The organism is Pseudoflavonifractor sp. AF19-9AC (assembly GCF_003478995.1).
GTDB lineage: Bacteria > Bacillota > Clostridia > Oscillospirales > Oscillospiraceae > Lawsonibacter.
In genome coordinates this window covers 545465-601201 of the sequence record NZ_QUGI01000001.1, presented here as the reverse complement: position 1 = coordinate 601201, position 55737 = coordinate 545465, and the positions used below count along the sequence as shown (strand labels likewise).

Sequence of the window (55737 nt, the reverse complement as noted above, 5' to 3'; positions counted from 1 at the left end):
GCCGTCGGGATAGGTGGCGCTGATGTAGTTCTGCACGCTTTTGGTCCTGCCCGCCATGGGATTGTTCATGTGGCTGTAGAGGATCTTGTGGAGCTGCAGGATGTAGTTCTGGGTGATGGGGATGGCGTCAAAGTTCTCGTGGATGAGGTTCAGCACGTCCCGATAACCTGCAATCTCCTGTTCGTCCCGGTTTCTCGGCGTTGTTTTCTCCTCCACAAGCTGCCGGATACGGGTGTTTGTGGTCACGATGCCCTCAATGGCATTAGATGCCTCGGTGCTCTGCACCTTTGCGATCTCTACCAGTTTCTCCAATTCCTCTGGCCGCTGTTTCAGGTACAGTTCCTGCTTTCCGGCTTCTTTATAGATCGCCGCAATCAGGCCCAAAATCTCCGAGTCCCACTTCTGCTCCCGGATCGCAGAGTAGTTGAATACACGCATACCCTTATCCTCCCTTCATTTCCTTAAATTTTACCATAGAATAAGGGAAAATTCAACTCTAGGAGGAACCTTTCCCTTATCAGTATATCAGTTTTAAGGGATACTATACGTCTGTAAGGGAAATCAATCCTGTTTCCCCCATAGGTCTGCTGCTATAACGCTTTTCATGCCCCACAGCCTTTTGAACTCAATAATCGCTCCGATTCTCCACTGCCGCAATCTTCCGATGGAGGTCCAGCAACTCCTGTTTCATCTGTTCTCCGGTCAATTCCCCTCGGACCCACTTCTCTGACAGGAACTTTGCATCCGCAGAAACCGGTACACCCTTGATCGCGTTGATCGCATCTGCGGTTTTGACGGCCGCAAGCCTTTTATGGAAATTCTCTCTCATTGTTTGTTCAACTCCATATCGTAATAGCAGAACGGGACCGCCAGCGTACCGGCGGTCCCGTGTCTTTTCATCAAAGGTTTTCAAATTGTAGTAAAATTGTTGTAACTGTAGTAAACACGACTACTCAAAAACCTAGATTTTATGCGGGTTTGCGGGCCGTCCGTCAGTCCAAAGGCTTCATCGTGGGGAACAGAATGACCTCCCGGATGGAATCGGAGTTGGTCAGCAGCATGACGCAGCGGTCGATGCCGATACCCAGGCCGCCCGTGGGAGGCATGCCGTACTCCAGAGCGGTGAGGAAGTCCTCGTCCATCATGCCGGCCTCGTCATCGCCCTTATCCCGCAGCTCCACCTGCTTCTGGAAGCGCTGGCGCTGGTCAATGGGGTCGTTGAGCTCGGAGAAGGCGTTGCCCATCTCGCTGTGGCAGATGAACAGCTCGAAGCGCTCGGTGAGGCGGGGATCGCTGGGAGAGCGCTTGGCCAGGGGGGACACGTCCACAGGGTGCATGGTGATGAAGGTGGGCTGAATGAGCTTCTCCTCCACCTTCTGGTCAAAGCACTCGTAGAGGGCATTGCCCCAGGTCTTATCGGCGGTCTCAGGCAGCTCCACGCCGATGGACTTGGCAGCGGCCACGGCCTCCTCGTCGGAGGTGATAGCCATAAAGTCGATGCCGCAGTACTTCTTGACCGCCTCGTGCATGGGCATGCGGGGCCAGCCGGGGGTCAGGTCGATCTTCTCGCCCTGCCACTCCACCTGGTAGGTGCCCAGAATCTTCATGGCGGCGGAGGACAGCAAATCCTCGAAGAGGTCCATCATGTCGTTGAAATCGGCATAGGCCTGATAGAGCTCGATGGTGGTAAACTCAGGGTTGTGCTTGGGGTCCATACCTTCGTTGCGGAAGATACGGCCGATCTCATACACCCGGTCCATACCGCCCACGATGAGCCGCTTCAGGGGCAGCTCGGTGGCGATGCGCATATACATGTCGATGTCCAGGGTGTTGTGATGGGTGATAAAGGGCCGGGCAGTGGCGCCGCCGGAGATGGTGTTCAGAACGGGGGTCTCCACCTCCATGAAGCCGCGGCCGTCCATGAAGTCCCGGACGTGCTTGATGAACTGGGAGCGGATGATGAAGTTGCGCTTCACCTCCGGGTTGACGATCAGGTCCACATAGCGCTGACGGTACCGAAGCTCGGTGTTGGTCAGACCGTGGAACTTCTCAGGCAGGGGCAGCAGGGACTTGGAGAGCAGAGTCACCTGCTCCACCCGCACGGACATCTCGCCCCGCTGGGTGCGGAACACCACGCCCTTGACCCCCACAATGTCGCCGATGTCGTACTTCTTAAAGCGGTTATACTCCTCCTCATCCATCTCGTCCTTCCGGGCATAGAGCTGGATGCGGCCGGATTTGTCCTGCAGGTCGCAGAAGGACACCTTGCCCATGCCCCGCTTGGACATGAGACGGCCGGCAATGGAGACGGGGCTCCCTTCCAGGGCGTCAAAATTTTCCTTGATGTTGGCGGAGTCATTATCCACCACATACCGGGTAATCTGGAACGGATCGCTGCCGTTCTCCTGCAGCTCCTTCAGCTTGTCCCGGCGGATCTGCAGCAGCTGGGACAGATTCTGCTCCTGAGCCGCAGGCTGTTGATTCTTCTCGGCCATGTTGACCACTCCTATCTCTCTCGGCCACGTGGCCGTCATAATCTTCTTGGTGAACTCAGCGCTCTACCTTGAGCACCTGATATTCAATGGGGCCGGCAGGGGCATCCACAGTGACCTGGTCCCCGGGATTCTTACCCAGCAGAGCCTTGCCAAAGGGGGAGTCCTCGGAAATGGCTCCGTTCATGGGATCGGCCTCCTGAGAGCCCACAATCTTGTAGGTCTGCTCCTCATTAAACTCCTTGTCCAGAACGGTGACGGTGGAGCCCAGACGGACATAGTCTCCAGTCTGCTCCTCCTCGTCAATGACCACATAGTTGGAGAGGATTTCCTCCAGCTCGGCCATACGGGAGTAGAGCTTGCCCTGCTCATTCTTAGCCTCATCGTACTCACTGTTCTCGCTCAGGTCGCCGAAGGAACGGGCCTCCTTAATGAGCTCAGCCACTTCCTTCTCACGAACCGTCTTCAGGTAATTCATTTCATCCTGCAGCTCCTTCAGACGCTGAGGACTCAATTTATACTCCTTCGCCATGATTGCCTGCACACCTTTCCAAAAATATGCCTAGGCCCTGCCCAGGCGTTCCATCCAAATTCACTGCGGCCGCCAGTGCTGTTTCCATGGGCCGCCTGCAGACCGGTATCCGAAAAATTTGCCGTAAATCTGCATTTGAACAAAGCAGATCTGCCCTGAAAGATTTCCTTTCAAGGCTCACCGCTTTGTTCAGTAGGAATTATTATAGGTTTTCCTACTTATTCTGTCAAGTAGTCAGGTAATTTTTATCCCATCCGGGGGAAGCCGCCCTTCTTCCCACAGAGCAGCCATCAGCGGAAGCCGCTCCCGGTCCTCCCGGTCCAGCCTTGGGGCGGAAACCACCAGTCCAGCCAGGCTGGGGCTAGCCCCATAGAGAGTCAGGGACATCCCCCTCGCCCTCTCCTCTGCCTCCTCCAAATGTTCTTTGCCGCTGAAGCCCAGGGACACCGGTGATGGCTCCTCCGGTGGGAGCACCGGAATTCCAAATTCCTGCCGCAGCCAGTCTGCCAGCTCCCTCCCTCCTCTGGGCACGTCGATCACCAGACGCCGAACCCGGGGGCACAGCTCCACCGCTGCCCGGACCAGTTCCCGGTCCACCCGTCCGCCCTGCAGCGCAACCACTGAGCGGTCCGGTGCGAGCCCCTGCCGCTCCAGTGCACCCAGGGCCAACGAAGCTCCCTGAGCCCGGAGGAACGCCAGAGGGCTGACTGCGCCCAGGCCGCAGGCCTGCATCAGGTCCCACTGCTGAAATCCAGCCGGCGTCAAAATCCGCATTGCCCCGCCCCGGCGGAGGGCCCGTCCGGCTTTCCGCAGCCTGTGCTGGCCCAGCCAGCCCTCCGGGTCCGCGCCGACTCTCAGCACTGTCAATCCGTATAGCTGTGCACGTTCTGCTTTTCCCCCGCCTCTCTCGTTTAAAACCAGCTGACCCAGCATTCCTTTGCCTCCCGCATCATGGCCTTCCCGTGCGAATCCTGGCACACGGTATCTCCAATCTATGCCGGTAGTGCTATTCCCTATGCACGGCAAAACAAAGAGGACCTGGCATACACCAGGTCCTCCTGTCGGATGGAAATTTACTTGTTGGCAGCCTTCTTCTTGAAGAAGATGGTCTGGATGCCCTCCCAAGCCAGCACCAGAGCCAGCACGAAGAGCAGAGTGCCCAGAATAGCCTGAGCATAGGGGCCCCAGTCACCAGCAGCCTTGCCAGCAGAGATGGCGGCCACCTTGCTGGTGACAGTCTGAGCCAGAGAGGTCAGGGTGACAATGAGCATAAACAGCATGGGGATGTAGAACATCTTGTTGTTGCGGCCGATGTTGCCCAGCCAGGCACACACGGTCAGCAGAGCCAGAGCGGCCAGCAGCTGGTTGGCAGCGCCGAACAGAGGCCAAATCTTGGAGTAGCCGGTCATGCCCAGGCCGACGCCAGCCACCACGGTGATGGCAGTGGCCACCACGGGGTTGCACAGCACAGCCTTGAAGCCGGTGGCATCCTTGTAGGTCTCACCGGGCTTCAGCCAGAACTCCTGGAACATGTAGCGGGCCAGACGAGTGGCGGTGTCCAGAGAAGTCAGGCAGAACACGGAGACAGTCAGAACCAGCAGAGAAGCGATGGTCTGCTGAGCGCCGGCCAGGCCGGGGATGGAGGCCACCATGCGGGAAATACCGGTGGCGAACACCTGGGTGGGGGTCACGATCTCACCGGAGGCGTACTCGGTCCAGATGAAGGACACGGCGCTCAGGGAGATCAGAGCCAGGGCACACTCGATGAGCATGCCGCCGTAAGCGATGGGCTTGGCGTCGCGCTCGTGGTCCAGCTGCTTGGCAGTGGTACCGGAGCCCACCAGGGAGTGGAAGCCGGAAATGGCGCCGCAGGCGATGGTCACGAACAGAGCGGGGAACACATAGCCCAGGGAGCTGCCGGTGGGGGCCAGCTCGTCATACCAGCCAGTGAAGGCGGGCATATCCATGTGGGCAGCGTCCGCACCGGTGAGGCCGGCGCCGATGACGCCCACAGCGGCGATGACCATCATGGCATACAGCAGGAAAGAGCTGAGGTAGTCACGGGGCTGGAGCAGGATCCACACGGGAGCCACGGAGGCGATCAGGATGTAAACGCCGATGACCCACATCCAGGCGGAGTTGCCCAGATAGATGGGGTGCCACTTCAGGCCGATAGCCAGGCAGATCACAATGCCGATCACGCCGGCAATGGTGGCCACAGACAGAGAAGCGCCCTTGCGGTAGACAAAGAAGCCGAACAGGATGGCCATAACGATGAACAGCAGGGAGATCATAGCCACAGAGGCGTTGGTGGCGGAAGCAGCGGTGTCCACTACGCCGTCCACATAAGTAGCCTGGAAGGTGCTGGCCACGATGGAGGCGAAAGCGGCCACCACCAGCACCAGGGTCAGGTAAGAAAAGATCAGGAACAGCTTCTTGGCACGATCGCCGATGTTCAGAGCCACAACCTCGCCCAGGGACTGCCCCTTGTGGCGGATGGAGGCGAACAGAGCACCGTAGTCATGAACAGCGCCGAAGAAGATACCGCCGATCAGAACCCACAGCACCACAGGCACCCAGCCAAAGACGGCTGCCTGGATTGGGCCGTTGATGGGGCCGGCACCGGCGATGGAGGAAAAGTGGTGACCCATCAGAACGGGGGCCTTGGCAGGCACATAGTCCATGCCGTCCTCCAACTCATGGGCAGGGGTGACCTTGGAATCGTCAACGCCCCACTGCTTGGCAAGCCATCCGCCGTAGAAAATATAACCTACGATCAGAATGATAATGCCAACGATGACAACTAGCATTGCATTCATTGAGTTTTCTCCTCTCCTTTGTGTTTGGAGATGATGCGATCCATCAGCCGCTTCAGGTCCTTTTCCATCCGTTTCCCGCTGCGGTTGACGGTCATCTCCCCCGTGGAGATATCCACGGCTGCTATTCGAAACTCCATCCATCCATGGAGCGATAGCTTATATTCCCTGCGCTTCTTCAGCTTCTTCAGCTGGGCCAGGGTCTGCGGCTGGGCGCTGTCATAAAGCACCACCGCCGTCAGGTAGGTGTACATGTGCTGCAGATGGGGACGGATCTTCCCCTCTCCATCCTCCAGCACACGGGCAAATATTTCGTTCAGCGCCGCATCGTCCAAGGTATCCAGCGACCATAAATAGAGGTACTCATGGCTCTCCGCCGCCCACAGCTCCGCCTTTTTGAACAGAACATACTGACTGTCCCGCAGATGATAGGCGCACAGGGCACACAGCCCGCTGCCGTCCTCCACCGGAGTAATATCATAATAGGTTGCGTAGGCGCTTTTCAGGCCTTCAACAACAGCCTGACGCAGCTGAGACATGGGGTACCTCCCTCTTTGCTCTCCGATCCCGGCTTTGGGCAAAACGGAAAGCAGCCCTGTTGTCTTCCAGGCTGCTCATTCCTTCCCTTTCTGGAGTGGAAACGTTCCCGACACCAGGCGGCAATTATGAATAAATTATTAATTCCAGGGTTATCATAGCAGATTGACCCCCTTTTTTCAAGCAAAACTTCTCCCGTAATCGCCAAAATCCGCTCCATTTTATTTTGTATTTTTATGCAATTCAAACTATTTTCTCTTGGTATTCCTTTTAATTTGACACTGCCTGGGGAATGGGCTACAATGAAATCACATTACTCTCCACCCCATTTTTCTTTCCTTTGGGAGGACGAATGATGAATCACCTCATCTCCGGAACAAAAAGGAAGCTCTCCCTTGATGGTTTGCGGCGTCTTGCGGCGCCCTCGCTCTTCTTTCTTGCAGTTATTTATTATGAGGAGCTGGTTTTAAAGCTGATTTGCTTTCAGAGCCTGACCATTGCCAGCGTCCTTTTTACATTTTTATTCACGATTCCGCCCGCCCTGCTGCTTGGCCTTTTGTGCGGCGGAGTACCTGTCAAGTACGGACGGATCCTGCTGCCCCTGTGTACCGTTCTTCTATCCCTCTGGCTGGGCGCGCAGACCATTTATTACCGACTGTTTAAAACTTTCCTGACCATTTTCTCCCTGACCAAAATGGTCATGGTAGCCGGTGCCTTTGGCGATATGGCCGTCTGGGAAATTGTACTCAATTGGTTCCCCATTGTCCTGATGGTCATTCCGGTTCTTCTCTCCTTCTCCCTCCGCTCGCGCATTCTTTTCGAACAGCCCCATCCCAAAGGACTCCGACTGCGGTGGGCCGCTGCCGCCGCCATTGTGCAGCTGCTGGGCATTGGAATCGTACTTCTGTGCGGCAGCGGCTATCTGTCCCTTCGATACATTTATACACAGGCCGCCGTCCCGGAGCTGGAAACCCAGTATTTCGGCATGCTGACCCAAACCCAAATGGAAATCCGCCGCGTTTTGTTCGGCATTGACCCCGATCAACCGGCTGACGGTTCCAGTACATCATCTGGCTCTTCCCAAGTGCCTGGCGACCAGTCCGGAGACTCCACGTCGTCCTATGCTCTCCATCAGATGGACATTGACTTCGACCAGTTGATTGCCCAAACCGACGATGAGGACCTCATACAGATGCACCAGTGGTTCTCCCAGCGGGAAGCCACTCCGGAAAACGAGTGGACGGGAGCCTTTGAAGGAAAGAATCTGATATGGATTGTGGCAGAAGGCTTCTCCACCCTGGCCATGGACCCCTACCGCACGCCCACGCTGTGGAAGCTCTCTCATCAGGGCTTCGTCTTTGAACACTTCTATACCCCTCTGTGGGGAGTATCCACCTCCGACGGCGAGTATGTCACCACCACTGGATTGATCCCGAAATCCGGTATCTGGAGCTACTCCCGGTCCTCTCAAAACTACATGCCCTTTGCTCTGGGCAACCAGTTTTCCAAGCTGGGCTACCGCACCATGGCGTTCCATGACTATCTCTATGATTACTATGACCGCAACCTCTCCCACCCCAATATGGGGTATGAGTACGTTGCTCTGGGGCAGGGGCTGGAGGAGGAAGACATCATTCCGGCTGAGGATTTGGAAAGCGGCAACATGTTCCCCCCCTCCGACGAGATGATGATGGAAAAAATTGTCCCCATGTTTGTCAATGAGGACCAGTTTATGGTCTATTGTCTGACCGTCAGCGGGCACCTGAACTACAGCCTGGAGGAAAACGCCATGTCCCGCCGCCACTGGGACGAGGTAAAGGACCTGCCCTACAGCGACACCGTCAAATGCTACCTGGCCAGTCAGATGGAGCTGGAGCTGGCCATGGAGAGCCTGATGGAACAGCTGGAGGAGGCGGGCAAGCTGGAGGACACCGTCATCGTTCTCTCCGCCGACCACTATCCCTACGGCCTCACCGATGAGGAGTACAGCGAACTGTTGGGCCACGAGGTGGATCCCGTGTTTGAGCTCTATGAGAATACGCTGATTCTCTGGAGCGCCGACATGACGGAGCCGGTCTATGTGGACAAATACTGCTCCAGCCTGGACGTGATGCCCACCCTCTCCAACCTCTTTGGTCTGGAATACGATTCCCGCCTTATTATGGGCGAGGACATTCTCTCCGACTCAGGAGGCCTGGTCATCTTCTCCAATTACAGCTTCATCACTTCCCATGGTTATTATAATTCCACTACCGACCAGTTTACTTGCTGGGACGGAAGTGAGCCAGATTATGAAGCTGTAGCCGACACGGTGGCCGAGGTACAAAACCGGGTAGCCTATTCCGCCGCCATTCTGGACCGGGATTATTACCGCATTGCGCTGGATGGACCTCCCAGAGAAGAGAACTCCATCTTTGATTTCAACTTTGTTCCCCCCTGGGACAGCGGAAGCCGCCCGGAAAACAACATCTTACCCTGAGGGATTTAAAATAAAAAACGGCCGCACATGCGGCCGTTTTTTATTTGTTATTCAGCGATTCGTACCATGCCTCAGCACGCGCCCCCATTCTCACAGGGGCAGTTCTTCTGCCCTGGTTCAAAGGGATTGACGTGGACCATACAATGCTTCACCTTGGGGAACGTCTCCTCAATGGCGTCATGCACCCGGACTGCCACATCGTGCGCCTTGGTCAGGGTAGCGTTTGCATCCGCTGCAATGTCCAGTTCCACATAAACCCGGTCCCCAAAGAGGCGGGTCTGAAGGCGGTCAATGCCCAGAACACCGTCCTGTGCCTTCACGACCTCCCGCATCTCCTCCTCCACTTTCTCAGGGCAAGCGGTATCAATCATTTTGGAAATGGCGTCTTTGAAAATGTCCACAGCCGCTTTCAAAATGAAGAGGCAGATGACCACGCTGGCCACCGGATCCAACACCGGAACGCCCAGCCGCGCACCCAGGATACCCACAAAGCTACCCACAGAGGAAAGGGCGTCGGAGCGATGATGCCACGCATCGGCCATCAGCGCCGAGGAATCCAACTTCTTCGCCGCATTCCGTGTGTACCAGTACATCGCCTCCTTGGACACGATGGAGATCACAGCGGCCACCAGCGCCAGCCGTCCCGGAATCACCAGCTCCGCGGCATCCCCGAAAATGTTCTGAATCCCCGCCCAGCCAATGCCGGCTCCGGTAATCGCCAGCATGACGGACAGAATCACTGCCGCCACGCACTCCAGCCGCTCATGTCCGTAGGGGTGCTCCTTATCCGACTCCTTCCCGGAGAGCTTTACCCCCGCAATCACCACAAAGGTACTCAGTACATCCGAAGCGGAATGAACTGCGTCCGAGATCATCGCTCCCGAGTGGGCGATCATTCCCGCTGCCAGTTTGAAGACCGTCAGGACCAAGTTTCCCAGGATTGTGACGGCGGATACCCGCATCGCCAAGTTTTCATGTTGTTCCTTCACCATAATGTTACCTCCTAACGGAAAGATAGCTCTATGGCACCCATCATTGACTTCCAGACCTGTATGCCCCGGGGATAAAAAAATACACCCATGGAACATACTTACTGTCCCACAGATGCATGAAACTCCATCTGCTGCCGCATTGCGCAGCCCGGCTCCCAAATTCAATTCTGAATCCGCGGCCTGTTCAGTTTGTACTGTAGTTGCCCCTGCTTTGTTTGGGGTAGGATGCAGTGCAAAGAGAATGTTCACATGATAGCATATGACCCGCCGCCTGTCAATGCTCTTTTTGGTTTTATGTAACCTTTTTCATTCCTAAAAAATGGCCGCATCAGCGGCCATTTTCTTCAGCGTTTTCCATATTTCTTTTGCACATACCGGCGCCCCAGGAAAAAGACGGCTAATCCCACCGCTATAGCCAGCAGGGGCACCAGGGCGTACAGAAGGAAAAAGGCAGCGATTCTTACCGGCACTCCGGATCCAACATATGTCACGTCCACCCCTCCTAACGAATAAACAGGCCGACGGAGACCAGCCCCACCAACAGATTCAGCAGCATGTAGCAGCCCCAGGCCACAGGAATCAGTCCCAGCCAGTACCAGTGCAGGGCAAACCAGCCGGGCTCCTGATCGCTGTGCTGTGCCGGCGGTTTTTCGTTGGGCTCCGTCACTGGCCCTTGTCTCCCCAGTTCGCCGCTGAGCAGTTCGTCCACCGTAATCTCCAGCGCCCGGGCCAGCGGGAGCAGCCGGTCGGTATCCGGCATGGCGTCCCCCACCTCCCACTTGCTCACCGCCTGGCGGGACACCCCTACCAGCTCGGCCAGCCGCTCCTGGGAAAGGCCCAGCGCTCCGCGGCGCAACTGAATGACTTCGCCAAATGTCATACGCATCCTCCTTTCCCCCTTATCCTATCCGATGAGCGGTTGCACCGCTACCAAGCAGCGTTCGCAGATGCGCAACCTCTGGTTGCAGCCTTCCAGACTCCCAATTTATCAGAAAAGGGGCCCCCACTGGGCGCCCCTTTTTCCTGGTTAATCTTAAAAATTAGTGCTGCTCGCGCATCTTGGCGAAGCAGTCGCTGCAGTAGACAGGACGGTCAGACTTGGGCTCGAAGGGAACCTTCGCCTCGCCGCCGCAGGCAGCGCACACAGCAGTGAAGTACTCACGGGGGCCGCGGGCAGCGTTCTTGCGGGCGTCACGGCAGGCCTTGCAGCGCTGGGGCTCGTTCTGGAAGCCGCGCTCGGCGTAGAATTCCTGCTCACCAGCGGTGAAGGTGAACTCCTTGCCACACTCTTTACATACCAGGATCTTGTCTTCGTACATTGGATTTTCCCTCTCTTTGACTGTTGCCCAAGCAAAATTCTTGTTTGGGCGGAATATTTGCGATCAGCTCTCGCTGGATACGCCGGAAGAAAATTGCTGCGCCACCTTGCGCCGAATCCGCTGGACTGCATTGTCCACCGACTTTTGGGATCTTCCCACCCGACCTGCAATCTCTCCACAGGAGAGACCATTCAGATAGAGGGGTAAAATACTTGCCTCAAGCTCAGATAACTGGCCCTTCAGAGCGTCAAGCCGCTCTTTCAGTTCCTCCCTGCCGATGATGACGTCCTCCGGACTCTCCACATTGGAGAACGGGTGCGAATTGCTTCCATCAAAAAGAGGGGGTTCAAAAGAGATGCTGCGATTTAAGGGAGAGTGTTTACCGCCCTGCGCCGCGCGAACTGCGCTGAGCAGGCGGCTGCGCACACAGATTTCCGCATAGGTGCGGAACGCGGCGTCCCGACCGGGATCAAAGCCCCGGATGGCCGTCAGCAGACCCAGCATTCCCTCCTGAATGAGATCCTCGCTGTCTCCGCCAGCCAGAAACAGCGGTCGGGCACAGGCCCGCACCAGCTGATTGTACCGGCGCACCAGTTCGGTCTCCGCCTGGGAATCGCCCCGGGCCGCTCTGCTGCACAACTCCTCATCAGAGATTGGTTGACCATAATTCGATTGCATATTGATGTTACGACTATCTGACATAATAAACAAAATGAACGGATTTGTCAAGGGGCCGGCCAAAAGATTTTGTTCATTTTTCCATATAATCCTAATTTTTCCCTTTTAATGGAAATAATTCCCATTTTCTTTTGGCCAGGTGACCGTTTCCAACAAAAATTTCTCTGAATTTCCTCGCTAACCTCTGTTTTCAACGAGTTTCAGGCGGCCGCTCCCTCCCAACCGCTCCCTCTCTTAGAGTCCGGCAATCAAATCTGCCAGGCGCTGGGCGGTCTGCTGTGCCACTTCCTGAGTCTTGGCCTCTACCATGACACGCATCAGCGCTTCAGTGCCGGAGGGGCGCACCAGCACACGGCCGTCGTCGCCCAGCGCAGCCTCCTCCTGCTGAATGGCCTGGGCCAGCAGCGGGCTGGCCATAACAGCCTTCTTTACGTCGTTGTCGGCCACAGGAATGTTGATGAGCACCTGGGGATAGCGCTGGCAGGCTCCAAATACCTCAGAGGCCTTCTTTCCGCTCTCCTTCAGCAGGGCCAGAATCTGCAGAGCGGTAAGCTGGCCGTCTCCGGTGGTGGCATAGTCCAGGAAAATCATATGGCCGGACTGCTCGCCGCCCAGGACATAGCCCTTCTCCACCATGCGCTCCAGCACGTTCCGGTCGCCTACGTCGGTGCACTCCACCTTCAGGCCGTTCTCCTTGGCAAACACATGCAGGCCCAGGTTGGACATGACCGTGGCCACCACCGCATCGCCGGGCAGCTTACCCTTGCCCTTCAGATCCAGACCGCAGGCGGCCATCACCTGGTCGCCGTCAATGAGCACGCCGTTCTCATCCACAGCCAGGCACCGGTCGGCGTCACCGTCGAAGGCGATGCCGATGTCGTAGCCGCCCGCCTTTACCATCGCAGCCAGAGAATCCATGTGGGTAGAACCGCATTTATCGTTGATGTTGATGCCGTCGGGGTCGGCATTGATAACGTCGGTACGCAGCTTGGGGAACTGGTCAAAGAGCCGGGCCGCAGTGGTATAGGAGGCGCCGTTGGCGCAATCCACCAGGATGCGCAGGCCAGCCAGATCGCTGGTGATGGTGGACTGGAGGTGGTCAATGTAGTCGGCCACCGCCTTCTCCGCCACATAGCTCACCTTGCCGATCTCCCCGTGAGTCTTGCGGGGAACATCGTTGTGGCCAAAGAGGACGATATCCTCAATCTTCTCCTCCAGCTCATCGGAGAGCTTAAAGCCCTTGCCGTTGAAGATCTTGATGCCGTTGTGCTCAAAGGGATTGTGGCTGGCGGAAATGACGATACCGGCATCCGCACCCTCGTCCACCGTCACCCAGGCCACGCCGGGGGTGGGCAGAGTGCCCAGATCCAGCACGTCGGCACCGGCGGTGCACAGTCCGGCAATCAGGGAGCCCTTCAGCAGGTCCCCGGAGATGCGGGTGTCCTTGCCGATGGTGACCACCGGCTTCTCCCCCGGCTTTTTGTTCTTGGCCAGAACTTGAGCCGCAGCCAGTCCGACCTTATAAGCCAGATCTGCATCCAGGCCGGCGTTGACTACACCGCGAATTCCGTCCGTACCAAACAGTTTACCCATATATCATTACCTCTTTCTGCCAAATTGGTCAAAATTTTGTTTTAATGCCTGCTCCACCGGGAAAACACTGCCTACCAGCACCACAAGCTGAACGGCCATGACTGGAATGCATCCCATTCCAATCTCATCCACACCCCGGCCCCAGAGAAACATCATAGGCACCAGGGACACCGGCAGCAGAATGAGCCCCAACCGGAACCAGAGCTTCCCGCATACCTGATGGGCAAAGTTCCAGGTCTGCTGGTTTTTCATGGACCGCGTGGTGCGGTAGCCATAAAAGGAGTTGATGTTCTTGGGCGGATGCTTTTGAAAGCGCCAGCCGAAATACAGCATAATAACGGGAATCAGCAGATTCATGGATGTACAAAACAGCCAGAACACAGCGCTCCCCCTCTCTGCTCCTAGGTCCTCGATTCTTATTCTTTTGAGGACTTCTTTTTGATGGGAACCGTAATCACAGCGGCACAAAAGCCCAGCATCCACAGCGACAGCCCACTGGCCGAGACACCGGACACCAATTGGTCCGCCGTCCAAAAGGCAAAAATGGTAACCAGAGTGTCCAGCGGGATGTAAAGCAAATTAGCCTGTCGTCTATTGACATGTCCCTGCCGATACAGGACCTGGGACATCCCGACGACAATCAGCTCCAGCGGCAGGCTGATGAGCTCACCTGCCACAAAATACAGCAGCAGGCTTCCCACACTCTCATAGGAAAATCCAAAGAGGGCCATGAAATTGCCGCCCAGGAAGGAAACAACCGCAAACACCGAACAAACAATTAAGAAGAGAATTCCACTTCCCAGAAGGGTGCCCAGCAACCGCTTGATTTTTTCTCTCATGTTCACCGTCCCGCCCTAAAAGCTCAACTGATCCATTTCTCCATCGGGAACGCCCGGTGCGGGCAGTCCCAGATGCTGGTAGGCCTTGGGGGTGACGCACCGGCCTCTTGGGGTACGGGTGAGGAAGCCCAGCTGCATCAGGTAGGGCTCGTACACGTCCTCCAGCGTGACCGATTCCTCGTTGATGGTGGCGGCCAGGGTCTCCAGGCCCACCGGGCCGCCCCGGTAGTTCTCGATAATGCTCCGGAGCATCCGGTGGTCGATGGCATCCAGGCCCAGGTGGTCAATCTCTAGGGCGGTGAGGGCCTCGTCGGCCACCTTCTTGGTGATGACGCCCCCCGCCTTCACCTGGGCGAAGTCCCGCACCCGGCGCAGCATCCGGTTGGCAATTCGGGGCGTACCCCGGCTTCGCCTGGCGATCTCCATGGCGCCCTCGGGCTCAATGGGCACCTCCAGGATGCCTGCCGAACGGGTGACGATGAGGGCCAGTTCCTCCGGGGTATAGAGCTCCAGCCGCAGGGTCACGCCAAACCTATCCCGCAAAGGGGCGGACAGCTGTCCCGCCCGGGTAGTGGCCCCGATGAGGGTAAACCGGGGCAGGTCCAGCCGGATGGAGTTGGCCGAAGGCCCCTTGCCAATGATGATATCAATGGCGTAATCCTCCATGGCCGGATAAAGCACCTCCTCCACCTGGCGGTTGAGGCGGTGGATCTCATCCACAAAGAGAATATCATTTTCATTCAAGTTGGTAAGCAGGGCGGCCAGATCCCCTGCCTTTTCAATGGCCGGACCAGAGGTCACCCGCACATTGACCCCCATCTCGTTGGCAATAATGCCGCTGAGGGTGGTCTTGCCCAGGCCGGGTGGGCCGTGGAGCAGCACGTGGTCCAGCGGCTCATGACGCATCTTGGCCGCCTGGATAAAGACCTCCAGGTTGCCCTTTGCCTTCTCCTGTCCGATGTACTCCCGCAGCGTCTTGGGCCGCAGGGAGTATTCGTTTTCATCCTCCCGGGTGAGGGAGGTGGTCACCAGGGGCTCGCTGAGCTCCTCGGGGTCAAATTCGGTATTGGAAAAATCGATTGCCATGGGTTCACATCCCAATCGTTATAGATTCTCTGCAAGCTCCCGGAGGGTGTCCAAAAAGGCCTCCTCCCCCCAGGTGTTGAACTTGAACATCAGGCCCTGGCTGCCCCCGGCGGTGATGGCAGACAAAAACAGGTCATCCCCGTCCCCCACCAGGGTAAGGGTCATGGACAGACGATTGCCGCCGGACATACTGTACCGCTCGTACACTCGCACACAGCAGCGCACCCCCGCCCTCTGGCAGTAGCTCTCGTCCTCATAGCTGGCGGACATGCTGCCGTTCAGGATGCCGTTATGGATATACTCCAGGACCTGGTCAAAGTCCCCCCGGAGCTCACGCTCATATTTGGCCACAAGACCGCCTCCTCTACTGCTGCTTCTTTTTTTCAAAGCGATGGCCGGTATTCATATAAACCACCCCGCCGATGCACACCGCAAGGAACAGCCCAAGGCCCAGCCACAGCAGCCACATCCGGTCCAGCAGGGCACTCAGGGCGATGGGCACCCAGGCCGCCGCCAGGACAAACATCAGCTTGCCCATAAAACGGCACAGGGCCTTCTCGTCGTACTTCTCCTTCTCCTGCTTGGGGGCGGTGTTGTACCCGGCAATGAGGAAGGCCCCCTTCCCCTGGGAAAAGACCAGTCCCAGGAGCAGGAACACCAACATCATACCGCAGTGAATGGCCAGCAGCATCGCAATCCTCCTTCTTTTTTCCGGAGATTGTCTACGTTTTGCCCGCCCTACGGCTTCATCATTTTCTTCAGCGCCTGCTTGATGATCTGTTCCAGGGTCAGGCTGTCCAGATCGATGCCCTTGAGGGCCAGGTTGATCTCCCCCTGGGTATAGCCCAGGACGGCCAGGGCGGCAGAGGCCTCGGAGAGCTTGTTTTCGGGAATGACGGTGACACCGGTGCCGCCGTAGCTCTCTCCTGCCCCGCCGATGGTCTGGCCCTTGGCCAGCTTATCCTTCAGCTCCAGAATCACCCGCTGGGCAATCTTCTTGCCGACGCCCTGGGCGCAGGTGAGGGCCTTCTCGTCTCCAGTGATGATGCTGAGGGCCAAGTTGGCAGGGGTGCTGGCCGACAGGATGGACAGGGCCGCCTTGGGGCCTACGCCGGAGACCGAAATGAGCTGCTGAAAGAGGTTCAGCTCCTCCTGGGTGGCAAAGCCGTAGAGCTCCATGGCGTCCTCCCGGACGTTAAGATGTGTAAAGAGTTTTCCCTTGTCGCCTTTTTTCAAGGCTGACAGAGTGTAGCTGGTGGTGCGGCAGGCGTAGCCTACCCCGCCGCAATCAATGACGGCCAGGTAGGGCTCAATGTGAGCCACCGTGCCGCTGAGATAGTAAAACATAAGTTCCTCCGCATACCGCTTTGGGGCGGCGTTTATTCTTTGAGCAGATACCGGACTTCCCCGGTATAGTAAATCTCCAGTTTAAATTCCAGAATGCGGTCCCGCAGGTTCAAAAAGCCGCCCAGCACAGCCAGTCGAAAACCGTAGCTCTCGTCCATAATGTCCAGGGTTGCATCGGAATACTCCCGCAGGAAGGTCTCCAGAGTCATTTTTTTGCCGCTAAAGGATCCACAGTTGCCGCACAGGACGTCTTGGTACTCCATTATGTAGACGTAAGAGGACTCCAAGTCCACCCCGGTGAGCTCCACGTCCCCGTCTACCTGGCCAAGGGGCTCCTCCGTCCGCACATAGCCGTACTGGGTCAGCAGGCGTAGGGTGTCCCTCTCCGCCTGCAACTCCATAATGTGGGCATCGTGAAGGCTGTAAGGTGGGTCGGGATCGGGCTTTTTTACGACAATCTTCATTCGGTTACCTCGTATCGTACTTGCTGGGGTCAAAGACCCGCTCGGTGTTCAGTAGGGACGTGGCCGAACGGCTGTGGCAGATGGCGATGGCCAGGGCATCAGCGGCGTCATCGGGCCGGGGAATCTCCTTCATATTGAGAAGCCGCTGAGTCATGAGCATGACCTGACGCTTTTCCGCCCCGCCGTAACCCACCACCGCCTGCTTCACCTGCATGGGGGTGTACTCGAAGATGGGCACCCCCAACTTTTCCGCCGCCAGAAGGATAACTCCCCGTCCGTGAGCCACGGCGATACCAGTGGTGATGTTTTTGGTGAAAAACAGCTCCTCCACCGCCATCTCATCCGGGTGAAAGGTGTGAATGAGCTCCTCCATGTCGTTGGATATCTGCAGAAGCCGGTTGGACAGGGGGATGCCCGGCGGGGTGGTGATGACCCCGTACTGAATGAGACGGTTTTTGCCCCGCTCCGCCGACAGCACACCAAAGCCGATGGTGGCCACTCCGGGGTCGATGCCTAGGATAATCATGAGCGCCCTCCTGCCGCAATACATACGGGTTTTATTTTATCACGGTTTTGTTAAAATGAAAAGCAGAATAAATTTGTTTCCCCGCTGTGACAATTTCCTTTCCCGCTTAGCGTTAGAGTGGATAAGGAGGCAACGTCGTGGCCCCGGAGCAGTCCACCCCTGCTGCCGCCCATGTTTCCGAGTTTCCTGTCTCGGATTGAGCCCCACTCCCATGCCTGGGGGCGGGACGGCCTCCCTTGACAATTTTCTCCGTACGGGCTACCATAGGTCCATCCAAATTCACTTAAAGGAGGGTGCTGTCTTATGGACGCCCAGACCTGTATTCTCACCCGGCGCAGCGTGCGCAAGTTCACCCAGGAGCCGGTGGACCACACCCTGCTGGAGCAAGTAATTTCCCTTGCCGCCTACGCTCCCAGCTGGAAAAACACCCAGATTAGCCGCTACATCGCCATTGAGGACCCCACCGTGCAGCAGGCCATCATCGACCGCTTCTGTCTGCCCGGCTCCAACAATCCTGCCATTATTGCCAGCGCCCCCCTGCTGGTGGCTCAGACCTTTGTGAAGGCCCGCTGCGGCTTTGAGCGGGACGGCACCTACACCACCGACCGGGGCGAGGGCTGGCAGTACTACGACTGCGGCATCGCCGCCCAGACCTTCTGTCTGGCCGCCCACGATCTGGGACTGGGCACTGTCATTATGGGCGTCTTTGACCGGAAGGGGCTGGAGGAGTACCTGCAGCTGCCCGAAGGGCAGGAGCTGATGGCCCTCATCGCGGTGGGACATCCCGATCCCTCGGTCACCCTCACCGCCCCCAAGCGCAAGGAGACGGATGTGCTTCTCTCCTGGCGTTAAACGCTCCCACAATAAAAAAACACGCGCCGCAGGGCGCGTGTTTTTTATTCCACGATAACGGGGTTCAAATGCGGTTGACGCCGGTGTCCCGGGCAGCCTGAGCCACGGCGGCGGCCACGGCGGGACCCACCCGCTTGTCGAAGGCCTGGGGAATGATGTAATCCTCGCTGAGCTCCTCGTCGGAGATGAGCTCGGCCAGAGCCCGGGCGGCGGCCATCTTCATCTCCTCATTGATGTCGCTGGAACGCACATCGAAGGCACCCCGGAACACGCCCGGGAAGGCCAGCACGTTGTTGATCTGGTTGGGGTAATCGCTGCGGCCGGTGGACACCACACGGGCACCGCCCGCTTTGGCGTCGTCGGGGAAGATCTCGGGGGTGGGGTTGGCGCAGGCAAAGACGATGGCGTCCTTATTCATGGTCTTCACCATGTCCGTAGTGACCGTGCCGGGGGCAGACACGCCGATAAACACATCGGCGCCCACCAGCATATCGGCCAGAGAGCCCGCCTTCTTCTCCAGGTTGGTGACCTGAGCCATCTCCTCCTTGATCCAGTTCAGGCCCTCCCGGCCGGCATAGATGGCGCCCTTCCGGTCGCACATGGTGATGTGCTTGTAGCCGGCGGACAGCAGCAGCTTCACAATGGAGATGGCGGCAGCACCGGCGCCGGAGGTCACCACCTTGACCTCCTCCTTCTTCTTCCCTACCACTTTCAAAGCGTTGGTCAGGCCTGCCAGGGTGATGATGGCGGTTCCGTGCTGGTCATCATGGAAGATGGGGATGTCGCACTTTTCCTTCAGCTTGCGCTCAATCTCAAAGCACCGTGGGGCAGCAATGTCCTCCAGGTTGATGCCCCCGAAGGAGCCGGAGATGTTATAAACCGTCTGGACAAACTCGTCCACGTCCTTGGTCTTCACGCACAGAGGGAAGGCGTCCACGCCGCCGAAGGCCTTGAAGAGCACGCACTTGCCCTCCATGACCGGCATACCGGCCTCCGGGCCGATGTCGCCCAGACCCAGCACGGCGGAGCCATCGGTGATGACGGCACAGAGGTTGTGCCGCCGGGTCAGCTCATAGCTCTTTTCCGGGTCCTCCTGGATGGCCAGGCAGGGCTGAGCCACGCCCGGCGTATAGGCCAGGGACAGGGCATCCTTGCTGTCGGCGGGCACGGTGGCCACCACCTCAATTTTTCCCTTCCACTCCCCGTGGAGCCGAAGGCTCTCTTTTGCGTAATCCATCAATACAACCTCGCTTTCTTTCTGTTGGCCTGACACGCGCAACATTTCGTTCCCATTATAATATGGACCGGCCCAGGCCGCAAGACTTCCATCCAACAAAGCGTGAAATCTTTCCCGCCTCTGTACGCCCTGTGTTTGCACTCAAATCTTGTGCAGTTTCGACAATTTTCTCCCGTTCTGTGTTGACTTATCTTCCGCTTCCTGCTAAAATATTGGCTATTCCGCTCGATTTGGGGCAAGGTAAAGGAATGAATCACGCAGGAGGTCTGTTTTTATGGAACACCACCACCATCACCGCGGCCAGTGGGGCAGCAACCTTGGCTTCTTAATGGCCACCGTAGGTGCCGCAGTGGGCCTGGGCAACATCTGGGCCTTTCCCAACAAAATGGGAAAAAATGGCGGCTTCGCCTTTCTGGTTATTTACCTCATTTTAGCCGCTACCATTGGCTTTGTCATTATGCTCTCTGAGCTGGCCATTGGCCGCAAAGTTGGTCGGAGTGTTCTGGTCAGCTACCAGAGTGTCTGCGGCCGCTGGGGCACCTTCATCGGATGGCTGGCCATGCTCTCCCCCTTCCTGATCCTCAGCTTTTACACCGTGCTAGGCGGCTACTGCGTGCAGTACATGGTACTCAATTTTTCGGAGCTGGTGGGGCTGACGCAGATTTCCCATCTCTCCGGTGCTGAGTCCTTCCAGGACATGCTCACCAACCAGCCTGTCTCCATTCTCTTCACCTTCCTCTTCATTGCCGCCTGCTACTTTATCATCCGGGGCGGCATCAAGGACGGCATTGAGCGCTTTAACAAGGTGGGAATGCCCGCACTGTTTATTATGCTGGTCATTGTCATCCTCCGCTCGGTCACCCTGCCAGGAGCCGTGGAGGGGCTGAAGTTCATGTTCGCTCCCAACTTCGCCCCGCTCAAGGAGAACTTCCTCAGCGTACTCTCCGCTGCCGGCGGGCAGATGTTCTTCTCCCTCTCCCTGGCCATGGGCATCACCGTCACCTACGGCTCCTACCTGAGCAAGAAGGAGAGCCTCATTAAAAACTCGGTCCTCGTCATTGTCTCCGACACCCTGGTGGCCATCATGGCCGGCGTGGCCGTTCTTCCCGCCTCCTTCGCTCTGGGCGGCTCCGGCGCGGAGCTGTCCGGTCCCAAGCTGCTTTTCATCACCCTTCAGGATGTGTTCAACGCCATGGGCCCCCTGGGACCGCTGTTCGGCATTCTCTTCTATCTGCTGGTCTCCCTGGCCGCCATTACCTCGGCCATCGCTCTGGTGGAGGTGCTGGTCACCTTCTTCCTGGATCGGGCCGCCATCAAGGGCCGCCACGGCAGCCGGGGCAAAATTGTGGGTCTGGTGTGTCTGGCTGTCATGGTGGAGGCCACCCTGGTGGCGGCAGACGGCCTGGGCTCCAATGGTCTGTGGATTCCCTTCCACGAGGCCGGGCTGAGCCTCTCCTCTTCCTGGCTGGACTTCATGGACTTCATCTCCGAGGGTGTGGCCATGCCTCTGGGCGCGCTCATCATGTCCATTCTGGTGGGCTGGGTCATCGGCCCCAAGCTGGTCCGTGAGGAGGTCTGTGTGGAGGGCAACCGCTTCGGCAACCGGCTCTTCGCCTTCTACTCCTTCTGCATCCGCTTCGTGGCCCCCGCCGGAATGCTGATGATTCTCCTGGGCCAGCTGGCCACCTTCTTTACCCCCGTGTAACACCTGACACAACAAAATCCCCGGACCGTCTGGTCCGGGGATTTTTCATTTCTTATTCTGCCTGGGGAGCAAAGTAGGCCACCAGCAGGTCTACACAGGCCCCGTAGGACCGCATGCCCAGTTCCTGGCCGTTTCCTTTCAGGAAGGAGTCATAGGCCTGTTCTGCTGCCTCTTCCACCGGGGACTCCAGAGCCGCCCAATAGGCGTTGTTGTCGTTCCAGTCAGCTGCTAACTCGGTGGTAAAACACTCCTGCACGATGGTCTGCCAAGCCTGGGCATCTACCGGGTAGAGGGCATTGCACAACTGAATGAGCCCCATAAGGTAGCCGGAATACTGAAAGACTACATTGTCGCTGGTGACACAGGCGGCAATGCCCACGAAGTTGGCCTCCAGCTCCGAGGCCACCATACGCTGGTGGGCCATCTCATGGGCGATGGTAGCCGGAACGAGACAGGCGGGAGCATCCACATTCACATTGGCCTCTCCGGTAAAAGGAAAGTAGACGCCAGTAAAGCCCAGGATGCTCTGAAGCCGGGAACACATCAGAGGTTTGGCTCGGACAGCCGTTATATCGAGACAAGGAAATTCCCTTGACAAGTTTTCATATGCCTCCGGTCCCGCCTCAAAGCAGTCCGCCAGGTCCTCGCTGAAGTGTCCCTCACCGTCCCGTGCCACCTGGTCAGACAGGGCGGCTGCCTGCCGGGCAAAATAAGTGGTGACGGAAGCCAGCTCGTCCACCGAATAGGTCGATGTCTCCAGCCCGGCGCGCTGGGCAAAGGTATCGGCGTAATAGGCCCCGTCCCAGAGCCAGCACAGGCCGCACCATAACCAGAGCCAGGCGGAGGCAAGGGCCAGTACCCGGCGCAGGGTCTGCCGCCCGCTCCGCCGGCGGATTCCATCCACCGCGGTCCATATAATCCACGCCACGCTGCCTGCCAAAAACAGGGCGGTCAGCACCTCCGCCACTGAAAAGGGCAGCAGCGACCAGAAGCGACCCAGGGCCTGCTCCAGGGGGGCCATCACACCAAACACCCAGCCGCTGATCCACGCCTGCTTTTGAATGACCAGATAAAAGAGGCCCACCAGCACCAGCGGAAGCAGCAGCGCTGCCAGCAGCCCCGGCCCAATCAGTCGTTCCTTCTTTGTTTTCATGGTTTGCTCCTATTTCTCTGTGGTCTTTGACGCCCTCACAGCCGTATCGGCCCGGTGGTCCACTCCCGCCCCGGGGTCTGGATGGTCTCCAGACAGAGGTCATATAGGTCGGTGCACCGGGCCTCCAGCTCAAAGAGCTGCCGCCCCACCGGGTCCAGCCGATGGGCATGGGCCGGCTTGGTCAGAACCGGAAGGCTGGCCCGCTCCCGCATCTCCCGGAGGAGGTTTTGTCCCCGGCTGTTGAATCCCAACACCCGTACATAAGGCGGGCTGTATGGTATATTCTCCCGTCCGATCCCCAAGAGGGCCCGCAGGGCCAGCCGACGCAGGCGGGCGTGGGAGTAGCGCTTGGTCTTGGCCAGCGCGAAAAACTCCTCCATGGAACAGGCCTGACGCCCCGCTCCCACCAGCCGCCGGGGCAGTCCCTCCGACGCTCCGCTGTCCGGCAGCGCCGCCCAGTCCTCCCCTTCCATAGTGCGCACCTTTGCCAGCATGGCCCGCTCCAGGTGGGACAGACTGGGAAATCCGTTCCAGGACTCCTTCAACACCTCCGTGGTACCCGGCGGAAGGTAGGGCCGGGCCAGACCCCACCGCTCCTCCTTCAGATAGCCCCGAATCTGTGTGGCGGAGAGGAAGCGTGACCGGGCTCCCTCCTGGCGTAAAGTTCCGTGGGGATCCCCCGCCCGCTGAACGGTGACCGGCCGGATCCGGCTCTCCATCCCCCGAAGGGCCCGAAGATACTCCACGCCCAGGTTGTTGTTGGGGGTAGACAGGAGTTCGGCGGTCTCCTTCCCCAGAAGGATCCCAACCGCCTCCTGCCGGGCGGCAGCAAAGGAGCACCCATCCGCCAGGCAGCGGGCTAGCTCCCAGCGGTAGGCCGGACTGTCCAGGCACTCCGCGGCCTGGGCCAAGGGCGGGACCTGACCGCACTCGCTGCCGAAGGACAGCACGTCCACCACGCCGCAGCCTTCCAGAATGGCCACCGCTCCCCGGGCAAAGGCCTCCGCCGAGGCGGTGGCCCACACCGTGGGCAGCTCCAGCACCAGATCCACGCCGCTCATCAGGGCCAGCCTGGCCCGGGTCCACTTGTCCGCCACGGCGCAGTCAGCTTGCTGGACCCAGTTTCCGCTCATAACTGCTACCACAGCCGACTCCCAGCCCACCATCCGGCGGGTTTGGTTGATCTGATAGGCATGTCCGGTGTGAAATGGATTATATTCCGCTACAATTCCCACATTCGGCAAGGGGGCACACCTCCCTGGTCCAAAGAAAAACTTGGGCTTTTTCAAAAAAAGCGGTTGTCCTTCTTGGAGAAATGGATTAGAATAGGAATCACGATGGGGATGATATTTTATTGTAAACCATCCCAGAGTGCAACACAACCATAACTTTGTAAATTTGATTTGTGAAGGAGTTCGATTCCCATGAACATTCTGGTTATCAACGCCGGCAGTTCTTCTCTGAAGTACCAGCTGCTCAATCCTGAGACCCAGGAGGTACTGGCCAAGGGTCTGTGCGAGCGCATCGGCATTGACGGCAAGTTCACCTACAAGCCCACCGGCAAGGATCCCATCAAGGCTGCCGATGTGGCGATGCCCACCCACTCTGAGGCCATCCAGGCTGTTCTGAACGCTCTGGTGGATCCGGAGAAGGGCGTGATCGGCTCCATGAAGGAGATCGACGCTGTGGGTCACCGCGTGGTGCACGGCGGCGAGAAGTTTGCCAAGTCCGTGCTCATCACCGATGAGGTGATGGCCACCATCGAGGAGTGCAACCCCCTGGCTCCTCTGCACAACCCCGCCAACATCATCGGCATCAAGGCCTGCCAGGCCCTCATGCCCGACACCCCCATGGTGGCCGTGTTCGACACCGCCTTCCATCAGACCATGCCCCCTGTGGCCTACACCTACGCTCTGCCCTATGAGTACTACAAGGAGGACAAGGTCCGCCGCTACGGCTTCCACGGCACCTCCCACAAGTATGTCTCCCAGCGGGCCGCCGCCATGCTGGGCAAGCCCATTGAGGAGCTGAAGATTATCTCCTGCCACCTGGGCAACGGCTCCTCCATCACTGCCATCGACGGCGGCAAGAGCGTGGACACCTCCATGGGCTTCACCCCCCTGGCCGGTCTCCCCATGGGCACCCGCTGCGGCGACATCGATGCCGGCATTCTGGAGTACCTGATGCACAAGCACGGCTGGAACATTGATGAGGCTCTGAACGTTCTGAACAAGAAGTCCGGCGTGCTGGGCATCTCCGGCGTGTCCTCCGACTTCCGCGATCTGGAGGATGCCGCCCCCAAGGGCAACGTTCAGGCACAGCTGGCTCTGGATGTGTTCTGCTACAGCGTGAAGAAGTACATCGGCGCTTATGCTGCCGCTATGGGCGGCGTGGATGCCATCATCTTCACTGCCGGTGTGGGCGAGAACGGCCCCGAGACCCGCGCGGACAGCGTGTCCGGCCTGGAGTACATGGGCGTGAAGCTGGACCCCGAGAAGAACAAGGTCCGCGGCCAGGAGATGGACGTCTCCGCCGACGACGCCAAGGTGCGTGTGCTGGTCATCCCCACCAATGAGGAACTGATGATCGCCGTGGACACCGCCGCCATCGTCAAGGGCTGATTGCCTGCTGACCAGGCGTAACAAAAATGAAGAGGTGCGGGACCTTTGGTCCCGCACCTCTTTTCTGCTTTGTGCTGCTATGTTTACATCTGTACCCGGTGGAAGCCCTTCTTGCCCTTCTTCCCCATCAGACCGTCACCCGCCAGGTCAGCGGCCGTGTAGCTGACGGTGGCAGCAGGCACCTTCTCACCGTTGACTTCCACACCGCCCTGCTCCACCAGACGGCGGGCCTCCTTCTTGGAGGGGGCCAGCTTGCAGGCCACCATCAGGTCCAGAATGCCGATGGAACCGTCGGTGAGGTTCTCCTCGGTCAGCTTGGTGGCAGGCACGTTGGACATGTCGCCGCCGCCCACAAAGAGTGCCTTGGCGGCATCCTGGGCCTTCTTGGCCTCTTCCTCGCCGTGGACCAGCTTCGTGAGCTCAAAGGCCAGGATCTCCTTGGCGGTGTTCAGCTGGCTGCCCTCCCACTTGTCCATCTCATCAATCTGCTCCAGAGGCAGGAAGGTGAGCATACGCAGGCACTTGAGCACATCGTCATCGCCCACGTTGCGCCAGTACTGATAGAACTCGTAGGGACTGGTCTTGTTGGGATCCAGCCACACAGCGCCCTTGGCGGTCTTTCCCATCTTCTTGCCCTCGGAGTTGAGCAGCAGAGTGATGGTCATGGCGTGGGCGTCCTTGCCCAGCTTGCGGCGAATGAGCTCGGTGCCGCCCAGCATGTTGGACCACTGGTCGTCGCCGCCGAACTGCATGTTGCAGCCGTAGTGCTGGAACAGGTAGTAGAAGTCGTAGGACTGCATAATCATATAGTTGAACTCCAGGAAGGAGAGACCCTTCTCCATGCGCTGCTCGTAGCACTTGGCCCGGAGCATGTTGTTGACGCTGAAGCAGGCGCCCACATCCCGCAGTACCTCGATATAGTTGAGCTTCATCAGCCAGTCGGCGTTGTTGAGCATCATGGCCTTGCCCTCGCCGAACTCAATGAAGCGCTCCATCTGCTTCTTGAAGCAGTCGCAGTTGTGCTGGATGGTCTCCACGGTCATCATGGAGCGCATGTCGGTGCGGCCAGAGGGGTCGCCCACCATGCCGGTGCCGCCGCCGATGAGGGCGATGGGCCGGTTGCCCGCCATCTGCAGGCGCTTCATCAGACACAGGGCCATGAAATGGCCCACGTGGAGGGAGTCGGCGGTGGGGTCAAAGCCAATATAAAAGACCGCCTTTCCCTCGTTGATCATCTTGGAGATTTCCTCCTCGTTGGTCACCTGGGCAATGAGGCCCCGGGCCTTCAGTTCCTCGTAACAGGTCATGTTCATTACTCCTTTTATTTTTAACTTGTTCTTTTTATGTTCCTCAGGCCGGGCTCTTCTCCTGATCTCCGGAGGCCCGGACCCGCAGTACATTGTAGGTCACCACGCTGCCAATCACAATAGCCGCGCCTGCCAGGGCAAATCGCCCCACTGTTTCTCCATAAAATATTGCTACCAGGATGGGATTGAGTACCGGCTCAATGCCGGAAACCAGGCTGGCTGTCACCGGCGGGGTGGTCTTCAGTCCAATGCACAGGAAGATATAGGCCAGCGCAACCTGAAATGTCCCCAAAATGCCCAGACTGATCAGTGCCTCCGGCGGGAACTGGGTCTCCTGCAGCAGAAACGGCAGCCCGGCCAGAGCGGAAATCACATCTCCCCAGAACACCGATGCAATCGGGTCACCTTCCGGCATTTCGTTTAAGCAGAACACACCTGCATAGGCAATTCCGGAAATCAAGGCAAGGACGTTTCCCACTTGCCCTCCCATCTCCAGGCTGTCCACAAAGAAGAATAAAATCCCGCCAAAAACCACCACACAGGTAATCACATCCAGCTTTTGGGGGCGACGGTGAAACAGGATCAGGGAAAACAGCATTACAAACACCGGCGCAGTAAACTGCAGCACAATGGCGTTTGCCGCTGTGGTCATTTTATTGGCCACAGAAAACAGGGCGTTGGTTCCAAACACCAGCACCGCCCCCAGCAGTACCCAGCGGTTCATCTTTAACGGATGCCGGACCAGGGCCAGATAGGCTCCGATCACCACCACTGCGATGGCCGTCCGGCCGCCATTGATGGACATGCCGTTCCAGGGGATCACTTTGATGCACAGCCCGCCGATGCTGTAAAGTACCGCCGCCGCAAAGACAAACAAGGTTCCTCGCTTCTCCGCCGTCATTGGGACGCTCCCTCCCTTCCCAAAACAAAAGCCCTCCGTCCCCAAACAGGGACAGAGGGCATAAATATGCGGTACCACCTCTGGCTCGCCCTTGCCTCGCGGCAAGTGCCTCACGGAGTTCTGGACTCCTGCGCGATAACGGGCGCGACCGGCCATACCCTACTGCGCCTGAGCGGTTGGGGCGGCTGCTCCAAGGTGTATTCGCCGGACTCCCTCTCCCCCATTTCACCATCCTGGGGGCTCTCTGGGCAGGGCGTGGTCCGGTTACTGTTCCTTTTCCTCGCAGTGTTCAAACACTATCACAAATTTTCTTCTTTGTCAATCCCACACAATCCGGAACAGACCCTGTTCCGACTATTTCTGCAATCCAGGCTGTAAATTGCATCAAACGAAAAACACGCCGCCGCGAAAAATCGCGGCGGCGTGTACCATTTTAGGTTTCTTCTGCTCAGGAGACCACAATTAGGCCTTACCGTCGCAGCCCAGCACGTAAACCAGCTTGTGCTTGACCAGTTCCTTGATGGCAGCACGGGCGGGCTTCAGATACTCACGGGGATCGAACTTGTCGGGATGCTCGTTGAAGAACTTGCGGATGGTACCAGTCATGGCCAGACGCAGGTCGGAGTCGATGTTGATCTTACAGACAGCGCCGCGGGCAGCCTGACGCAGCTGCTCCTCGGGGATGCCGACGGCATCGGGCATCTTGCCGCCGTTCTCGTTGACCATTCTCACGAACTCCTGAGGCACGGAGGAAGAGCCGTGGAGCACGATGGGGAAGCCGGGCAGACGCTTCACGACCTCGTCCAGGATGTCGAAGCGCAGGGGCGGGGGAACCAGCTCGCCCTTCTCATTGCGGGTACACTGAGCGGCGGTGAACTTGTAAGCGCCGTGGCTGGTGCCGATGGCGATGGCCAGGGAGTCACAGCCGGTCTTGGAGACGAACTCCTCCACCTCTTCGGGACGGGTGTAGTGGGAGTCGGCGGCGGACACGTTGACCTCGTCCTCCACGCCGGCCAGAGCGCCCAGCTCAGCCTCGACCACCACGCCGTGATCGTGGGCATACTCCACGACCTTCTTGGTGATCTCAATGTTCTCAGCGAAGGGCTTGGAAGAGGCGTCGATCATGACGGAGGTGAAGCCGCCGTCGATGCAGCTCTTGCAGGTCTCGAAGCTGTCGCCGTGGTCCAGGTGCAGACAGATGGGCAGGCCGGTCTCGATGATGGCGGCCTCCACCAGCTTCACCAGGTAGGTGTGGTTGGCATAGGCGCGGGCACCCTTGGAGACCTGGAGGATCAGGGGAGCATTGACCTCCTTAGCGGCCTCGGTGATACCCTGAACGATTTCCATATTGTTGACATTGAAGGCGCCGATGGCGTAACCGCCGTCATAGGCCTTCTTGAACATCTCAGTAGTAGTGACCAATGGCATAATTACCATCTCCTTTTCTTATTTGGCGGTTCTTATTGTACCATTAACAATTGATAAATACAAGTGTTTATGTTATCATTTGGTGGAGAAAATCTATGTTAAATCTATTTTTGCCATTTGATAACAATTTAAGGAGGACGCAAACATGGAGAAATTGACTGGTGCCTGTATTATTGGCCAGTCCGGAGGCCCCACTTCCGTCATTAACGCCAGCGCTCAGGGTGTAATTCAGACCGCTTTGAAGGCTGACTGCATCACCCGGGTACTGGGTGCCGCTCACGGCATCAAGGGTGTTCTGGATGACAAGCTCTATGACATGGGTCAGGAGGATCCCGCTGAGCTGGATCTGCTGAAGTACACCCCCTCTTCCGCCCTGGGTTCCTGCCGCTACAAGCTGGCTGACCCCGACAAGGACGACACCGACTACAAGCGCATCCTGGAGATCTTCCAGAAGTACAATGTGCGCTACTTCTTCTACAACGGCGGCAACGACTCCATGGACACCTGCAACAAGATCTCCAAGTATATGCAGAAGGTGGGCTATGAGTGCCGCATCATGGGCGTGCCCAAGACCATTGACAACGACCTGAACGGCACCGACCACTGCCCCGGCTTTGCCTCTGCCGCCAAGTATATCGCCACCTCCTGCGCCGAGGTGTGGCAGGACGCCCACGTCTATGACACCGGCATGGTCACCGTGGTGGAGATCATGGGCCGTCACGCCGGCTGGCTGGCCGGCTCCGCCGCCCTGGCTTCCCTCACCGGCTGCGGTCCCGACCTGGTGTATCTGCCCGAGACCGACTTCGACATGGAGCAGTTCGTGAACGACGTTACCGCCATCTACAACAAGACTGGCAAGTGCATGGTCGCCGTGTCCGAGGGCATCCACTACGCCGACGGCCGCTTCGTCTCCGAGGCTGAGACCTCCGCCACCGACGGCTTCGGCCATGCCCAGCTGGGCGGCCTGGCGGTCAAGCTGGCCGACATCATCAAGCAGAAGACCGGCGCCAAGGTCCGCGGCATCGAGCTGTCCCTGCTGCAGCGCTGCGCTTCCCACTGCGCCTCCAAGACCGACGTGGAAGAGGCCTGGCAGGCTGGCGCCGCCGCTGTTGAGGCCGCTGTGTCCGGCATCACCGACAAGATGGTGGCCTTCAAGTGCACCCGCGAGGGCGGCTACAAGTGCGAGACCTCTTTGGAGCCCCTGGACATCGTGGCCAACTTTGAGAAGAAGGTACCCCGTGAGTGGATTAACGCCGCCGGTAACGGCATCGAGCAGCCCTTCATCGACTACGTGCTACCCCTCATCCAGGGTGAGGCCAACGCTCCCAAGGAGAACTCTCTGCCCCGCTTTGCCCACCTGAAGAAGGTTCTCACCACTGAGATGTAATTTTCCCTCAAACATGCAGCCCCCGGAAGCATAACGCTTCCGGGGGCTTTTTTCATAGTATGATGCAGATGAGTCCGCCGGACCCCTCGTTGATGATCCGCTCCAGGGTCTCCCGCAGCTTGGCCCGGGCATCGTCGGGCATTCGTTTGAGCTTGGTGTTCAGATCTTCTCCCACCAGCTCATGGAGGGATTTTCCAAAGATATTGGCCTCCCAAATCTTGGAAGTATCCCCCTCAAACTCCTTGAGCAGATAGGACACCATGTCCTCGCTCTGCTTTTCCCCTCCCACAATGGGAGAGACCTCCGTCTCGATGTCCGCCCGAATCATGTGGATGGAGGGGGCGCTGGCCCGCAGGCGGACCCCGTACCGTCCTCCCTGCTTCACAATCTCCGGCTCCTCCAGCACCAGGGAGTCGATGGAAGGCACCACAATGCCGTAGCCCGTCTGCTCCACCTGCTCCAGAGCATCCGCCACCTTGTCGTAGGAGGACTTCACATGGGCCAGCTGGGTGAGCAGCTCCATGAGGTCCCCGTCATCTCCAATCTGGAAGCCGGACTGCTGGGACAGAGTATCGTAGAACAGAGCCCGGGGCAGCTCCAGGGTGGCCGCCGAGACGCCGGTCCCCAGGTCGATGGAGGTGATGCGGGCGCCGCTGACCACCTCACAGCTCTGGAAAGAGGAGACGGTCTCCTCCACGTCCCGGATGCGGTGCAGCTGCTCCGTCCCGCCCCGGATGGCGGCGTACAGGGCCGCCTTGATGGGGTGGGTCTGGGGCAACGCGTCCACCCAGGGAGGCAGAAACAGGTCCAGCTCCTTCAGAGGGAACTCATAGAGGACGCTTTTCAGAATGTGGTTAATTTCCTCCCGGCTCAGCTCCAGACAGTTGGCGGCCACGCAGGTCACGTCGTAGCGCTGGGCAATATCCGCCCGGATGGCCTGGGCCCGCTCCGAACCCGGGTAGGCCGAGTTTAGCAGCACCACAAATGGCTTACCCAGCTCCTTCAGCTCGGAGATCACCCGCTCCTCCGGCTCCAGGTAGTCCTCCCGGGGAATGTCCGTGATGGTTCCGTCGGTGACCACCGCGATGGCGATGGTGGAGTGGTCGGAGATGACCTTCCGGGTACCCACCTCCGCCGCTTCCGTCATGGGGATCTCGTGGTCAAACCAGGGGGTGGTGACCATGCGCTCGGTCTCCCCCTCCATCTGGCCCACCGCCCCCTTGACCATGTAGCCCACACAGTCGATGAGCCGCATCTGGAAGGCCGCTCCCCCGTCCACCGAGACGGTGACTGCCTCCTCCGGCACAAACTTGGGCTCCGCCGTCATAATGGTCCGGCCAGACCCGCACTGAGGCAGCTCATCCCGGGCCCGCTCCCGGCGGTACACGTTATCAATATTGGGAATGACCAGCGTCTCCATGAACCGCTTGATAAAGGTGGATTTTCCTGTACGAACCGGCCCCACAATGCCGATATAGATGTCGCCCTCCGTGCGAAGGGCGATATCCTCGTAGATTTTGCGATCTTCCACTGCAACTCCTCCTTCGGCCTCTTTGGTCAGCCGGTAGTTTCCTTACAATCTATGAGGATAAGCTGTGGAATATAACTTTCTCCCGGGAAAAACTTGCCCAAGCAGGGGCAGGGCCCGGTCCCCCTTCGAAGGACCGGACCCTGCATTCCGGGATTTCATCCGCGTACGCCGGGGATCAGGAGCATCTTGCCCAGGGGCAGCTCCTCCCCTTCCAGCTCGTTGGCCTGGATGATTTCTTCCATGGTGGTGCCGTAGGACTTGGCAATTTCCCAAATTCCTTCTCCCTGGACGGGCAGGCGGAGCACCACCGAGGGACGGGTTCCCTCCCCCGCCGTGCGGGGCTCCCCCAGCTTGGCCTGTTCCACCGCCGCCACCTGGAAGGTGGACACCGTGAGGCAGTGGAAATCCAGGGAGAAGCGCACCTCAATGCCTCCTGCCGCCGGGGCTGCAAATACCTCTCCCGGGCAGGTACAGGTGCAGGTACAGCGGTAACCCTCCGGGCAGTCCAGCCGACAGGTCACCGGCATCATTTTCCTGAGACACTGGACCTGCTCCCCCTCGTCCAGATAGAGGATGGTCAGCCAACTCTCCACCGTGAGCAGCAGCTGTGCCCCCTCCCGGCTCTGGGTCACCTGCCCCAGACTGAGCCGGCTGGCGGCGATGCCCCGAACCATCTCCCCCGTCTCCAGAAGTTCCCGCACGGTCTGAGTGCGGATGGACTGCTCGCCAAACTGACACAGGGTCTGGGCCTTGCTGCCCACCTCCATCTGACAGGAGGTGCTGTACACATCCTGGAGCAGCGTTACCGGACGGCGGCAATGGACCTGGGCCTGGGCCAGCAGCTCCAGGGCCACCTCCAGGTTTCGGGGGTCTCCCTGCTCCGGCTCGCACCGAAGGTCGGTCAGCTCCACCCGCACCTGACAGTCCCCGTCCTCCCCGCCCTGGGGGATTTCCATCACCTGGGAGAAGGGCAGGGATTCCCGGGCGGTGCTGAGGCCGCCTCCCGCCTCCTGGAGCAGCATGGAGACTTCCACCAGTCCCTTGAAGATCAGCTTGCTGCCGATGAGCTTGCTCTCCGCACAGATGGGTGTGGCCTGGACTGCCAGCAGCTGGGGCGTCTCATTTTGGTTTCCCTGGAGGCGGATCTGGTCGGAAAACGTGAAGGGTTTTTCCTGTACAGCAGCCAGTTCATAGCTCTCCCCGTGGTACTGGCGCTGGCAGATGCCCGCCTGCTCCCCATTCAGAATGCCGCAGCACACCGGCCGCTGTACCGGCTGGCAGGCGGTGACATCCACCGCCAGATCCACCCGGAGCAGCACCTTTCTGGGGTTTAGCGCCCTGGCCTCGGCACAGCGCAGGCGTGGCTCGGCCAGCACCACGCCCTGTTCCGTCAGACCCGGTGCCTCCACCTGGCAGGTGAAGGGCAGGCCCAGCTCAATATGCCGCAGACTGCCGCCTCCCTCAGGCTGGTACAGCACCGATACTCTCACCATACCGCTGACGGTGGCCATACCGCTGCCCGCCTGCTTGCCGCTGAGTGTAGCCTGGCCGCACACATCCACAATGCGCTCAATGTCCGGGCACGCATCCGGCACGATGGACTCCAGCGTCTCCTCCTGGCACAGGGTTACCTCGGCCACCGTATCATAGCCGCAGATCATATCACGATCAAATTCCAGTTCCATGGTTGTTGTCCTCTCCCTCATCATGGTGTCAGGCCGGCGGAACGCGGCCCCGGCTTTGTAACACCATATGCCCGGAGAAAGGCATGTATGTCTCTTTTTTACTTCAATCCGAACACCTTGCGCAGCAGTCTCCGCAGACATTTGGGGGAACGCACCACCACGATACCCATGAAAACGCCTCCTCTCTCCCTTTCATTTGCCATCTTCGGCTATCCCATTATACGGGGAAGGCGCGGTCCGTGTGACAAAAAAGTGGGAGGCGCTTAAAAGCGCCTCCCACAGGAGTCATTAGGATTTCTTCTTCCGCTTCCAGTCGGGTACCGCCTGGAGCTGCTGATAGAGCCGCACATAGCTCTCATGCCGGGTGCGGGGGATGATGCCCTCCTCCACCGCCTGGAGTACAGCGCAGCCCTTCTCCTTTCCGTGGGCACAGTCCAGAAACCGACACTTGCCCAGGTAAGGACGGAACTCCCGAAAACAGTCCTGAAGCTCTTCCTTCTGGCAAAGCTCCATCCGGTCCACGTCAAAGGAGGAAAAGCCCGGCGTATCCGCCACAAGCGCCCCGCAGGACAGCCGGTGAAGCTCCACATGGCGGGTAGTGTGCTTGCCCCGGCCCAGCTTCTGGCTCACGTCGCCGGTGGCCAGGGAGAAATTGGGATCCAGCCCGTTGAGAATGCTGGATTTCCCAACGCCAGAGTTTCCTGTAAAGCAGGATACCTTGCCGGAAATCAGCTCTTTCAGCGCCTCCAGGCCCTCGCCGGTTTTGGCGCTGACCCGTAGGGTGGGAAAGCCAGCCGCGGCGTAAATCTGCTCCAGCGTCTCGCCGGAGGCAAGGTCGCATTTATTGATGCAGATCACGCACTCACAGCCCTTGTGCTCAGCAATGGCGGCCACCCGGTCAATGAGAAAGGGATCGGTCACCGGGATAGCCTCGGAGGCCATAATGACCAGCTGGTCAATGTTGGCCACAGCCGGGCGATAAAACTGGTTCTTGCGGGGCAGGATCTCCTCCAGCGCGCCGCTGCCGTCCCCCAGTGGGGTAAACCGGACCCGGTCCCCCACCAGCGGGGTGGTATTCTCCAGCCGGAGCTTTCCCCGGCCGCGGCAGGCGGTGGTGGTGCTTCCGTCGTCCACATAGTAGAAGCCGCTGAGGGCCTTCATGATGACACCTTCCGCCATCAGAAGGTTACCTCCTTTGTGGTGAACTGTACACCGTCAAAGTAAATGGTTACCGTCTTGGTCTCACCAGCTTTTCCCTTGACCGGAATGTCCACTGTGAGGTCCATGGTGGGGTCCTTGGTCTCACTGAAAATCACCTGTCCGTCCATCATGGCCTGGACATTGACCGGGCCTTCGCTGTCGGGGAGGTCCACGGTGATGGTCTTCTCCACCTCCTGGGGCTGCTTATCCGGGTCGGGACCCTTGCTCACCTGAATGTTCACTGTGGTACCCTCGGGCACCTCCGTATTGGCAGCGGGGTACTGCCCCACCACATAGCCCTCGGGCACGGTGTCGTCATAGACCAATTCTGTCTCCCCTTCCGTCAGGTTGGACAGACGGATGGTGCTCCTGGCCTTTTCCTCGGTCATGGTCTCCAGACTGGGAACCATGACCGTCTTCTCCTTGGGGCCGGAGCTAACCACCAACTGCACCTCGTCCCCTGGGGCGAGCTCGGCCCCCTCCGGCGGATTGTAGGAGATGACGTGATCCTTTGCCACGTCTTCGCTGGCCTCATAGGTGGGGTTGGCTACCTTCAGCCCCATACCAGTCAGCTTCAGATAGGCCTCCCGGTACTCCATGTTGTACACGTCTACCATTTTGATTACATCCGGGCCGCCGCTGATGGTGACGGTGATCTGGGTCACATCCTCGCCCACCTTGCTGCCTGCCTCCGGAGACTGTCTGAGAATGGTACCAGCTTCCGCCTCCTCATCGGCCACAGTCTCGCCCACCACCAGGGTAAAGCGGCCTAAAAGTTCCGTATCCTGGGCGGCGGACTCGTAGTTCTCCCCTACCACCTTGGGTACCTCATACGTAGCTGCTGGCGTAAATGTGGAAGAGAGCACCCGGGTCAGGAAGAACACCGCCCCAGCCAAAAACAGCAGAATCGCGGCCACAATGCCCACAATCACCCAGGGCGAGGTACCCGAGCGACGGTCTTCCTCCTCGTCCTCCTCATACCGACGGGAACGGCGCTCGCTGCTGCTGCGCCGCTCACCACTGCTGTGACGGGGCTGGCTGTGGGTCCGGGGTCTGGCCTCCCGGCTTCCGGAAGATGGGGTACGGATCTGTGTCTTATCGTCGTCCGGCTCTGCCTCGGGCATAAAGTCGCTGACGTTGTAATCAAAATTGATGTTGGGGTTCTTGCGGAACTCCTCCAAATCGGCCAGCATCTCATCGGCGGAGCTGTACCGGTTGTCCGGATTGGGCGCCATGGCCTTCATGGTAATGGCCTCCAGCGCCTCCGGGATGGTGGGATCGATCTCCCGGGGAGACAGGGGAATGGAATTGATATGCTGGATGGCCACGGAGACCGGGGTATCTCCCTCAAAGGGCAGCCGTCCGGTGATCATCTCATAGAGGACCACGCCGGCGGAGTAGAGGTCGGAGCGGGCGTCAATGTGACTGCCCCGGGCCTGCTCAGGGGAGATATAGTGTACCGACCCCAGGGCCTCCTGGGTCAGGGTGCTGTGGCCCCCGGAGGCCACCCGGGCGATCCCGAAGTCGGCCACCTTCACGCTGCCATCCCGCAGGACCATCACATTGTGAGGCTTGATGTCCCGGTGGATGATGCCACGGCTGTGGGCATGGCCCAGAGCCTTGACGATCTGGGTGGTAAAGTGCAGGGCCTCCCGCCAGTTGAGCTTGTTCCCCTTCTTCTGCATGTACTGCTTCAGGGTAATGCCGTCAATGAGCTCCATGACGATATACTCCAGCTCCGAGGAGCGGCTCACATCGTATACGGCCACAATATTTGGGTGGGACAGCATGGCAACGGCCTGGGACTCATCGTGGAACCGACGGCGGAACTCCGCGTCCTGGGCCAGGTCCTCCCGCAGGATTTTAATGGCTACCAGACGATTGAGCCGGTGACACCGGGCCTTGTACACCCGGGCCATTCCGCCCGTTCCAATGATCTCCAGAATCTCATATCGGTTGTCGAGTAATTTACCTATGTATTGATCCATGGTAAATCTCCTCCTCTATTCAACTTCATACCAGTTTTTCAGCGGCAGATCAGCACCGCAGTGACATTGTCCGGAGCTCCGCGGTGCAGAGCGATTTCCAAAAGCCGCTGACAGCAGCTCTCCTGTTCCCCGCCGTGAATGACCTCGTAGAGCATCTCCTGCTCAGAGACTACATTGCTCAGGCCGTCGCTGCACAGCAGCAGGGAGCTGCCCTCCTCCATCTTCTGGCGGAAGCAGTCGGCCATCAGCACCGGCTCGGCCCCCAGGGCCCGGGTAATGAGATTCTTGTGGGGGTGGTTGCGGGCCTCCTCCCGGGTCAGCTCGCCCCGCACCACCATGTCTTCCACCAGGGAGTGGTCCCGGGTCACCAGGGAGATGCCCTCCTGGGTCACATAGTAGGCACGGCTGTCCCCCTCATTGAGGACCACCGCCTCCTCCGGCCCGGCCAGAGCGGCCACCAGCGTGGTACCCATGCCCACGCACTCCTGGTCCGTGGTGGAGCGCTGGAACACCTCTCGATTGGCCACAGCCGCCGCCTGGCGCATCCGCCCCTCCCCATCGGCCGTGTCTCCAGCCTCCAGGAAGTTCCGCATGAACAGGTCCACTGCCATGGTGCTGGCCACATTGCCCGCACGGGCGCCGCCCATGCCATCGCACACCAGAGCGATGATCCGGCCATCCTCCAGCGTTCTCGCGTCAAAGGCGTCCTGATTTTGTTGTCGAACCATACCTTGATGGGTGACACCCCATACCTGCATGATACATCTTCCTCTTTTCTGCCGGAATACCGGCGCGTCCAGACCGAAGCCGCACTATTGCGGCGAATGCTCTTTCATTGCCTTTCGGCGCAGCTGGCCACAGGAGGCATCAATGTCCCCACCCAGCTTGCGGCGCACCGTCACGGTAACGCCCCGCTGCTCCAGCCGCTTTTGGAATGCGGCCACCCGCCGGCTGGGCTTCAGCGGGCTCTCCTCCACCTCGTTGAGGGGAATGAGATTCACGTGGCCGGGCATCCCCTTCAGGAGATCCGCCAGCAGGTCCGCCTGCCAGTCGGCGTCGTTTACCCCGTCGATCATGGCGTACTCATAGGAGATCCGCCGTCCGGTGGTCTGAAAATACCGGCGGCAGGTATCCATCAGAGTCTTGACTCCCACGGACCGGTTTACCGGCATGATCTTGGACCGGGTCTCGTCGTCAGGAGCATGGAGGGACACAGACAGGGTTAATTGTAACCCATACTGGGCCAGTTTGTCAATTTTCTCCACCAAACCGCAGGTGGACAGGGAAATGTGGCGCATGCCGATGTTCAGCCCCTCCGGGTGATTGACCAGGCGGAGAAACTGCATCACCGTGTCAAAGTTATCCAGAGGCTCGCCAATGCCCATGAGCACAATATTGGAAATGGGCTCTCCGCTGTCCAGCTGGGTGAAAAGTACCTGGTCCACCATCTCTGCAGGGGTCAGGTTCCGCACCTTGCCCGCGATGGTGGAAGCGCAGAAGGCACAGCCCATGCGGCAGCCCACCTGGCTGGAGATGCACACGGTGTTGCCGTGCTTGTAGCGCATGAACACCGTCTCGATGCAGTTGCCGTCCCCCAGCTCCCACAAGTACTTAATAGTTCCGTCCAGTGCGGATTGCTGCTTTCGGGCCACAACGGGGTGGGTGATGAAGCAGGTCTCACTCAGCTTCTGCCGCAGGGCCTTGGACAGGTCGCTCATCTCCTCAAAGGAGTTTACCCCGCGGTAGAGCCAATGAAACACCTGCTTGGCCCGAAACGCCGGTTCCCCCTGTTCCTTGAACCAGGCGGTCAGCTCCTCCAGGGTCATGGATTTGATGTCAACCATCCGCCTGCCCCTCCCTTCTCATGCGGCAGATAAAGAAGCCGTCCGTCCCGTGGCGGTGGGGCAGCAGCGTCACCAGGCCATCAGCCACAGTACCAACGGTTCCAGGCGGTGTAAAGGATTCTAACTTGAAGTCCTGATGCTCTCCCAGGAACCACCGGACCACCTCTTCGTTCTCCCGCCGCAGCAAAGTGCAGGTGGAATAGAGGAGGATTCCGCCGGGACGCACATACCGGGATGCGTTGTCGAGAATGGCCCGCTGTACCTCCGGAAGCCCCTTCAGGGGCTCCGGGTCCTTATAGCGGATGTCCGGCTTCTTGCGGATGACTCCCAGGCCGGAGCAGGGGGCATCCACCAGCACCCGGTCAAAGGCCCCCTCCCACTCCGGGCGGAACACCTTACCGTCCGCCGTCATGGGGGTGATAATAGACAAACCAAGGCGGTCCGCCCCCGCCTGGAGCAGCTTCTTCTTGTGGGGATGAATGTCGCAGGAGATGAGTTCCCCCTGATTTTTCATGGCAATGCCGGCGGCAAAGGACTTGCCGCCCGGGGCGGCGCAGCAGTCCAGCACCCGCATGCCGGGGCGCACCTCCGCCGCCTCCACCGCCACACGGGAGGCAGGGTCCTGGACGTAAAAGAGGCCTTCCCGGAAGGCATCCAGCCCCTCCAGGTCCCCGGTACGGGACAGAATGAGGCAGTCCGGGAGCCAGGGGTGAGGCGTGACCTCCACCTTCTGCTCTTTGAGGCGCTGCTCCGCCTGTTCCGCGGTTCCCCGCAGGGTGTTCACCATCACCGTCATGGGAGGCTGCTGGTTGTCGGCGGCCAGGAGCTTGGCCCCTTCCTCCGTTCCAAGTATCATGCAAAATTCCTTTACAAGCCACTCCGGGTGAGAGTAAAGGATGGACAGATAGGACACCGGATCGGTATTGGGGATGGCAGGCAGGCGGTCCAGGCTGCGCTCAAAGCTGCGCAGAATACCGTTGACCATTCCCGCCGCCCGGGGATTTTTACACAGCCGCTTGGTCATCTCCACCGAGCAGTTCACCGCCGCACTGTGGGGGATGCGGTCCAGAAACAGCATCTGGTAGGCCCCCAGGCGCAGGGCCTGGAGCACCTTCCCCTCCATCCGGCTCAGGGCGATGTTGGAAAACTGGGACAGATAGAAATCCAGCAGCAACTGGTTCTGGAGCACGCCGAAGCACAGCTGGGTGGCCAGAGCGGCATCCCGGCTGTCCAGTTTGGCGGCGGCCAGCTGCTTTTTCAGCACACCGTCCGACCATCCTCCCTGCCGATGGCAGGCATTCAGGGTCAAAAGGGCCGCTTCTCTGGCATCCATACCGCTCCGCCTCCTTACTCATTCATAGGCTCGGGGGACTGTTCCCCCGAATGTCAATCAATGGAAATGGGATGACCCCGAAGATAGTCCGCGGCCGCCATTCTCCGGCTGCCTGGAGCCTGCAGCTCCAGGATCCGCAGCACCATGCCGTCGCCGCAGGCCACGTCGATGCCCTCCGGCCGGGCAGCAAGTACTGTACCCGGGGCCTTTCCGGTGTGCTCCCCGGTCTCCGCCACGGCAAACACCTTCACCGGCTCCTTGGAGAAGACATCGGTGGAGGTGGCGGGCCAGGGCACCAGGCCCCGCACCTTGTTGTGGATGGCGTTGGCGCTCTGGCTCCAGTCGATGGGGGCCAGGGCCCGGGAGAGCATGGGGGCGTAGGTCACCTGAGCAGGGTCCTGGGGAGTGGCCTGCACGGTTCCGGCGGCAATTTCCTCCATCACCTTCACCAGCAGTTCCCCGCCCAGCCCGGCCAGCCGGTCGTGAACGGTCTCCACCGTCTCCTCCGGGTCAATGGGGGTGGAGACCTGGCCCAGAATATCTCCCGCGTCCAGCTCGGGCGCTACCTTCATAATAGTCACGCCCGTCTCCTTGTCTCCGTTCACCACCGCCCAGTTGATGGGGGCGGCGCCCCGGTACCGGGGCAGCAGAGAAGAGTGGACATTGATGCACCCCTTGGGGGGCAGATCCAGAATTTCCTGGGGGAGAATGCGGCCGTAGGCCGCCACCACAATGAGCTCGGGAACCAGAGTCTTGAGCTCCTCCAGGGCGCTGCCGTCCCGCAGCTGGGTGGGCTGGAACACCGGGATGTCATGGCTCTGGGCCGTCACCTTCACCGGAGGAGGCAGCAGCTTCATCCCCCGGTTCTTGGGCTTGTCCGGCTGGGTAAATACGCCGCACACCTCATGGCCGGCGGCCAGCAGGGCCTCCAGAGAGGGGACCGCAAAGTCCGGCGTCCCCATGAACACAATTCTCATTCCTGGTCCTCCTGCTCCTCCATCATCCGGTCCAGGTCCTCGTTGGTATAGAGCTTGTCGCACAGCTCGGTGTACAGGTGGCCGTCCAGGTGGCTGAGCTCATGGCAGAAGCAGCGGGCGGTGATGTCGCTGCCCTCCACCTCAAACCAGTTCCCCTTCCGGTCCTGGGCCTTCACCCGCACCCAAGCGGGCCGCTTCACATAGCCCCACATGCCGGGCACAGACAGACAGCCCTCCAGGCCGTCCTGCTCCCCCTCCCGGGCGATGATCTCGGGGTTGACCAGCTCCAGCATCTCTCCCTCTTCGTTGACAACAATGACCGCCCGGCGCAAAATGCCCACCTGGGGGGCGGCCAGACCCAGCCCGTTGGCCTGTGCCAGGGTCTCCTTCAGGTCATCCAGCAGATCGGCCAGCTTGTCGTCAAACTTGGTAACCGGGTGGCACACCTTGTTCAGGGCGGGCTCCCCCTTGGTCAAAATGGTACGAATTGCCATGGTATCGTCTCCTTATTTTCATTGCTCTCAGCTGTTATAAGGGTCTGAATCCGCATAGACGGAAACGCCCCGGTTTTCCTTGTCCTGCTGTGCCGCCCGCAGCAAAGCGGCAATGCGCTGGCGGGAACCCTTGTCCTGCCGCCCCACCAGCGTCAGCCGATAGCGGTAGCGGTTGTTGACCCTGGCCACCGCCGCCGGGGCAGGACCTAGAATCTGCCATGGCTGCTCCCCGGTCAGACAGGCCTCCAGCCCCTGGCGCAGGCGGACGCAGCAGCGCAGAACCGCCCCCTCCTCCAGCCCGGAGGCCGTGATCACCACAAGGTCGGAAAAGGGAGGATCCCGGCGCATGCGCCGCAGGGCAATCTCCTCGCGGTAAAAGTTTGCATAGTCCTGGCGGGCGGCAAAGGAAATCACGTCGTTGTCAGGGGTATAGGTCTGGATCACCGCCCGGCCCTGCTTCTCACCCCGCCCGGCCCGGCCTACCACCTGGGTAAGCAGGGAGAAGGTGCGCTCCGCCGCTCGAAAATCATCCACATACAAGGCCAGGTCGGGGGCCACCACGCCAACCAACGTGACGTTTTCAAAGTCCAGTCCCTTGGCCACCATTTGGGTCCCCACCAGGATGGGCACCTTCTTCTTTCGAAAGCGCTCCAGCAGCTCCTCGTGGGGGTGGGCGGCGGAGACGGTATCTGTGTCCATGCGCAGAATCTCCGTGCCGGGGAACAGCTCCTCCAGCTTCTCCTGCACCTTCTGGGTGCCGATGCCGATAAAATTCAGCTTCCCGCCGCAGGAGGGGCAGGCGTGGGGCAGAGGCTGGGAGTGGCCGCAGTGGTGACACATGAGCCGTCCGTTGGCCGAGTGGTAGGTCAGCTTCACCGAGCACCGGGGGCACTCGGGCACCTGGCCGCACTCCCCGCAGGACACCATCCGGTTGGCCCCCCGGCGGTTGAGGAATAAAATGGACTGTTCCCCCCGCTCCAGGTTGGTCTCCAGCTCCCGGCGGAGTAGGCTGCTGATGGCGCCGGCATTTCCGCTGCGCAGCTCCTCCTTCATGTCGGCAATGAGCACCTGGGGCAGTGCCTTCCGGTTATAGCGCTGTTTCAGGGTAAACAGCTTTAAAATGCCCTGCCGGGCCTGGTACATGGTCTCCACCGACGGAGTGGCCGAGCCCAGCACCAGCAGAGCTTCGCTCTGCACGCAGCGGTATTTTGCCACGTCCCGGGCGTGATAGCGGGGGACGTTTTCCGACTTGTAGCTGTTCTCCTGCTCCTCATCCAGCACGATGAGGCCAAGATTCTGCACCGGAGCAAAGACGGCCGACCGGGTGCCGATCACCACTCTGGCCTCGCCCCGGCGCACTCGCTTCCACTCGTCGTAGCGCTCCCCCGCCCGCAAGGAACTGTGGAGCACTGCAATCTGTTCTCCAAAGTAGGAGGTAAAAATCCGAAGGAGCTGAGGGGTGAGCACAATCTCAGGCACCAGCACCAGGGCTCCCTTCCCCCGCTCCAGGGTTTTCTGGATGAGGCGGATGTACACCTGGGTCTTGCCGCTGCCGGTAACGCCGTACAGCAGTGCCGCCTCCGGCTTTCCCGTACCCGTCAGGGCGTCCAGCCCGGAAAAGGCCGCCTGCTGCTCCTCGTTAAGCACCAGCTCCCCCGCCGGCTCCACGTCCTTAACAGTGATCCGGCGGAATACCTCCTGCTTTTCCACGGTGAGGATTCCGCTTTTTTCCAGAGATTTGATGGTGGGCATGGAGGCCCCGGTGAAGTAGCACAGCTCCTTCACGGAGGCCGCCCCCAGGGTGCACAGCAGCTGGGTCACCGAGTAGCGCAGGGGGGCCGACTTCCGCCGGGGGGTGACCATGGCCATGGCGTCCTCCGCCGGAATGGCCAGCACCGCCAGCTTTTCTGTCTTGTCCCCGATGCCCCGCTGGGCGCTGGTCTCCAGACGGGCCAGTCCCAGCCCGGTGAGGGTATGGATGGCGGGGTTTGGGTCCTTGCTGCCGAAGGCCAGACGGATTTGCTCCATGTCGCCTCCGCCGCCCCAGCTCAGCAGCATATCCAGCAGCTGCTTGGCGCTGCCGAAGCCCTCCACTGCCTCGTAGGCCTGCTCCCGGTTCAGGTCCTCCCGCAGCACCACCTGGTCCTTCAGAGAGAAGTAGAGCCCGGCGGGCAGCATGGCCTTGACGCAGTCGTAGACGGTGCAGAAATACCGCTCCCGCATCCACAGGGCCAGCTGAATCCCCTCGTGGTCCAGCACCGGCTCCGGGTCCAGCTGGGCGTGGACTGCCTTCAGGGAGGGGCCGGGCATGGGTTCTTCCCCCAGGGAGAGGACAATGCCCTCGCTGCCCCGATTGCCTGCGCCGAAGGGCACCAGCACCCGCATGCCCGGACGGAGGGTTGCCTCCAGGCCGGCGGGAACCAGGTAGTCATAGGGCTTGTCAATGGCGTAGACGGCTTTGGACACCGCTACCTTGGCCACCAGACGGCCCATATGCCTCACCTCCCCCTTTGCGGAAAGGAAAGCAAGCGAGGGCTGTCCCGTCGCTTGCTTTCCTCTCTTCCTTACTCCTCGTTCTCTGCTTCGCCTTCCGCAACCATCCGGATGGCAATGCTCACCGGCTTATCCTCCAGAGGCTCGCCGGTCATCTCCGCCTCCAGGGCAATCTGACGGGCCTTGTGGGCCACCACATTCACCAGCTGATAACGGCTGGGCACCTTGGCCAGCAGATCTTTCATTGCAGGATAGAGCATCATAATACAAAACTTCCTTTCCAATATCACACCACTAGGTTTTAACCAAAATCAATTGAACTGAGTCAGTATCTGCTTCCGGTTCTCCACCCGGCACTCGGCCGCCGTGAGAATGGACTCAATCTCATGCACCGCGCCGGACACCTTGTCGTTGATGACCAGGTAATCGTAGTTGGGCACCTCCCGGAACTCAACACGGGCCTTCTCCAGCCGACCGGCAATGACATCCTCACTGTCGGTATTGCGCTTGTGAAGGCGCCGGGACAGCTCCTCAAAGGAGGGGGGAATGATGAAGATGAACAGCGCGTCGGGGCAGCGCTTCTTTACCTTGGCCGCGCCCTGGACCTCAATATCCAGCAGCACGTCAATTCCGGCGTCCAGGCGCTCCCGGATCGCCTTCAGAGAGGTGCCGTAGTAGTTGTCCACGTACTCCGCATATTCCAGCAGCTCGTCGTCGGCGATCATCCGCTCAAACTCGGCCCGGGTGACAAAGTTGTAGTTGACTCCGTCCTGCTCCCCAACCCGGGGCTTCCGGGTGGTGTAGGAGACGGAGAAGTAAATGTTGTCTCTCTGGCCCAGCAGCTCGGCAATCACCGTGCTCTTTCCAACCCCCGAGGGGCCAGAGAGTACAATGAGCTGGCCTTTCTCTTTCTTCTTTACTGCCATTCTGCTTCCTCCTCTGCGCCGTCCTTCTCGCCGGACAGGCGGTTTGCTATGGTCTCCGGCTGAAGCGCCGACAGGACCAGATGGTCGTTATCCATCATAATCACCGCCTTGGTGCGCCGGCCGTAGGTGGCGTCAATGAGCTCGCCCCGGTCCCGGGCCTCCTGCACCATGCGCTTGATGGGGGCGGAGTCCGGACTGACAATGGCAATCAGGCGGCTGGCAGACACCAGGTTGCCGAATCCTATGTTAATAAGCCGCACAGGGCCGCCTCCTTACTCGATGTTCTGGACCTGCTCCCGGATTTTTTCAATCTCCGCCTTGATGTCCACCACATGGCGGGCGATCTCAATGTCGCTGCACTTGGAGCCGATGGTGTTGGCCTCCCGGTTGAACTCCTGAATAAGGAAGTCCAGCTTTCGTCCGATGGCTCCTCCCTTGTCCAGCATCTCCCGGAGCTGGCCGATGTGACTGCGCAGGCGGACGGTCTCCTCATCCACCGCCACCTTGTCGGCGAAGATGGCCGCCTCGGTGAGGATGCGGGCGGGATCGATCTGGGTGTTGGAGAGCACCTCGTTCATCCGGGCCTCCAGCTTGGCGCGGTACTCCGACACAGTCTGGGGAGAGCGCTCCTCCACCAGGCCCACCTTCTCCTCGATAAGAGCCACCCGGCTGAGCACATCCTCCCGCAGGCGCTCGCCCTCCCGGGTGCGCATCTGGTCAAAGTCGGCAAGAGCCCGGTCCAGCACCGAGCAGATGTCCTTGGCCATCTGCTCCACGTCCTCCTCCGCCTTCTCGGCCAGAAGGACCTCCGGGAACCGTGAAAGCAGAGAGACGGAGATGTCGCTCTCTAGGCCGTAGATCTCAGCGAGCTGCCGCAGGGCGGCGTAATAGCCGTCGGCCACCGGCCGGTTCACCGACACCTGGACCTTTTCCGCTCCCGCGTTGTCCAGGGTAACAAACACATCCACCTTTCCCCGGGAAATGGTGTTCTGCACCCGGGTTTTGATGGCATCCTCCGCAAACAGATAGAGCCGGGGAATGCGGACATTGCAATCCAGATAGCGGTTATTCACCGACCGCAGCTCCACGGTAATGGTGCAGCCGTTTACCGTCTCCTCCGCCCGGCCATAGCCGGTCATACTCTTGACCAAGACTGTCACTCTCCTCTTGTGAATTGGGACCTCAGCGCCGTCCCGGGCCCAAACGGGTCTGGAACAGGCCAATCAGGCGGGACAGGCCGATATCATAGACGATAAAGACCAGGTTGCCCGCCCCATAGAGCAAAAGGCTGTTATCGCCCAGCCACTGGGGCGGCTGAGGCAAAAACATGCTCCGGAACACAAACCAAAAAAGGGTCAGCGCCGCGTTAAAAAACGCAAGCTTCAACACCCACTCGATGCTCAGACGGCGCAAAGACTCAATCCGGCTCTTCACCACCGGATAGAGGCCCAGAAAAGCCAGATACAGCAGGGCCACGCCCTTGTCCGGCAGCAGAATGAGGCCCAAAATGCCCCCTGCCGCCCAGCACAGGTAACCAGCCATCCGCCCCGCCGCCAGCACACCGGCCACGGGGAACAGCCCTGCCGCCGCCGTCACGCCCAGGCGCCCGGAGGGAACCATGCAGGCCAGCCACAAAATGGCCAGGCTTCCCGCTGCCAGCACGCCAGCTACGGCAATGGGACGGCTTTTGCTCGAAAAGGGTCCGGGCATATCAGCACTGCCCTCCCCCGCACAGACAGTTCAGGCACATCATGGTGGTGCAGCAGTCCAGCGCATCCACGGTGCCTGCATTTCCATAGGGTCGATAGCCTCCCGCCCGCTGCTGCATCATGGCATAGGCCTGGCGGTACTCCATGTTATTGGGCTCCATCTGCACGGCCCGCATATAGTTCTGGGCGGCCTCATCCAGCCATCCCTTGCGGTAGGCGATGCTTCCGCTGAGGAAATACCACTCGCCGTCCCGGTTGGGCACCTCGGTCAGCAGACGTTCCGCAGTCCCCAGATCTCCCGCATTGATCATGCTCCGCACGCGGGCATAGGTGGGATTGGAGGAGGCGGAAGAATATCCCCCCTGCTGGCCGGAATAGCCGCCGGAGTAACCGCCGGAATAGCCGGAAGACCCCTGATAGCCTCCACCGCCGGAGCGCTGCTTGGTGATGGTCTCGTAGGCCTCGTTGATCTCCTTCATCTTCTCCTCTGCCAGGTCGGCCAGAGGGTTATTCTGATAGTTGTCCGGATGGTACTTACGGGCCAGCTCACGGTACGCCTTTTTGATTTCCTCATCGCTGGCATTCTGGCTTACGCCAAGGACGCTGTATGGGTCTCTCATTCTTGCTTACTCCATATCTTTTGTTTTTTGATCTGAGCCCAGCTGCCGTCAAAAACGACCCGCTGCACCAGCGGAAGGCCCAGGTACACAATATTTTCCAGAAGCGGTGCCCGGCACCCAAACTCGCCCAGCTGAAAGGCCGCACCCATCAGCTCCAGAGAGTGGTCCAGGGTACGCTTCAGGGCTTCGTCATCTCCCTCCGGTCCGTAGCGCAGCGCAAGGGGGTTATACCGCTTCGCCTGCCGGTCCTCCGCCAGGTCGTCCCTGGCATCTATGAGGTAGATCCACCGTCCCAGGTGGTAGAGAAGCTGCTGCAGAATCCGCCCCTGCTCTCCCTCCTCCGGCGCTGCCGCCTGAAGGATCCGGGCAAAGGTGTCCGCCGTGCGGTCAATGGAGGGACAGCCCTCTCGTTCCAAGGCGGAAAGCTCCTCCAGACAAGTGCGGGTGGTCCGGTCAAAGTCCGGGCGCAGACGTGCCGCCTTACGATAGGCGGGGTACAAAACCGCCTCCAACAGCCGGGCAGGGATCCCCCGCCAAAAGCCCTCATCCGCCACCGAATCCTTTACCTTCCACCAGGTCAGCAGGATGGTGGCATCCGCCGCCATCTCCAGCGCCGGAGCGTTGGGGCACATGGGCTTCCTTACCAGCGGATTGGCATGGCACCGGCCACGGCAGGGAGTAAAGGAGGTCTCCGGCTCCCACAGGAGCAGGGCCAGAAAGGTGAAATCAAAGTTGAGCAGCATGGGGGCCACCAGGCCGTACCGCCTGCGAAGGCTTCGGCACAGGCCGCAGTAGGTGGCCCGGTACAGGTCGAAGTCCCGGCACTTCAGCTCCGGGCGCAGGGGCCGCACATAGCCAAACACCGGTATCTCCTCAGCGCAGGAACTTTAAAATGGAGAATTCCGGTGCCGCGCTGCGGACCATGGCGCGGTTCATCAGAATGGCGGGCAGACAGCCTACGGCCAGCCCTGCCACCGCCGTGAGAAGGGCCATTCCCTCCCCCAGCCCCAGCAGGGACTGTCCCAATACATAGCCCATGCCCAGACCCACACAGGGCACCCCAAAGGCCACCACAGAGATGCCGATGTTGTGCCGGGAGGTGGGTTCCACCTCCACGTGGTCCCCCGGCTGAGCCCCGATGGAGTTGCTGGCCAGAGCCAGAATCTCCTCCTTGGGCTTCTGACTGCAGCCGGCGCAGGCCCCGTCGCAGTGCAGCCCGCACTCCATCTGCCGGAGCAGAGACACCTCTGCCACACCGGGCTGGACGATTCGTTTTACGATTGCGTTTTGAACCATGATTTTCTGCTGCCTCCCAGCAAACTATCTGCTTACATTGACTACAATGCTGTATTCGCCTACCACGCCCACACCATCGGCATCCACATACACCTTCACCGGTACCGGATAGGTGCCCACCGAGGCGATGTTGGAGAGATCGGCCACAATGCGGATCTGGCTGGCATCCAGCGCATCTACCGCCTCCTGCTTGCCCCGAACGGTCACCGTCTTCACCTGGGTGGCGAAGTTCACCGTGTAACCGCTGGGGATGTCCGAGGAGGGCGTGATGTTATCCACATCGATGCTTCGGGTGGCCAGCCCCTCCACCGTGACCGTGACCACAGCCGAGGTAATGCCGCTGACATTTTCCAGACTGGGATCCAGGGCGATGCTCATGGGGATGCTGGTGGTGCCTAACACCTTGGACAGGTCGATGCTGCCCAGGGAGATCTCGGTCAGGTTTGCCAGATCCTCCTCTGCTCCGGACACCGTAATGGTATCCGGCTCGATATCAATCTTGACGTCATCCTCCGTGGCACCGCCGCCGGGAATGATATTGACTGTCAACGGAACTTCCTTTACAACAACTACCGGCAGTACCACATAGACCGACTCAGTGTCCAGAGTGACCTCCAGATCGGTCAGTTCGTTGCCGTTCGCGTCCAGCAGGGTCAGAGGCAGATCCCCGGCAAAGCGCTCGTCCAGATCTTCCTCTTCCAGAATCGCCACAACCTTGGCCACCTGGCTCACCTGCTCAGCGGAACCGCTGACCACCACAGACTCGGGGCTGAGCACAGCCGTTCCGGCCTGGTAGCCCTTGGCCACGGAGCCTTTCAGCTGGAATTCCACATCAAAGGTCTGGGTGTACAGCTTATCCACCGTCACCGTAATCACATCCGGGGTGCGCTCCCGCACCACAACATTGTTGTTGTTCTCCACGTTGACGTTTTCCGGCCAAACGATGTCATAGGAAAGTTTGTTCTCTCCCTCCACACAGCGGGAAACATCCACCGTGACTTTGAGCTCCGTACGGCTTCGAATCAGTGCTTCCCGTATGCTGGCGGGGGCTTCAATATAGAGGTTCACCGTGTCCACAGACAGATCAGATACCGTGAGGCCCTGTCGGGTGAGCACGTTTCCATTGATCACTTCCACCTCTACCTCGCGGAACCAGGTGGGCTGTGACGGGTCCAGCTCGGCCCGTACATAGTACCAAAATACAAAGGCGAGCAGGATAGACAGCAGAATATAGGCCCACCGGCTCTCCCGAAGACGATTCATCATGACCGGTCGCCCTCCTTCTTGTTCCAGCCCAGGATCTGGTTCAGCAGGGGGATCTGAGTTCCTTTCTTTTCCTCCCGAGTATCATCGTTCAAAAGCTCGTTGCGCAGAAGGCGCTCCAGGGTCTCCGGGGCCAGGTGCCGCTTGAGCATGCCGCCCACGGCGGCAGAGATGGATCCGGTCTCCTCGGAGACGATGACCACCACCGCGTCGGAGTGCTCGCTCATACCGATGCCCGCCCGATGGCGCATACCCAGATCCCGGCTGAGATTCACGTTGCTGGACAAGGGCAGCATACAGCCCGCCCCCACGATTCTTCCGTCGCGGACAATGACCGCGCCGTCGTGCAGGGGCGCCTTATTCCAAAAAATATTCTTCAAAAGCTCACTGGATACCGCGCAGTCCAAGGCCGTTCCGGTCTTGATCACATCGTCCAGCAGGTTCTGCCGCTCAAATACCATCAGTGCCCCTACCTTGTCCCGGGACATATCCGCATAGGCCGCCGTGGTCTGGGCAATGGCAAATTCCAGATCCATGGGGGACGATTTATTGGAAGCAAACACCACGCCGAGACGGCTGCTGCCCACCCGTTCCAAAAACCGCCGGATCTCCGGCTGGAACAGGACCACAAGGACCACAACGCCCCACTCCACCAGCTTTCCCAGCAGGAAGCTGGTGGCAATCAGCTCCATCTTGGAGAACAGGGCCATGGCAAACATGAGAATCAGAATGCCCCACAGCACCCGCCCGGAGCTGGTCTTCCGCAGGATCCACAGAATCTTGTATATTACAAAGGAAAGGATGGCAATATCCAGCAGGTCGGACAGCCTCAAGCTTAACGGCAGCGACATTTGCAAAAAAGTCTGAACCGCTTCCAGCAAGAAGACCACTCCCTTCTCCAGACATCCAGGAAAATCCCTGGACACAATTTTCCTATTTTGTTATTATACGATATTCCAGCCGGGATGGCAACACGAAAGGCCTCCCTGCTTATGAAAATTTCATGAATTTTTCGCCGGAAATTTGTGCCGGACGGCAGAATCTTTCTCTCCGTCACCCCAAAAATAAAGTACCGCGGCTCACAGCCAGTCTCCCGACTCGCTGCGTGCCGCGGCACTTCAGAGCGCCATGTTTTTCTTGCCCGGCCTGCTGTTTCCGGGCTATCGGGCCCGCCTCAGCCAAGCAGGTGGCCCATAACCAGAGCGGTCTGCTGGATTTCCCGCTCCGTATTAAAGGCAGAGACGCTGGCCCGGACCGTCCCCGTCTCCAGCGTGCCCGCCGTTTGATGGGCCAGCGGAGCACAGTGAAGTCCGGCCCGGAGGGCGATTCCCCGGTCCCCCAGCCGCTCCCCCAGCTCCTCACAGTCCACCCCGGCTGCCCGAAAGGACAGCACACCGCTCTGGTCCTCCGGGTTTTCCGCCAGCCAGACCTCCAGGCCGGGCAGCCGTTTCAGCTGAGCTCCCAGCTGTCGGATGAGCCGGCGCTCCCGTGCGGCAATGGATGCAGTTCCCACTCTCCGCACATACCGCAGTCCTTCCAGAAGTCCGGCCAGCCCCGCGATGTTATGGGTGCCGGCCTCCAAGTGGTCGGGCAGAAAGTCGGGCATGGTCTGGCGGATGGACTCGCTGCCCGTCCCCCCCTGCATGAGAGCCTCTCCCGGCTGTCCGCACAGCAGAAGCCCCGTTCCCTGTGGGCCATAGAGCCCCTTGTGCCCGGGCATAGCCACAAAGGCCGCGCCCAAGGCCTGAAAATCCACCTGGAGACAGCCGGCAGACTGAGAAGCGTCCACAATGAGGGGCACCTGCCGGTCCCGACACAGCGCTGCGATGGTATGAATGGGCAGCACATAGCCAAACACATTGGACACATGGGTGCAGACCACCACGTCCGTACGTCCCTCATCCAGGATCTTCTGCATGCGCCAGAGCATCTCTTTGGGCTGAAACAGCGGACCATCTGCCACCTGGATCTCCACGTTCGGAATGGCATAGAGGGGCCGGGTGACTGCGTTGTGCTCATAACCGGAAATCAGCACCCGCATGCCCGGCTTCACCAAGGAATGAATGGCCAGATTCAGTCCGTGGGTGGCGTTGAAGGTAAAGACCACCTGCTCCGGTGACGGTACATGAAAGAGCTGGGCCGCCTCCTCCCGGCAGGCATAGGCCGTCCGGGCAGCCAGCATGGCCGGACGATGGCCTCCCCGCCCCGGGCTGGCCATATGGTTGACCGCCCTGGCAACTGCCCGGGCCACCTCCGGCGGCTTTTGGAGGGTCGTGGCGGCACTGTCCAGATAGATCACAGCTCCACCTCCTGGTAGCTTCCGTCCCCTGCGGTAATGAAGATGCGCTTGGGCTGCAGCTGGACCCGCTCTAAGACCTGCAGGGCATGGGGGCAGGTTGCGCTGGGAAATTTTCACACTGTGGCTGCACCCTTCCCCGGCGATGCTCTTGGGTGAGCGCAGGATGCGAGTGGTAATGCCCGCCCGCTCCAACGCTGCAGCAGTCCGCTGGGCATAGGTGAGAGAGCGGCATACAATCAAGTAATAGAGCATAATACGTTCCTTTCCCCCAGAACAGACCGGCCTCCGGCAGACAAACACCGGCGGCCAGACCTGGGATTCTCTCCCTGATTCATTGTATGCCGTACTTTCCTGCTCTGCCCCCCTTGCGCCCCGGCCTCAGGCCGGTCTATAATGGTCTTATTCGGACAACAGGGAATGGAGGCAGGACAATGGAGCGCAGCCAGCTGCTGGATTGGGCCGTGGAGCTGCAGAGTCTGGCCCAGGCCGGACTGTTTTACGGCAAGGATATCTATGACATTGAGCGCTTTACCCGCATCCGGGAAATCGCGGCGGAAATGGTCAGTCAGATTTCCGACGTATCTCTGGAAAAGGTGACCGAGCTTTTCTGCTGTGAGACCGGCTACCAGACCCCCAAGCTGGACACCCGGGCCGCCATTTTCCAGGGGGACAAAATCCTTCTGGTGCAGGAAAACAACGGCCTTTGGTCCCTGCCCGGCGGATGGGCGGATGTGAACCTCTCCGTGGGAGAAAATGCTGTCAAGGAGGTCCGGGAGGAGGCAGGTCTGGAGGTGGCCATCGACCGGGTCATTGCTCTCCAGGATCGGAACAAGCACAACCTGCCGCCCTACGCCTATGGAATCTGTAAGGTGTTTTTCCTTTGCACTGTTTTGGGCGGCTCCTTTGCGCCCAACATTGAAACCACGGCCAGCGGCTACTTCTCCCTGGACGAGCTTCCCCCCCTTTGCCGTGACAAGTCTACGGAGGAACAGATCCGCATGTGCTTTCAGGCCAAGGACGATCCCAACTGGAAGACGCTGGTGGAATAATTACAAAAGAAGGGCCCCGGTGATGATTCACCGGAGCCCTTTTTCTTTTTGATATTATTTATACGTCCGCACGCGGTTCCAGAAGGCACACCGCATGGGCGGCAATGCCCTCCCCCGCGCCGGTGAAACCAAGGCCCTCCTCGGTGGTGGCCTTCACGTTCACCCGCTCCGGCTCCACGCCCATGCGGACCGCCAGATTGTCCCGCATCTGAGGGATATAGGAGGCCAGCTTGGGGCGCTGGGCCAGAATGGTGGCGTCCACGTTGCCCACCTTCCAGCCGTTCTCCCGCAGCAGCACCATCACATGGTCCAGCAGTTTCAGGCTGTCCGCTCCGCTGTAAGAGGGATCGCTGTCCGGAAAATGACGGCCGATATCCCCCAGGGCAGCCGCCCCCAGCAGGGCGTCCATTACCGCATGGGTCAGCACATCGGCGTCCGAGTGGCCCAGCAGGCCTTTCTCATATGGGATCTCCACGCCGCCCAGAATCAAAGGCCGTTCAGGAACCAGTTTATGTACATCGTATCCGTGTCCAATCCGCATCACAACACACCTCCTGCCCGCTGCTCCAGGATGGCCTCTCCCAGGAGCAAATCAAAGGGCGTGGTAATCTTAATGTTCTCCCGGCTGCCCCGGGTGAGCGAAACCTTCATGCCCAGCCGCTCCACTGCCCCGCAGTCGTCGGTGAGCACCTCGCCGTCCTCCAGAGCCTTTTGAACAGCCGCCCGGATGAGGTCGGCCTGGAAAATCTGGGGCGTCTGGACGGCCCGCAGGTCTGTGCGGTCCACCGTCTCCACCGCCAGGTCTCCCTCCGCCCGCTTGATGGTATCGGTAATGGGGATGGCCGGAGCCGCCGCACCGGTCTCCCCCGCCCGGGCAATGGTCTCCAGCACAAGCTCTCCCGTTACCAGAGGCCGGGCCCCGTCGTGGATGGCAATGAGCTCCGCGTCCGGCCGCACCTCTCTCAGCCCGGCCCGGACGGAATGAATCCGCTCTGCGCCCCCCACAATCACCTTGGTTACCTTATCCATGCCGTACTCCCGGCACAGTCGGCCGATCTCCACCAGCAGATCCTCCCGGGTGACCACCACAATTTCCGCCACTCTGGGGCAGTCCTGAAACACCCCCAGGGTGTGGACCAGCACGGGGAGCTCTCCCAGCGGCGTCAGAATCTTATCAATTCCCTCCATCCGCCGGGCCGAGCCCGCAGCCACCACAACCACAGAGCAGAGGGGATTCCGCTCCCGCCGGTTCCGCTGCCAGCGCGACAACAGTCCTTCCATCTTCCATCCTCCCTGTAAAAAAAGAGCCTGTCGGCTCTTTTTTTCTCTTCGCCAATCGGCCTTCAGGCCAAAGCGGTATCCAGCGCCTGCTCGGCGCCCTCATAGCTGATACTCTTGGACAGCACCAACTCAGAAATCAGAATCTGACGGGCAGAATGGAGCATCTTCCGCTCTCCAGTGGACAGCCCACGGCTTGTCTCCCGCTGGGTAAGGCCCTTGACCACCCAGGCCACCTCCAGCAGATCGCCGCTTTTCAGCCGCTCCAGATTCTCCCGGTAGCGATGGTTCCAGTTGGAGGTCATCTCCACCTGGATGTTGGGAATGGAGGCCAGGATCCGATCCGCCTGCTCACAGTCGATGACCGGGCGGACCCCAATCGCCTCGCTGTTCTCCGTGGGGATCATCACCACCATAGATCGTTCGGGGAGCTTCATGATGTAATAGTCCCGAACCACTCCGCCAACCTTTCGCTGCACAACACTTTCCAAAACGCCGGCCCCGTACATCGGGTGGACTACCTTATCACCAATCTGAAATGACATCCCCAACCTCCCGTCCGTCAACCATCCTTTTCCTGCCAATATTCTTGTCTTAATTATAGCAATCTAAACGGCCTGTTGCAAGCAAAAAGGCCAATTCTTACCGGAATCCTATAAAAATTTAAAAAAACTCCTCTTTTTTTAGCTGTTCCCCGGTCTCTGTCCGCTCTTGCCCCCCTTTTCCTTTCCGCGCAAACGCAGAAAAGACAGATTCGCCGCCCTTTCCAGGCATGCAAATCTGTCTTTTCCGCCGCCGGGTTCCCAGCGTGTGATACGAAAAAAGAGGTGTGTGGTTCTATATATGGAAACCGCCGCAGCGGATGCCTTTGGTCTGCCGTCCCGGGGCGATTCCGCAGGACGGCAGTGAGGCGCATATCGGCGCCAAACGATCGGCTGTCTGATCCGAGCACACTCGCATCAGTTCGCCATGGGACCGGCTTTTCGCGGATAAACCGGCCCAGGCAGCCTGTTGGCTTGCCTAACAAAGGGGAAAACATTGGATCCGTGTTCCGCATATAGGATAACACCATTATTTGCCGAATGTTTCAAAAAACCGAGAATAAACCGTGAACAGTTTGTGAATGGTTTCGCAATTTTTTACATATCATGCCCTTCTCGTTTCATACGCATCTCCACTGGATCCGCCATGGGATCTTGTGCATTGGTCTCGGGATCTGTCCGGTTTTGGCCGGCGATGGGAGACGAGCCCTTCAGACTCCGGCCTTTTCGGTTTTTAGACTGCTTCTCCTGCTTCATGGAAAGCACCTCCTTGTTGAGATATGCTCAGAATGTCCGGAATGAGAGATGGATATACGCCCCTTTTGATCTCGCGGGGAAGATCATCCCCTCCCGGATACTCTTCCGCCTTGGAACGCTCTCGTGACCAAGCAAACAACTGCCATTTCGGAGCGCATTTTCC

58 protein-coding genes, 1 pseudogene and 1 riboswitch (1 of these 60 running past the window's edge) are annotated in these 55737 nt (G+C 59.5%); of the genes and pseudogenes, 6 read left to right on the top strand and 53 right to left on the bottom strand.

Features of this window, described 5'->3' with window-relative positions; all coding sequences use genetic code 11:
- The 7 genes from DWX58_RS02865 to DWX58_RS02835 all read right to left on the bottom strand — a co-directional run.
- Positions 1 to 438: the beginning of a Fic family protein gene (locus tag DWX58_RS02865; protein ID WP_118641483.1), read on the bottom strand. Its footprint begins 609 nt before the window's first position; 438 of the gene's 1047 nt are visible here — the first part of the coding sequence; its start codon is at positions 436 to 438; its stop codon lies beyond the left edge, outside the window.
- Between the two features lie 187 nt (positions 439 to 625).
- Positions 626 to 829, bottom strand: coding sequence for an antitoxin VbhA family protein (locus DWX58_RS02860; protein WP_118641482.1), 204 nt, complete (start codon positions 827 to 829; stop codon positions 626 to 628).
- 163 nt (positions 830 to 992) lie between these two features.
- On the bottom strand, positions 993 to 2495 hold the full coding sequence (lysS, locus tag DWX58_RS02855; protein ID WP_118641481.1) for a lysine--tRNA ligase: 1503 nt from the start codon (positions 2493 to 2495) through the stop codon (positions 993 to 995).
- A gap of 55 nt (positions 2496 to 2550) precedes the next feature.
- Positions 2551 to 3024, bottom strand: a complete 474-nt coding sequence (greA, locus tag DWX58_RS02850; RefSeq protein ID WP_118641480.1) for a transcription elongation factor GreA — start codon at positions 3022 to 3024, stop codon at positions 2551 to 2553.
- A 234-nt stretch (positions 3025 to 3258) separates the two neighbouring features.
- Positions 3259 to 3891, bottom strand: a complete 633-nt coding sequence (locus DWX58_RS02845) for a hypothetical protein (RefSeq protein ID WP_147382225.1) — start codon at positions 3889 to 3891, stop codon at positions 3259 to 3261.
- A gap of 206 nt (positions 3892 to 4097) precedes the next feature.
- On the bottom strand, positions 4098 to 5843 hold the full coding sequence (locus tag DWX58_RS02840; RefSeq protein ID WP_118641478.1) for a carbon starvation CstA family protein: 1746 nt from the start codon (positions 5841 to 5843) through the stop codon (positions 4098 to 4100).
- Positions 5840 to 6379, bottom strand: coding sequence for a hypothetical protein (locus DWX58_RS02835; protein ID WP_118641477.1), 540 nt, complete (start codon positions 6377 to 6379; stop codon positions 5840 to 5842). The genes DWX58_RS02840 and DWX58_RS02835 overlap by 4 nt, the downstream gene beginning before the upstream one ends.
- Positions 6380 to 6780: 401 nt before the next feature.
- Here DWX58_RS02835 and DWX58_RS02830 point away from each other — a divergent pair, with 401 nt between their 5' ends.
- On the top strand, positions 6781 to 8856 hold the full coding sequence (locus DWX58_RS02830; protein WP_199648645.1) for an LTA synthase family protein: 2076 nt from the start codon (positions 6781 to 6783) through the stop codon (positions 8854 to 8856).
- 71 nt (positions 8857 to 8927) lie between these two features.
- Here DWX58_RS02830 and DWX58_RS02825 read toward each other — a convergent pair whose 3' ends face one another.
- The 13 genes from DWX58_RS02825 to ruvC all read right to left on the bottom strand — a co-directional run bounded on the left by DWX58_RS02825 (position 8928) and on the right by ruvC (position 17700).
- A complete protein-coding gene (locus tag DWX58_RS02825) occupies positions 8928 to 9848 on the bottom strand; it encodes a cation diffusion facilitator family transporter (protein WP_118641475.1) in 921 nt (306 codons plus the stop codon).
- A gap of 99 nt (positions 9849 to 9947) precedes the next feature.
- Positions 9948 to 10046, bottom strand: a riboswitch (NiCo riboswitch).
- Positions 10047 to 10350: 304 nt separating this feature from the next.
- Complete coding sequence (locus DWX58_RS02820; protein ID WP_158579195.1) at positions 10351 to 10728, bottom strand: helix-turn-helix transcriptional regulator; 378 nt, start codon at positions 10726 to 10728, stop codon at positions 10351 to 10353.
- A 160-nt stretch (positions 10729 to 10888) separates the two neighbouring features.
- Positions 10889 to 11167 (bottom strand): zinc-ribbon domain containing protein, encoded by a 279-nt coding sequence (locus DWX58_RS02815; RefSeq protein ID WP_118641473.1) that lies wholly within the window; start codon positions 11165 to 11167, stop codon positions 10889 to 10891.
- A gap of 63 nt (positions 11168 to 11230) precedes the next feature.
- Positions 11231 to 11845 (bottom strand): sigma-70 family RNA polymerase sigma factor, encoded by a 615-nt coding sequence (locus DWX58_RS02810; protein WP_118641472.1) that lies wholly within the window; start codon positions 11843 to 11845, stop codon positions 11231 to 11233.
- Positions 11846 to 12079: 234 nt separating this feature from the next.
- Positions 12080 to 13438 carry a phosphoglucosamine mutase gene (glmM, locus tag DWX58_RS02805; protein WP_118641471.1) on the bottom strand — a complete coding sequence of 453 codons (1359 nt, stop codon included), beginning with the start codon at positions 13436 to 13438 and terminating at the stop codon, positions 12080 to 12082.
- Between the two features lie 6 nt (positions 13439 to 13444).
- The gene (locus DWX58_RS02800) at positions 13445 to 13795 is read right to left on the bottom strand and encodes an SdpI family protein (RefSeq protein WP_118641516.1); all 351 of its coding nucleotides are present in this window, start codon (positions 13793 to 13795) and stop codon (positions 13445 to 13447) included.
- 59 nt (positions 13796 to 13854) lie between these two features.
- On the bottom strand, positions 13855 to 14277 hold the full coding sequence (locus DWX58_RS02795) for a YrvL family regulatory protein (RefSeq protein WP_147382224.1): 423 nt from the start codon (positions 14275 to 14277) through the stop codon (positions 13855 to 13857).
- Between the two features lie 15 nt (positions 14278 to 14292).
- On the bottom strand, positions 14293 to 15363 hold the full coding sequence (gene ruvB, locus DWX58_RS02790) for a Holliday junction branch migration DNA helicase RuvB (RefSeq protein ID WP_118641469.1): 1071 nt from the start codon (positions 15361 to 15363) through the stop codon (positions 14293 to 14295).
- An 18-nt stretch (positions 15364 to 15381) separates the two neighbouring features.
- A complete protein-coding gene (locus tag DWX58_RS02785; RefSeq protein ID WP_118641468.1) occupies positions 15382 to 15714 on the bottom strand; it encodes a DUF6054 family protein in 333 nt (110 codons plus the stop codon).
- Positions 15715 to 15727: 13 nt separating this feature from the next.
- Positions 15728 to 16054: a DUF3784 domain-containing protein gene (locus tag DWX58_RS02780; RefSeq protein ID WP_118641467.1), complete on the bottom strand. Its 327-nt coding sequence runs from the start codon at positions 16052 to 16054 to the stop codon at positions 15728 to 15730.
- Between the two features lie 47 nt (positions 16055 to 16101).
- Positions 16102 to 16710, bottom strand: a complete 609-nt coding sequence (gene ruvA, locus DWX58_RS02775; protein ID WP_118641466.1) for a Holliday junction branch migration protein RuvA — start codon at positions 16708 to 16710, stop codon at positions 16102 to 16104.
- Between the two features lie 32 nt (positions 16711 to 16742).
- Complete coding sequence (locus DWX58_RS02770) at positions 16743 to 17174, bottom strand: hypothetical protein (protein ID WP_118641465.1); 432 nt, start codon at positions 17172 to 17174, stop codon at positions 16743 to 16745.
- 4 nt (positions 17175 to 17178) lie between these two features.
- Positions 17179 to 17700, bottom strand: a complete 522-nt coding sequence (gene ruvC / locus DWX58_RS02765; RefSeq protein WP_118641464.1) for a crossover junction endodeoxyribonuclease RuvC — start codon at positions 17698 to 17700, stop codon at positions 17179 to 17181.
- A 303-nt stretch (positions 17701 to 18003) separates the two neighbouring features.
- On the opposite strand from ruvC, the gene DWX58_RS02760 reads away from it, so the two are divergent.
- Complete coding sequence (locus DWX58_RS02760) at positions 18004 to 18552, top strand: nitroreductase (RefSeq protein ID WP_118641463.1); 549 nt, start codon at positions 18004 to 18006, stop codon at positions 18550 to 18552.
- Between the two features lie 64 nt (positions 18553 to 18616).
- Here the strand turns inward: DWX58_RS02760 and DWX58_RS02755 are convergent, their stop codons facing one another.
- Positions 18617 to 19789 (bottom strand): malic enzyme-like NAD(P)-binding protein, encoded by a 1173-nt coding sequence (locus DWX58_RS02755; protein WP_118641515.1) that lies wholly within the window; start codon positions 19787 to 19789, stop codon positions 18617 to 18619.
- A gap of 274 nt (positions 19790 to 20063) precedes the next feature.
- Here DWX58_RS02755 and DWX58_RS02750 point away from each other — a divergent pair, with 274 nt between their 5' ends.
- Positions 20064 to 21494 (top strand): sodium-dependent transporter, encoded by a 1431-nt coding sequence (locus tag DWX58_RS02750; RefSeq protein WP_118641462.1) that lies wholly within the window; start codon positions 20064 to 20066, stop codon positions 21492 to 21494.
- A gap of 52 nt (positions 21495 to 21546) precedes the next feature.
- Here the strand turns inward: DWX58_RS02750 and DWX58_RS02745 are convergent, their stop codons facing one another.
- Together DWX58_RS02745 and DWX58_RS02740 are read right to left on the bottom strand one after the other, a co-directional pair.
- Positions 21547 to 22647 carry a DUF3810 domain-containing protein gene (locus DWX58_RS02745; protein WP_118641461.1) on the bottom strand — a complete coding sequence of 367 codons (1101 nt, stop codon included), beginning with the start codon at positions 22645 to 22647 and terminating at the stop codon, positions 21547 to 21549.
- Positions 22648 to 22682: 35 nt separating this feature from the next.
- A complete protein-coding gene (locus DWX58_RS02740) occupies positions 22683 to 23882 on the bottom strand; it encodes a nucleotidyltransferase family protein (protein WP_243093228.1) in 1200 nt (399 codons plus the stop codon).
- A gap of 189 nt (positions 23883 to 24071) precedes the next feature.
- Here DWX58_RS02740 and DWX58_RS02735 point away from each other — a divergent pair, with 189 nt between their 5' ends.
- Complete coding sequence (locus tag DWX58_RS02735; RefSeq protein ID WP_118641459.1) at positions 24072 to 25268, top strand: acetate kinase; 1197 nt, start codon at positions 24072 to 24074, stop codon at positions 25266 to 25268.
- Positions 25269 to 25351: 83 nt separating this feature from the next.
- On the opposite strand, the gene tyrS is transcribed toward DWX58_RS02735, so the two are convergent.
- From tyrS to fba, 3 genes are all read right to left on the bottom strand, one after another.
- A complete protein-coding gene (gene tyrS / locus DWX58_RS02730) occupies positions 25352 to 26575 on the bottom strand; it encodes a tyrosine--tRNA ligase (protein WP_118641458.1) in 1224 nt (407 codons plus the stop codon).
- Positions 26576 to 26618: 43 nt separating this feature from the next.
- Complete coding sequence (locus DWX58_RS02725; RefSeq protein ID WP_158579194.1) at positions 26619 to 27476, bottom strand: EamA family transporter; 858 nt, start codon at positions 27474 to 27476, stop codon at positions 26619 to 26621.
- A 462-nt stretch (positions 27477 to 27938) separates the two neighbouring features.
- Positions 27939 to 28904: a class II fructose-1,6-bisphosphate aldolase gene (gene fba / locus DWX58_RS02720; protein ID WP_118641456.1), complete on the bottom strand. Its 966-nt coding sequence runs from the start codon at positions 28902 to 28904 to the stop codon at positions 27939 to 27941.
- 145 nt (positions 28905 to 29049) lie between these two features.
- Here fba and DWX58_RS02715 point away from each other — a divergent pair, with 145 nt between their 5' ends.
- On the top strand, positions 29050 to 30291 hold the full coding sequence (locus DWX58_RS02715; RefSeq protein WP_118641455.1) for a 6-phosphofructokinase: 1242 nt from the start codon (positions 29050 to 29052) through the stop codon (positions 30289 to 30291).
- 52 nt (positions 30292 to 30343) lie between these two features.
- Here DWX58_RS02715 and spoIVA read toward each other — a convergent pair whose 3' ends face one another.
- The 22 genes and pseudogenes from spoIVA to DWX58_RS15510 form a co-directional block, all read right to left on the bottom strand.
- On the bottom strand, positions 30344 to 31822 hold the full coding sequence (gene spoIVA, locus DWX58_RS02710) for a stage IV sporulation protein A (protein ID WP_118641454.1): 1479 nt from the start codon (positions 31820 to 31822) through the stop codon (positions 30344 to 30346).
- Between the two features lie 155 nt (positions 31823 to 31977).
- Positions 31978 to 33507: an SPOCS domain-containing protein gene (locus DWX58_RS02705; RefSeq protein WP_158579193.1), complete on the bottom strand. Its 1530-nt coding sequence runs from the start codon at positions 33505 to 33507 to the stop codon at positions 31978 to 31980.
- Between the two features lie 288 nt (positions 33508 to 33795).
- Positions 33796 to 34686 (bottom strand): ribosome small subunit-dependent GTPase A, encoded by an 891-nt coding sequence (rsgA, locus tag DWX58_RS02700; RefSeq protein ID WP_118641452.1) that lies wholly within the window; start codon positions 34684 to 34686, stop codon positions 33796 to 33798.
- Positions 34686 to 36695, bottom strand: coding sequence for a Stk1 family PASTA domain-containing Ser/Thr kinase (pknB, locus tag DWX58_RS02695; RefSeq protein ID WP_118641451.1), 2010 nt, complete (start codon positions 36693 to 36695; stop codon positions 34686 to 34688). The genes rsgA and pknB overlap by 1 nt, the downstream gene beginning before the upstream one ends.
- Before the next feature lie 38 nt (positions 36696 to 36733).
- Positions 36734 to 37453: a Stp1/IreP family PP2C-type Ser/Thr phosphatase gene (locus tag DWX58_RS02690; protein WP_199648641.1), complete on the bottom strand. Its 720-nt coding sequence runs from the start codon at positions 37451 to 37453 to the stop codon at positions 36734 to 36736.
- Between the two features lie 54 nt (positions 37454 to 37507).
- On the bottom strand, positions 37508 to 38539 hold the full coding sequence (gene rlmN, locus DWX58_RS02685) for a 23S rRNA (adenine(2503)-C(2))-methyltransferase RlmN (protein WP_118641449.1): 1032 nt from the start codon (positions 38537 to 38539) through the stop codon (positions 37508 to 37510).
- Positions 38532 to 39872 (bottom strand): 16S rRNA (cytosine(967)-C(5))-methyltransferase RsmB, encoded by a 1341-nt coding sequence (gene rsmB / locus DWX58_RS02680; protein WP_118641448.1) that lies wholly within the window; start codon positions 39870 to 39872, stop codon positions 38532 to 38534. Before rsmB ends, rlmN begins: the two co-directional genes overlap by 8 nt.
- Before the next feature lie 53 nt (positions 39873 to 39925).
- On the bottom strand, positions 39926 to 40849 hold the full coding sequence (gene fmt, locus DWX58_RS02675) for a methionyl-tRNA formyltransferase (RefSeq protein WP_118641447.1): 924 nt from the start codon (positions 40847 to 40849) through the stop codon (positions 39926 to 39928).
- Positions 40846 to 41343 (bottom strand): peptide deformylase, encoded by a 498-nt coding sequence (gene def / locus DWX58_RS02670; RefSeq protein WP_118641446.1) that lies wholly within the window; start codon positions 41341 to 41343, stop codon positions 40846 to 40848. Before def ends, fmt begins: the two co-directional genes overlap by 4 nt.
- A gap of 27 nt (positions 41344 to 41370) precedes the next feature.
- Positions 41371 to 43836, bottom strand: a complete 2466-nt coding sequence (gene priA / locus DWX58_RS02665) for a primosomal protein N' (protein WP_118641445.1) — start codon at positions 43834 to 43836, stop codon at positions 41371 to 41373.
- Positions 43837 to 43907: 71 nt separating this feature from the next.
- A complete protein-coding gene (gene rpoZ / locus DWX58_RS02660) occupies positions 43908 to 44096 on the bottom strand; it encodes a DNA-directed RNA polymerase subunit omega (protein ID WP_279229848.1) in 189 nt (62 codons plus the stop codon).
- A gap of 51 nt (positions 44097 to 44147) precedes the next feature.
- Positions 44148 to 44762 carry a guanylate kinase gene (gene gmk / locus DWX58_RS02655; protein WP_118641443.1) on the bottom strand — a complete coding sequence of 205 codons (615 nt, stop codon included), beginning with the start codon at positions 44760 to 44762 and terminating at the stop codon, positions 44148 to 44150.
- Complete coding sequence (locus DWX58_RS02650; RefSeq protein ID WP_118641442.1) at positions 44753 to 45022, bottom strand: DUF370 domain-containing protein; 270 nt, start codon at positions 45020 to 45022, stop codon at positions 44753 to 44755. Before DWX58_RS02650 ends, gmk begins: the two co-directional genes overlap by 10 nt.
- Positions 45023 to 45034: 12 nt before the next feature.
- The gene (locus DWX58_RS02645) at positions 45035 to 45901 is read right to left on the bottom strand and encodes a YicC/YloC family endoribonuclease (protein WP_199648657.1); all 867 of its coding nucleotides are present in this window, start codon (positions 45899 to 45901) and stop codon (positions 45035 to 45037) included.
- A gap of 43 nt (positions 45902 to 45944) precedes the next feature.
- Positions 45945 to 46472: a hypothetical protein gene (locus tag DWX58_RS02640; RefSeq protein WP_118641440.1), complete on the bottom strand. Its 528-nt coding sequence runs from the start codon at positions 46470 to 46472 to the stop codon at positions 45945 to 45947.
- A gap of 1 nt (position 46473) precedes the next feature.
- Positions 46474 to 47091 (bottom strand): DnaJ domain-containing protein, encoded by a 618-nt coding sequence (locus DWX58_RS02635; RefSeq protein WP_118641439.1) that lies wholly within the window; start codon positions 47089 to 47091, stop codon positions 46474 to 46476.
- Positions 47088 to 47954, bottom strand: coding sequence for a DUF5685 family protein (locus DWX58_RS02630; protein ID WP_118641438.1), 867 nt, complete (start codon positions 47952 to 47954; stop codon positions 47088 to 47090). Before DWX58_RS02630 ends, DWX58_RS02635 begins: the two co-directional genes overlap by 4 nt.
- Before the next feature lie 10 nt (positions 47955 to 47964).
- Positions 47965 to 48387, bottom strand: coding sequence for a SoxR reducing system RseC family protein (locus tag DWX58_RS02625; RefSeq protein WP_118641437.1), 423 nt, complete (start codon positions 48385 to 48387; stop codon positions 47965 to 47967).
- 24 nt (positions 48388 to 48411) lie between these two features.
- Positions 48412 to 49653, bottom strand: a complete 1242-nt coding sequence (locus DWX58_RS02620; protein ID WP_118641436.1) for a CdaR family protein — start codon at positions 49651 to 49653, stop codon at positions 48412 to 48414.
- Positions 49650 to 50501: a diadenylate cyclase CdaA gene (gene cdaA / locus DWX58_RS02615; protein ID WP_118641514.1), complete on the bottom strand. Its 852-nt coding sequence runs from the start codon at positions 50499 to 50501 to the stop codon at positions 49650 to 49652. Before cdaA ends, DWX58_RS02620 begins: the two co-directional genes overlap by 4 nt.
- 323 nt (positions 50502 to 50824) lie before the next feature.
- Positions 50825 to 51949 carry an aminotransferase class V-fold PLP-dependent enzyme gene (locus DWX58_RS02610; protein WP_118641435.1) on the bottom strand — a complete coding sequence of 375 codons (1125 nt, stop codon included), beginning with the start codon at positions 51947 to 51949 and terminating at the stop codon, positions 50825 to 50827.
- Positions 51950 to 52108: 159 nt separating this feature from the next.
- Positions 52109 to 52201 (bottom strand): annotated as a pseudogene (locus DWX58_RS15510) (DUF3343 domain-containing protein); the annotation flags it as partial.
- A 179-nt stretch (positions 52202 to 52380) separates the two neighbouring features.
- Here DWX58_RS15510 and DWX58_RS02600 point away from each other — a divergent pair.
- On the top strand, positions 52381 to 52998 hold the full coding sequence (locus DWX58_RS02600) for an NUDIX hydrolase (protein WP_118641434.1): 618 nt from the start codon (positions 52381 to 52383) through the stop codon (positions 52996 to 52998).
- A gap of 58 nt (positions 52999 to 53056) precedes the next feature.
- Here DWX58_RS02600 and ispF read toward each other — a convergent pair whose 3' ends face one another.
- From ispF to DWX58_RS15465, 5 genes are all read right to left on the bottom strand, one after another.
- On the bottom strand, positions 53057 to 53539 hold the full coding sequence (gene ispF / locus DWX58_RS02595) for a 2-C-methyl-D-erythritol 2,4-cyclodiphosphate synthase (RefSeq protein ID WP_118641433.1): 483 nt from the start codon (positions 53537 to 53539) through the stop codon (positions 53057 to 53059).
- A complete protein-coding gene (gene ispD, locus DWX58_RS02590) occupies positions 53539 to 54279 on the bottom strand; it encodes a 2-C-methyl-D-erythritol 4-phosphate cytidylyltransferase (protein WP_118641432.1) in 741 nt (246 codons plus the stop codon). Before ispD ends, ispF begins: the two co-directional genes overlap by 1 nt.
- Positions 54280 to 54341: 62 nt before the next feature.
- Positions 54342 to 54821: a CarD family transcriptional regulator gene (locus DWX58_RS02585; protein WP_118641431.1), complete on the bottom strand. Its 480-nt coding sequence runs from the start codon at positions 54819 to 54821 to the stop codon at positions 54342 to 54344.
- Between the two features lie 594 nt (positions 54822 to 55415).
- Positions 55416 to 55574 carry a hypothetical protein gene (locus DWX58_RS15185; protein ID WP_158579192.1) on the bottom strand — a complete coding sequence of 53 codons (159 nt, stop codon included), beginning with the start codon at positions 55572 to 55574 and terminating at the stop codon, positions 55416 to 55418.
- Positions 55552 to 55737, bottom strand: a 186-nt coding sequence (locus DWX58_RS15465) for a hypothetical protein (protein ID WP_207664068.1), incomplete at its 5' end; no start/stop codon positions are given. The genes DWX58_RS15185 and DWX58_RS15465, both read right to left, overlap by 23 nt.

What these genes read in the sequence shown, in the direction of transcription:
- DWX58_RS02860 (WP_118641482.1), bottom strand. Translation starts at nt 829, where the DNA reads ATGAGAGAGAATTTCCATAAAAGGCTTGCGGCCGTCAAAACCGCAGAT.
- lysS (WP_118641481.1), bottom strand. Translation starts at nt 2,495, where the DNA reads ATGGCCGAGAAGAATCAACAGCCTGCGGCTCAGGAGCAGAATCTGTCC.
- greA (WP_118641480.1), bottom strand. Translation starts at nt 3,024, where the DNA reads ATGGCGAAGGAGTATAAATTGAGTCCTCAGCGTCTGAAGGAGCTGCAG.
- DWX58_RS02840 (WP_118641478.1), bottom strand. Translation starts at nt 5,843, where the DNA reads ATGAATGCAATGCTAGTTGTCATCGTTGGCATTATCATTCTGATCGTA.
- DWX58_RS02835 (WP_118641477.1), bottom strand. Translation starts at nt 6,379, where the DNA reads ATGTCTCAGCTGCGTCAGGCTGTTGTTGAAGGCCTGAAAAGCGCCTAC.
- DWX58_RS02825 (WP_118641475.1), bottom strand. Translation starts at nt 9,848, where the DNA reads ATGGTGAAGGAACAACATGAAAACTTGGCGATGCGGGTATCCGCCGTC.
- DWX58_RS02820 (WP_158579195.1), bottom strand. Translation starts at nt 10,728, where the DNA reads ATGACATTTGGCGAAGTCATTCAGTTGCGCCGCGGAGCGCTGGGCCTT.
- DWX58_RS02815 (WP_118641473.1), bottom strand. Translation starts at nt 11,167, where the DNA reads ATGTACGAAGACAAGATCCTGGTATGTAAAGAGTGTGGCAAGGAGTTC.
- DWX58_RS02810 (WP_118641472.1), bottom strand. Translation starts at nt 11,845, where the DNA reads ATGCAATCGAATTATGGTCAACCAATCTCTGATGAGGAGTTGTGCAGC.
- glmM (WP_118641471.1), bottom strand. Translation starts at nt 13,438, where the DNA reads ATGGGTAAACTGTTTGGTACGGACGGAATTCGCGGTGTAGTCAACGCC.
- DWX58_RS02800 (WP_118641516.1), bottom strand. Translation starts at nt 13,795, where the DNA reads ATGAATCTGCTGATTCCCGTTATTATGCTGTATTTCGGCTGGCGCTTT.
- DWX58_RS02795 (WP_147382224.1), bottom strand. Translation starts at nt 14,277, where the DNA reads ATGAGAGAAAAAATCAAGCGGTTGCTGGGCACCCTTCTGGGAAGTGGA.
- ruvB (WP_118641469.1), bottom strand. Translation starts at nt 15,363, where the DNA reads ATGGCAATCGATTTTTCCAATACCGAATTTGACCCCGAGGAGCTCAGC.
- DWX58_RS02780 (WP_118641467.1), bottom strand. Translation starts at nt 16,054, where the DNA reads ATGCTGCTGGCCATTCACTGCGGTATGATGTTGGTGTTCCTGCTCCTG.
- ruvA (WP_118641466.1), bottom strand. Translation starts at nt 16,710, where the DNA reads ATGTTTTACTATCTCAGCGGCACGGTGGCTCACATTGAGCCCTACCTG.
- DWX58_RS02770 (WP_118641465.1), bottom strand. Translation starts at nt 17,174, where the DNA reads ATGAAGATTGTCGTAAAAAAGCCCGATCCCGACCCACCTTACAGCCTT.
- ruvC (WP_118641464.1), bottom strand. Translation starts at nt 17,700, where the DNA reads ATGATTATCCTAGGCATCGACCCCGGAGTGGCCACCATCGGCTTTGGT.
- DWX58_RS02760 (WP_118641463.1), top strand. Translation starts at nt 18,004, where the DNA reads ATGGACGCCCAGACCTGTATTCTCACCCGGCGCAGCGTGCGCAAGTTC.
- DWX58_RS02755 (WP_118641515.1), bottom strand. Translation starts at nt 19,789, where the DNA reads ATGGATTACGCAAAAGAGAGCCTTCGGCTCCACGGGGAGTGGAAGGGA.
- DWX58_RS02750 (WP_118641462.1), top strand. Translation starts at nt 20,064, where the DNA reads ATGGAACACCACCACCATCACCGCGGCCAGTGGGGCAGCAACCTTGGC.
- DWX58_RS02745 (WP_118641461.1), bottom strand. Translation starts at nt 22,647, where the DNA reads ATGAAAACAAAGAAGGAACGACTGATTGGGCCGGGGCTGCTGGCAGCG.
- DWX58_RS02735 (WP_118641459.1), top strand. Translation starts at nt 24,072, where the DNA reads ATGAACATTCTGGTTATCAACGCCGGCAGTTCTTCTCTGAAGTACCAG.
- tyrS (WP_118641458.1), bottom strand. Translation starts at nt 26,575, where the DNA reads ATGACCTGTTACGAGGAACTGAAGGCCCGGGGCCTCATTGCCCAGGTG.
- DWX58_RS02725 (WP_158579194.1), bottom strand. Translation starts at nt 27,476, where the DNA reads ATGACGGCGGAGAAGCGAGGAACCTTGTTTGTCTTTGCGGCGGCGGTA.
- fba (WP_118641456.1), bottom strand. Translation starts at nt 28,904, where the DNA reads ATGCCATTGGTCACTACTACTGAGATGTTCAAGAAGGCCTATGACGGC.
- DWX58_RS02715 (WP_118641455.1), top strand. Translation starts at nt 29,050, where the DNA reads ATGGAGAAATTGACTGGTGCCTGTATTATTGGCCAGTCCGGAGGCCCC.
- DWX58_RS02705 (WP_158579193.1), bottom strand. Translation starts at nt 33,507, where the DNA reads ATGGAACTGGAATTTGATCGTGATATGATCTGCGGCTATGATACGGTG.
- rsgA (WP_118641452.1), bottom strand. Translation starts at nt 34,686, where the DNA reads ATGGCGGAAGGTGTCATCATGAAGGCCCTCAGCGGCTTCTACTATGTG.
- pknB (WP_118641451.1), bottom strand. Translation starts at nt 36,695, where the DNA reads ATGGATCAATACATAGGTAAATTACTCGACAACCGATATGAGATTCTG.
- DWX58_RS02690 (WP_199648641.1), bottom strand. Translation starts at nt 37,453, where the DNA reads ATGCAGGTATGGGGTGTCACCCATCAAGGTATGGTTCGACAACAAAAT.
- rlmN (WP_118641449.1), bottom strand. Translation starts at nt 38,539, where the DNA reads ATGGTTGACATCAAATCCATGACCCTGGAGGAGCTGACCGCCTGGTTC.
- rsmB (WP_118641448.1), bottom strand. Translation starts at nt 39,872, where the DNA reads ATGGATGCCAGAGAAGCGGCCCTTTTGACCCTGAATGCCTGCCATCGG.
- fmt (WP_118641447.1), bottom strand. Translation starts at nt 40,849, where the DNA reads ATGAGAATTGTGTTCATGGGGACGCCGGACTTTGCGGTCCCCTCTCTG.
- def (WP_118641446.1), bottom strand. Translation starts at nt 41,343, where the DNA reads ATGGCAATTCGTACCATTTTGACCAAGGGGGAGCCCGCCCTGAACAAG.
- priA (WP_118641445.1), bottom strand. Translation starts at nt 43,836, where the DNA reads ATGGGCCGTCTGGTGGCCAAGGTAGCGGTGTCCAAAGCCGTCTACGCC.
- rpoZ (WP_279229848.1), bottom strand. Translation starts at nt 44,096, where the DNA reads ATGCTCTATCCTGCAATGAAAGATCTGCTGGCCAAGGTGCCCAGCCGT.
- gmk (WP_118641443.1), bottom strand. Translation starts at nt 44,762, where the DNA reads ATGGCAGTAAAGAAGAAAGAGAAAGGCCAGCTCATTGTACTCTCTGGC.
- DWX58_RS02645 (WP_199648657.1), bottom strand. Translation starts at nt 45,901, where the DNA reads ATGACCGGCTATGGCCGGGCGGAGGAGACGGTAAACGGCTGCACCATT.
- DWX58_RS02640 (WP_118641440.1), bottom strand. Translation starts at nt 46,472, where the DNA reads ATGCCCGGACCCTTTTCGAGCAAAAGCCGTCCCATTGCCGTAGCTGGC.
- DWX58_RS02635 (WP_118641439.1), bottom strand. Translation starts at nt 47,091, where the DNA reads ATGAGAGACCCATACAGCGTCCTTGGCGTAAGCCAGAATGCCAGCGAT.
- DWX58_RS02625 (WP_118641437.1), bottom strand. Translation starts at nt 48,387, where the DNA reads ATGGTTCAAAACGCAATCGTAAAACGAATCGTCCAGCCCGGTGTGGCA.
- DWX58_RS02620 (WP_118641436.1), bottom strand. Translation starts at nt 49,653, where the DNA reads ATGATGAATCGTCTTCGGGAGAGCCGGTGGGCCTATATTCTGCTGTCT.
- cdaA (WP_118641514.1), bottom strand. Translation starts at nt 50,501, where the DNA reads ATGTCGCTGCCGTTAAGCTTGAGGCTGTCCGACCTGCTGGATATTGCC.
- DWX58_RS02600 (WP_118641434.1), top strand. Translation starts at nt 52,381, where the DNA reads ATGGAGCGCAGCCAGCTGCTGGATTGGGCCGTGGAGCTGCAGAGTCTG.
- ispF (WP_118641433.1), bottom strand. Translation starts at nt 53,539, where the DNA reads ATGCGGATTGGACACGGATACGATGTACATAAACTGGTTCCTGAACGG.
- ispD (WP_118641432.1), bottom strand. Translation starts at nt 54,279, where the DNA reads ATGGAAGGACTGTTGTCGCGCTGGCAGCGGAACCGGCGGGAGCGGAAT.
- DWX58_RS02585 (WP_118641431.1), bottom strand. Translation starts at nt 54,821, where the DNA reads ATGTCATTTCAGATTGGTGATAAGGTAGTCCACCCGATGTACGGGGCC.
- DWX58_RS15185 (WP_158579192.1), bottom strand. Translation starts at nt 55,574, where the DNA reads ATGAAGCAGGAGAAGCAGTCTAAAAACCGAAAAGGCCGGAGTCTGAAG.